The sequence below is a fragment of the Paenarthrobacter sp. Y-19 genome (assembly GCF_029223985.1).
GTDB classification, from domain to species: domain Bacteria; phylum Actinomycetota; class Actinomycetes; order Actinomycetales; family Micrococcaceae; genus Arthrobacter; species Arthrobacter nicotinovorans.
Window position 1 is genome coordinate 1,941,456 of record NZ_CP119414.1, and the last position, 57,671, is coordinate 1,999,126.

Below are 57,671 nucleotides of genomic sequence, written 5' to 3' on the forward strand. Positions count from 1 at the left end.
TGATTTCAAGGCCCGTTCCAAATGCCATTGCAGGTAACTCGCCACCAGTCCGGCGGCTTCCCTGCGGTGCCGCGGGTCGGAAACGTCCGCGACCTCCCAGTTGCCTGTCAACAAAGCGCCCAGGAGTACCACGGTCTCAGCCGCCGGCGCCGGTGATCCGGGTGGCCTGCAGTCGCCGCAGACCATTCCGCCCACCGGAGCAGCAAATGCTGTGTGGGGTCCCGGTTTACCGCACCGTGCACAGGCCGTGAAGCTGGGGGCCCAGCCTCCCGTGGCCAACGCGCGCAGAAGATAGGAATCCAGGATCAACTCCGGAGGGTGGTCCGAACGGCTCAGGGCCGCCAGCGCACCTACCAGAAGGTTGTATTGGGCCGTGCCCGATTCCGTGTCTGCGTCGGTCAGCTTTTCTGCTGTCTCCGTCATGGCGGCAGCCACCGTAAATCTGCCGTAGTCGGCAGCAATGCTGCTTCCGTAGGCACCTTTCGCCACTGCTTGGGTGACGATGTCCAACGTGCGGCCGGATACCAGCTGAAGGTCGGCCACCATGAAGGGCTCAAGCCTCGCGCCGAAACGGCTGCTGGTCCTGCGGACCCCTTTTGCCACGGCACGGACCTGCCCATGGTGCTTGGTCAGCAAGGTAATAATGCGATCCGCCTCGCCCAGCTTGTGGGTACGGAGAACCACGGCATCGTCCCGGTAGGACCGGGCTGCAAACGATGGATTGGCCACATCTAATCTTCGCACTATGCCTGGACCCGGGACGGTTGCCGGACCGTGTGGTGACAGAGTTTCCTGTCACCACACGGCCGGGGCCTAGGCCTGGGCGTCCCGAACGGCCCTGTTCACAGCCGAGATCAGTGCCTTGAGGGACGACGTTGTGGTGCTCGGGTCAATTCCCACTCCCCACAGGACACGCTCTCCGACGGCGCATTCAACATACGCGGCGGCACTGGCGCTGCCGCCTTCCGACAACGCGTGCTCGCTGTAGTCGAGAACCCGGACATCGACGCCGTCCTGGTGCAGTATGTCCAACAGGGCCGCAATGGGACCGTTGCCATGCCCGGTGCGCCGAACCTCAGTACCCTCGATCCGCAGGTTCGCATTCATGGTCATTGCGCCGGACTCGTCGGTCTCGGTGCTCACGCTGCCCAAGGTATAACGGCCCCACTGGGCCTGCTCTTCGTCCGAGGGCAGGTACTCATCCTGGAAGATCTGCCACAACTGGGACCCGCTGACTTCGCCACCCACGGCGTCCGTGCGTCGCTGGATAACTCCCGAGAACTCGATCTGGGCACGCCGCGGCAGGTCCAAATTGTGCTCGTTCTTCAGCAAGTAGGCAACGCCACCCTTGCCGGACTGGGAGTTGACGCGGATGACAGCCTCGTAGCTGCGACCCAGGTCCTTGGGATCGATCGGCAGGTAGGGCACCTGCCAGGTGAAATCATCCACGGGCTTGCCGGCAGCGGCGGCGTCCTTCTCCAGAGCCTCGAAGCCTTTCTTGATGGCGTCCTGGTGCGAACCCGAGAACGCTGTGAAGACTAGATCGCCACCGTAGGGAGAGCGCTCCGGCACAGGCAACTGGTTGCAGTACTCCACTGTCCGGCGGATTTCATCAATGTCGGAGAAATCGATCATGGGGTCAACGCCCTGCACGAACATGTTCAACCCCAGTGTGACCAGGTCAACGTTGCCAGTGCGTTCGCCGTTGCCGAAGAGGCACCCCTCAATACGGTCCGCACCGGCCAGGTAACCGAGTTCGGCTGCAGCAACTCCCGTGCCGCGGTCATTGTGCGGGTGGAGCGAAATGATGATGCCTTCGCGCGGGTGCAGATTACGGTGCATCCACTCGATCGAATCGGCATAGACGTTCGGCGTAGCCATTTCCACCGTGGCAGGCAGGTTGATGATGACCTGCTTATCGGCTGAGGCCTCAAAGACGTCGGCGATGGCGTTGCAAACGCGTGCAGCATACTCGAGCTCGGTTCCCGTGAAGGACTCCGGCGAGTACTCGTAGGTGATGTGCGTGTCGGTCAGCGTCTCTTCGTACTTCTTGCACAAACGCGCACCTTGCAGCGCGATATCCAGGATGCCGTCTTCGTCCTGGTTGAAGACCACTCGGCGCTGCAATACGGAGGTGGAGTTGTACAGGTGGACGATCGCCTGCTTGGCACCTACCAATGACTCGTAGGTCCGTTCAATCAGGTGCTCACGCGCCTGGGTCAATACCTGGATCGTGACGTCGTCAGGGATGTGGCCGCCCTCGATGAGCTGGCGGACGAAATCGAAGTCCGTCTGCGATGCCGACGGGAAGCCGACCTCGATTTCCTTGTAGCCCATCTTGACCAGCAGCTGGAACATCTTCAGCTTGCGTGCCGGGCTCATCGGGTCGATCAGCGCCTGGTTGCCGTCCCGCAGGTCAACGGCGCACCAGCGCGGAGCTTTGGTGATGACCTTGTCCGGCCAAGTGCGGTCCGGGACCTCGACCGTGATCTGGTCCTGGAACGGCAGGTAACGGTGGGTGGGCATACCGGAGGGCTTTTGTGCATTACGCATGACGTGTGGCCTTTTCTCTAAGAACTGAATGAAAGCTTAGCCGGACACAACGAAACTCCGCGGCGAGGATGGCCCAGCGTCAGATAGCTTTCAGGCCTCGCCGCGGCAGCTAAGAAGAAGCATTTCCGCACGCACAAAATTACAGTAACACGGTGCGTATGATGACAGTGCAACACCTCATGCAACGTCCACTATGCAGACGCCGCGGCGGTGGCAACACCAGCTGCAGCGTCCACACAAGGAGCCACAGTGCCACAGTCGGGGATCACTCTTTCGAATATCGACCACAGCGTCCGGCCCCAGGACGACCTATACCAGCACGTCAACGGCGCGTGGCTCAACAGCACTACGATTCCGGATGACCGGCCGTTGGAAGGAACTTTCACCGCCCTGCGTGACGGGGCCGAGCTCGCAGTCAAGGCAATCATCGAAGAGGCCGCAGGCAAAGGCGAATCGGCCACCGGTATTGAACAAAAGGTTGGCGGCCTCTACGCCAGCTTCATGGACGAGGCTGCTGCAGAGGCAAAGGGACTCGAACCCGTGCGGGGCCGCCTTGACGAGGTCAGCGCAGTGAGCTCTCCCAAGGACCTGGCAGCTTTGATCGGCCGTCTTTTCCGTTCGGATGTGTCCGGCCTCTTCTCCATCTATCCCGCGCCGGATGCCGGGAACCCGGAACGAATCCTGCTGTACATCGGGCAGGGCGGCTTGGGTTTGCCCGACGAGTCCTACTACCGCGACGACAAGTTCGCCGGCATTGTGTCGGCGTACAGCAGCTACATCGAAAAACTCTTCACGCTCGCTTCCATTCCCGATGCCGCCGAGGCTGCACAGCGCGTCGTCGCGCTTGAGACGGCACTGGCTTCGCATCACTGGGACAACGTCACGCTCCGGGATCCCCAGAAGACGTACAACCTCAGATCTGCGGAAGAGGCCACAGAGTTGTTCCCCTGGCTCGACACGTGGTTCGACGCAGCTCGGGTCGACGCGGCGAAACGGCGGGAGATCGTTGTCAGCACCCCGGACTTCTTCACTGGCGCCGCCGCGCTGCTGGAGTCCGAACCATTGCAGGCCTGGAAGGAATGGCTGACACTCCGCGTCCTCAGTTCGGCCGCCCCCTATTTGTCGTCTGCGTTCGTGGACACAAACTTCGACTTCTACGGCACCACCCTGAGCGGTACCCCGCAAAACAAAGAACGCTGGAAGCGCGGAGTCGCCGTCGTGGAAGCTGCGCTGGGTGAGGCAGTCGGTCAGATCTACGTCGAACGGCACTTCCCTCCCGGTCACAAAGCCCGGATGGAATCCTTGGTGGCCAACCTGATTGCGGCCTACCGCGAGAGCATCTCTTCCTTGGCTTGGATGGGTGAGGAGACGAAGAAGGAAGCCCTCAAGAAGTTGGATGCGTTCCGTCCCAAGATTGGCTTCCCGGAAAAGTGGATCGACTATTCCGCAGTGGAGATTGACCCCAATGACCTTCTCGGAAATGTTGAACGCGCGCATGACGCCGACGTTGACCGCCATCTGGACGAAATCGGCAAGCCCGTCGACCTGACGAAGTGGCTGATGACGCCCCAGACGGTCAACGCCTACTACCACCCGATGTTGAATGAGATTGTGTTCCCGGCGGCAATCCTCCAGCCGCCGTTCTTTACCGCCGAGGCGGACGACGCCGTGAACTACGGTGGAATCGGGGCAGTGATCGGACACGAAATCGGCCATGGCTTCGACGACCAGGGATCGCAGTTCGATGGCAGCGGTGCGTTGCGAAATTGGTGGACCGAGGAGGATCGCACAGCATTCGAAGCACTCACCGCCAAGCTGGTAGCGCAATTCGATGCTCTCTCACCGTATGCCGCCCCAGAGCACAAGGTGAACGGCAAACTCACCCTGGGTGAGAACATTGGCGATCTGGGCGGCCTCACCATCGCCTACAAGGCATACCTTCTCAGCCTTGATGGCAAGGAACCGGAAGTTATAGATGGCTTCACCGGTCCGCAACGGTTCTTCATGTCCTGGGCGGCCGGGTGGCGTCAGGTAATCCGGACCGAGGAAGCAATCCGCAGGCTTGCCACGGACCCCCACTCCCCCAACGAGTTCCGGACCAACGCAATCGCCAAGAACCTCGATGCATTCCATGAAGCATTCGAAGTGGCTGAGTCGGACGGCATGTGGGCGGAACCCGGGGAACGCGTCAGCATCTGGTAGGAAGCAGGACGACGACGGCCGGGCCAGTTACGCAACTGGCCCGGCCTTCGCTTTGAACCGGCAATGGCTCTTGAGGTACTGATCCTCGCTTACTGATCGATGTAGAGCGGGTTCACCTGCTGGCACACGGCGTCGCTGGCCGTCTGGTTGACCACGTTGGACGGGACCGAAGCTGCTCCGTAGGCGGTACCGGTAGTGAAGTCGGTACCCACATAGAGCTGCACGCCAGCCACTCCGGGGGCCTCCTGCACCTGGGCAGCCGGGATGCCGTAGAGCTTGGCCACATCTGCAGCCACATCGGCAAATCCCTGCCCGTAGTAGAGCACGGTTTGGTCCACCGGGTTGGCCAGGTAGCTCACTGCCTGGGTAAATCCAGCGCCCGTGAGAACAGTCATCAATTCCTGCGCCCTGGTTCCCACGCCACTGCCGTTGGCCACAGAGACAGGCTGGATGGCTTTGTCGTAGGCGGGCGCCGGAGGCGTGGTGGCCGTGGGCTGGGGTGCCGGGGTTTCCGAAGGCGTGGGTGTTGATGTAGCCCCGGGCGTGGTCAGGTCCAGGTCCGCGCGCAGTGCTGCGAAGAGTTGGGACGCTTGAGGTTCAACGAGTTCCAGCCGGTTTGGATCCACTGCTGCAGCTTGCGTGGGAACGGCCACAAAAGCCACCTTGGACACATCAATGTCTTTGAGGCGGCCACCAATCGTCAGCAGCGACGGTACAGAAGCGAGGCCCTCGTCGACCGTCAGATTCTGCGTGACTACGTCTGCGATCTGGAGGAGTCGCTGCGGGTTGCCCAGAGTGCCTTCACTCTTCAGCTTTCGCGTCAGGGAAGAAAGGAATGCCTGCTGGCCCTTGATGCGGCCCAGGTCTCCACCATCGCCGAACGCATGCCTGGTCCGTAGGAAGGCCAAGGCCTGTTCGCCTTCGACCAGGGAGTCGCCCTTGGGCAGGCGGAGCCGGGAATCCGGATCAAAGACGGGGTCGCTGACGCATACGTTGACGCCACCCACAGCGTGGGAAAGCTCCTTGACGGCGTTGAAGTCGGCCATCATGAAGTGGTCGATTTCCAGGCCCGTCAGTTTATTGATGGTATCCACGGCGCAGCCGATGCCGGCCTCTGCCATGGCCTCGTTGATCATCACGCCGCTGCGGGCCGGAAAGGTCTGGTTGTTGGTGCGGTCAGTGCACTGGGGAACGTCCACCAACAAGTCCCTGGGGAAGCTGAGGACGTTGACGCGCTTGTTGTCGGCAGAGATGTCCAGCAGCATCATGACGTCCGAGTGGCCATAGCCTGTGGAGTCTTCGGTACTTCCGTACTCGGCGTTCTTCCCGTCACGGGTATCGGAGCCAAGGATCAGGATCTGCAGGCGGTCTGTCTTGTCGTTGGCCAAGGCATCGCCGGCATTACGTGACTCCGCGGCGCTAAGCGGCGCCTTGGTGATGTTGGTCTGCAGCCGGATGAACCAGAAAGCAGCGAAGGCGACGCCGGCAACCAGGGCAACCGAGACCACACCGGTGACAATCTTCAACCAGAGCGGCAGTCCCTTGCGTTGATTCATATGGCGCGGAGTGCCGTCAGCATCCGCTCCATGGCGTGCCGCAACGGGGCCTGCGGTGCCGGTGCCCTCTGGGCGGGCGTCACGACGTCGCACTATTCGGTTTACCTTTCCTTAAACAGCTCGATCCCCGCAATCATAGTTGCCGTTTCTGGGAAGTTCCTTATCGGGCCGGGAGCCACGCCGGAACCAGCATTGCTGGCTAGAATCCTAGTTTGACCAATTGCTTGGGGTCCCGCTGCCAGTCCTTGGCGACTTTAACGTGCAGATCGAGGTAGATCCGCGTGCCGAGCAAGGTTTCAATACCCTTGCGGGCATTGGTTCCCACTTCGCGCAGACGGCTCCCGCCCTTGCCAATAATGATGGCCTTCTGCGAGGGACGCTCGACATAGAGGTTCACCCGGACATCAAGGAGCGGGTTGTCCTCGGAGCGGCCTTCACGCGGAACGATTTCCTCCACCACAACTGCCAAGGAGTGCGGAAGTTCGTCCCGGACGCCCTCCAAGGCGGCTTCACGGATGAGCTCAGCGATCATGACCGCTTCCGGCTCATCTGTCAGCTCACCATCCGGATAAAGCGGCGGGGAGGAAGGCATGTGGCTGATCAGGACGTCGGCGACGGTGGAAACCTGGAAACCATCGGCAGCTGACACCGGAACGATGTCGGCCCAGCCTTGTTCACCCAGAACCTCTCGGCCGAGCGCTGCGACAGCGAGCAGCTGCTCCGTGAGAGCCTGCCGGTCGACAAGATCTGTCTTGGTCACCAAAGCAACGATCGGCTTGCGCCCGACGGCGGCCAGCTGGGCTGCGATGAATTTGTCGCCGGGGCCGATCTTCTCGTTGGCGGGCAAGCAGAAACCGATGGCATCAACTTCGGCCAGGGTATCGGCGACAAGCTCGTTGAGGCGCTTTCCCAAAAGGGTCCGGGGACGGTGAAGTCCCGGGGTGTCCACGAGGATCAATTGTGCGTCCTCGCGGTGGACGATACCGCGGATGGTGTGACGCGTGGTCTGCGGTTTGGCCGAGGTAATGGCCACCTTCTGGCCCACCAAGGCATTGGTCAGGGTCGACTTGCCCGCATTCGGCCGGCCCACCAGCACCGAGAACCCCGCGTGAAAGCCGCCGAAGTCGCTATCGGCGTCGAATTTCTTATTTTGCTTGCTCACGTGGAACTCCCTGTTGCGTTGAGTCGGCGTCGTCGAGAAGGTCTTCAAGGCCAGTGTCTTCCTTTGGCATGGCGGCCGCAATGATATGGCTGACCCTGTTTCGGCGACCCTCCAGCCTATCTGCCTTGAGGAACACGCCGCTCACTTCAACCGAGCTTCCAACAATCGGAACCTGGCCAAGCGCCTTTGCGAGGAGGCCGCCAACGGTGTCCACCTCGTCGTCGTCGAGGTCAATATCGAACAGTTCCCCAAGGTCATCGATGCTCATTCGCGCGCTCACCCGGTACTGCCCGTCGCCCAGGTCGACGGCTTCCTCCGCTGCGGCATCGTATTCGTCAACGATTTCACCCACGATTTCCTCAATGAGGTCTTCCAAAGTCACCAGGCCGGCGGTTCCGCCGTATTCATCAATGACAATGGCCACGTGGGTGGACTCCTGCTGGAGTTCCCTCAGCAAATCACTCACCGGCTTGGACTCGGGGACGTATCGGACATCGCGGGCCAGCGAATCGACGTCGTGCGCCTGCAAGCCCGGTTCGCCGCGGTACATCGCTGCGGCAACATCCTTGAGGTACAGAATGCCTCGGATCTGATCCGTGTTCTCACCTATGACAGGGATTCGCGAGTACCCCGACCTCAGGAACAAGCCCATGGCAGTTTCAAGGTCCGCGCCGGTAGCGATGCTGACGATGTCCGTGCGGGGAACCATGACGGAACGCACCAAAGTGTCGCCAAAGTCAAAGACCGAATGGATGAGCTCCGCTTCGTTGTCTTCGATCATGTCCGACTCTGCCGCGCGGTCGACAAACTCGCGGAACTCTTCCTCACTGACAAAAGCGTCGTCACCGCTGGGAGCGCCTGGGGCTACTGCTTGGCCAAGCGCCACCAGCCATCCTGGGATCGGGCCCAGGATCCAGCACAGGAACCTGATCAGCGGTGCCGTGAAACGCACCACGGGTCCGGAGTGCGCGCGTCCCAATTGCCGGGGTGAAACGCCGACGAGCACAAAGCCGATCACGGCCATGATGCCTGTTGCCGCAAGCCCGGCGAGCCAGACGTTGTCCAGCAGGCTGTGGAGGACAACCGCGACGGCCACTGCCGCTGCCATTTCAAACCACACACGCCAAAAGCGCAGGGCCCGCATGTGGGCGATCGGGTTTTCAAGGATGCCGGCCAGGGCCTTGCCTTTGCTCCGGCCAATGGATTGTTCGGCCTCATGCCGCGGCAGGAAGTTGAACGCAGCCTCGGCCGCAGTCAGCAGTGCAACAAAGCTGAGGAATACCAGCGCCATGCCGACCAGAATGATCGACGTCACTGCATGGTCTCCATGGGGGCATCCTTGCCCAGGAATTCAGACAGCAGTTCCCGCTGCAAGCCAAACATTTCTTCTTTTTCATCGGGCTCGGCGTGGTCAAAGCCCAGCAGGTGGAGGATTCCGTGCGTGGTCAGCAACAGCATTTCATCCTGCGTAGGGTGGCCCGCGTTGCGGGCCTGCACTTCAGCCACCTGCGGGCAGATCGCGATGTCTCCAAGCATGCCCTGCGGAGTTGGCTTGTCCGGGGTGCCGGGCGTCAGTTCGTCCATGGGCACGGACAGCACATCGGTGGCTCCCGGCTCGTCCATCAGCTCAATGTGCAGTTTCTCCATGGCGGGTTCGTCCACCAGCAGGATGGACAGCTCTGCCTGGGGGTGGATATACAGGCGCTCAAAGATGAAGCGGGACAACGTCACCAGCTGCGCTTCATCCACTGCCACGCCGGACTCGTTGTTGACTTCAATGCTCATTTACGTTCTCCACGTTTAGGTGTGTGTGCTGCCTCTGCGCGGTGGGCATCATCCCACGCGCTGTAGGCGGAGACGATATCGCCCACCAGGCGGTGCCGTACTACGTCTGCGGCCTCGAGGATGGAGAAATTCACGTCGTCGATCCCGGTCAGGATTTCCCGGACAATACGCAGCCCGGACGTTGCTCCGAAGGGCAGGTCGATCTGCGTGACGTCACCGGTGACCACCATTTTGGAGCCAAAGCCAAGCCGGGTCAGGAACATCTTCATCTGTTCCGGAGTGGTGTTCTGGGCTTCATCAAGGATGATGAAGGCGTCGTTGAGGGTCCGACCACGCATGTAGGCCAACGGAGCCACTTCGATGGTGCCCGCCGCCATCAATCGCGGGATGGATTCCGGATCCATCATGTCGTGCAGGGCATCGTAAAGGGGGCGCAGATAGGGGTCGATCTTGTCGCTCAGAGTGCCTGGAAGGAATCCCAGCCTCTCCCCCGCTTCAACGGCGGGCCGCGTCAGGATGATCCGGCTGACTTCCTTCATTTGGAGCGCCTGGACGGCCTTGGCCATGGCCAGGTAGGTCTTGCCCGTACCTGCAGGGCCAATTCCGAAAATCACCGTGTTGTCGTCAATGGCGTCAACATAGTTTTTCTGGTTCAGCGTCTTGGGCCTGATGGTCTTGCCACGGCTGGAAAGAATGTTGTGGGTCAGGACGTCCGCAGGGTTCTGCACAGACTGGGTCCGCAGGAGGGACACCAACTGCTGGAGCACATCAGGCGTTACCAATGTCCCCTTCGCCACAAGACCGCGCACTTCCTCAAGGAGGCGCATGATGCGGGGAATGACGGTTGCGGGACCGGTCATGGAAAGCTCGTTGCCCCGGACGTGGAAGTTGACGTCCTGGAACTGTTCCTCGATGTACCGCAGGGCTTCATCGTGGCTGCCCAGCGAGTGAACCATCTGGTCGGAGTTGTCGAAGGTGACAACTTCCGTGCGCGTGCCCGGTAAGGTGTGCGGGAACTCGGTGGTCGGCTGGTTCCCGTTTCCGGTCCTGAGCCGCCCGTTCAAAGATTCACTCATAGTGCTGGCCGTACGGCCTGTTCTCCTCCGGTTGATCGTATGACGCAATCCTACGCCAGCGCGGCCCTGGATGAACCTCGCCAATGGTCCGGATCACTGCCGCCGCTGCACTGCTGACATTTTGTCTCAACTCGGCATCAAGCCGGTATCAATCATGTTTCAGTTGGCCGGCGTCCGCAGAAACCCGGCCGGACGCCGTCGACGATGTGCCAAGCTGGCATAGCGGGTGGTCGAGCCCCCGCAGTTCCGACCCCAGCGGCCCGCCCCTTAGGCGGCCGCGTTTTGCATCGTAAGACAGGAAACGCCATCACCGAGCCAGCGAGCAACGGAAGCGGCGCACGCAAGCGGACCAAGTCCGCCGTCGTTGCGCCGGCGATGCTTGCTGTCATGCTGCTCACTGGTTGCATCGCAAACGGCGGAGGGGGCAGTCAGGCGACACAGAGCTCGCCTCCGATGACAGTCCAGGACGCCCCTGCGAGCAACGCACCACTGGAAACGACGCAGGCGTCCACCAAGATTCCCGTCTACTGGATCGGGCGGAGCAAGGAGGAGGTCTACCTCTACCGTGAGTTCCGGGACATTTCCGGTGACGGCAATCCTGTGACGACGGCCCTGCGGATCATGATGGCGGAAAAGCCCCTGGATCACGACTTCTTCACGCCTTGGCAGGAACCAGGAAGCCTGGCGACCTCCATCTCGGGGAAAAACGTGATCACCGTTGATGTGTCCCGCGACGCCTTCAACTCAAACCTCGATGCCGGGATGGCGCAACGGGCCATCCAGCAGCTGGTTTACACCGCGTCGGCCGCGGCATCGTCCTCCGGACTCATCAACTCCGGACAGCAGATCCAAGTGGTCATTCTCGTTGACGGACACAAGGACTACATGGCGTTCGGGCAAGTGAAACTTGGCGAACCCATGACGCGTGATGCTTCCTTGGTGGCGCCGCTGTGGATCATCGATCCGCAGGAGGACGTGTCCCTGCCCCCTGGTTTGATCAAGTTCAACGGGCGCACCACGGACAATTCACGGCCCATCAGCTGGCAGATCCTTCAGGACAACGGCAAGGGTGAGAAGTCGAGCCTGCTCACGGGCCAGACCAAAGCAACCGGCGAACCCGGGCAGTATGGTCTGTTCAGCTTCGGCGCGACACTGAAACCCGGAAAATATGAATTGCGGGTAACCGAGGTCGACGATGCCGGCAAGGCCATCGAATCGAGCACGGACACCCGGTTGTTCACCGTGGCCTGATTCGACGTTCGCCGGCTACCAGCGACCGAGGACGTCGCTGGCCAGGACGACGGCGGCGGGTCCCGCCGTCGACGACCGCAGGACATGGTGACCCAAGAGGGCCGTCACGGCCCCTGCATCGCTAAGCCGCGTCACTTCACGCGGCGAGATCCCGCCCTCAGGCCCCACGATCAACAGAACCTCACTGGGTGAAGCGCCGTTGACATCCAGCCTCTCCAGGACCTCCCGCAGAGGGTTTTTGGCGTCCTCGTGAAGAATGACGGCCAAGTCGGCCTCGGCAACGGCTTTCACCAAACCGCTGGAGTCGACGATCGGGCGGACTGGAGGTACCCAGGCCCTGCGCGCCTGCTTTGCAGCCGCAGTGACCACTGACTCCCATTTCGCATGCGCCTTGGCTGCCCGCTCCGCCTTCCAGCGCACGATGGATCGCTCCGACTGCCAGGGAATCACGGCATCAATGCCGAGTTCCGTTGCCGTCTCGATTGCGAGCTCGTCGCGATCACCCTTGGCCAACGCCTGAACCAGTACCAATCGAACGTCCGGCTGGGCTTCGAAGACGATGTCCGTGGCGGTGACCGTCAGGGCACCGGGCGCCGCTTCGGCGACCACTCCAGTGAGACGGGCACCTGCGCCGTCGGCGATGTCAACGGACTCACCGACGGCCAAGCGCTTCACCGTCACTGCGTGGCGGGCCTCCGGACCCTGCAGGACAAAATCAGTACCGGGCGCTACGTGGCTGAGGCTGCCGGCCGGCGTAAAGAAAACGGGGTTGCTCACCGCTACAGGTTACCGAGCTTGTCCCGGAGCTTTGCGAACACGCCACCACTGGCCACCAGTTTTCCTTCGGTGAACTGCTCGCCGCGGAGCTTGGCAAGCTGCTGCAGGAGTTCTTCCTGTGCATGGTCCAGTTTGGTAGGTGTTTCCACATGCAGGTGAACCTTCAGATCGCCGCGGCCGTAGCCCCGCAGGTGCGTTACGCCGAGGCCACGAAGGGTGATGACCTCTCCGGACTGCGTGCCTGCCTTCACTTCGATGTCCTGTGCGCCGTCGAACGTCTCAAGCTGCACGTCGGTCCCCAAGGCAGCAGCCGTCATGGGCACGCTGAGGGTGGCGTGGAGGTCGTCGCCTTCGCGTACGAACGTGGAATCGTTGTTGACGCGGATCTCCACGTAGAGATCACCGGCCGGACCACCTGCAGGTCCTGCTTCGCCCTGGCCGGACAGCTGGATTCGCGTACCGGTAGCGACGCCGGCGGGAACCTTGATGGTGAGCGAACGGCGGCTCCTGATGCGTCCCTGGCCGTTGCATTCGTTGCAGGGATCCTTGATGACGGTGCCGAAGCCTTCACAGGAACCACAGGGGGCGGTGGTCATGACCTGCCCCAGGATGGAGCGGACGGCGCGCTGAACCTGGCCGCTGCCACCACAGATGTCGCAGCGTTCAGGGTGGGTGCCCGGGCGGCAGCAGCTGCCGTCGCAGGTGGGGCAGACCACGGCTGTGTCCACTTCAAGCTTCTTGTTGACGCCGAACACGGCATCCTTGAGGTCGATCCGAACGCTGATAAGGGCGTCCTGGCCACGTCGTACGCGGGAGGCGGGCCCTCCGTGTCCACCGCCGCCGCCAAAGAACGTGTCGAAGATGTCCTGGAAGGCGAAGCCCTGGCCGGCGTAGCCGCCCCCGAAGCCGTTATCAGTGCCGTTCTCGTTGCCCGTGGCATCGTAGACGCGGCGCTTCTGGGGATCTGACAACACTTCGTAAGCGTGCGTCACGGCCTTGAACTGCTCCGCGACATCTTCACCCGGGTTTACGTCCGGGTGGAGTTTCCGCGCCAACTTGCGGTACGCCTTTTTGATCTCTTCCCCGGTGGCTTCCGGCGAGACTCCCAAAACGTCATAGTGGCTGCTCAAAGTCGGTATCTCTTCCTGGTTGTACTGCGGATGTTTTCCCGGGCCGGTGTTCAGCCGCCGAGAATGCGGGAAAGGTAACGGGCCACGGCACGAACTGCTGCCATGGTGGTGGGATAGTCCATGCGGGTCGGTCCAAGGATTCCCACCTTGGCGCCGGAACCGTAGCCGGTGGCCACTACAGAGGCCTCGGCCAGGCCGTCGTACGGATTCTCCCGGCCAATGCTGACTGTCACGCCCCGGGGATCGTCTCCCATGTCCGACAACAACCGGAGCATGACAACTTGTTCCTCAAGGGCCTCAAGCACGGGACCGATGCTTAGCGGGAAGTCAACGTTGGAACGTGCGAGGTTGGCCGTACCGGCCATCAGAATGCGTTCCTCACGGCTGGTGTCGCTCAGGGATTCCAAGCCAGTGGCCAGCCTTTGGGCGAGGGCACGAAGATCCGGCGGGCAAAGGGCCACCACCGACGGTAACACCTGCGGCAGGAGTGCCAGCTGGGTGCCGGCGATGCTGCCGAGGAATCGTGACCTCAACAACATCAAAGCCTCGTTCCCCACGTCCGAACCGGCGTCGATGACTTTTTGCACGACGCTCCCGGTGTCCGCAATGAGGACCACCAGCACCTGTTTGGGGGCCAGCAGAACGAACTCCGCGTGGCGGACCAATGCGCGGTGCGAGTGGGGATACTGCACGACGGCGACCTGGTTGGTCAGCTGGGAAAGGAGCCGTACTGTGCGCTCAAGAATGTCATCGACGTCGTCGGGTCCTTCAAGCAGCGAATGAATTGCCCGACGCTCGGCGGCGGACAACGGCTTGACCTGTGAGATGCGGTCAACGAACAGGCGATAGCCCTTGTCAGTGGGGATTCGGCCGGCGCTGGTATGCGGGGCGGCAATAAGACCTTCTTCTTCCAGGACAGCCATGTCATTGCGGATGGTGGCACTGGAAACACCCAGGTGATGACGCTCAACGAGGGCTTTCGATCCCACCGGCTCCCGGGAATGCACGTAATCCTCAACGATGGCACGCAGCACTTCCAATTTGCGTGGCTCACTCATTGCTACACCTCCTGACGACTGCCATGGTCCATGGGACCGGTCCCCGCGGGACCTCCAATGGATCACCGCACACTTAGCACTCAACATGCCCAAGTGCTAACAAGTCTAGTATGAGCCACCACGTTGTTAGCATTGAAACCGTCCGAGGACTGCATCCAGGGCGGCGTCCCGAGACCGGCTGACGGCAACCCGCCCCTGTCCCCTTTCACATCACCACAGAGGTAGGAATTCCTTGGCTTTCGACAATTGGGGCCCGCAGGACCTGACCGCTCCAGCCAAACGCCAGCTCCCTGAGGTGCCGGTGCAACGCGGCATGGTCCTCGAAGACGTCCAGTCAGGATGGGTGGGCGAAGTCACCCGGGTGGAAAAGACCGGTGGCATGCACATCGTGTCGCTCGAGGACAGGCGCGGTAAAACGAAGTCGTTCCAACTCGGGTACGGATTCCTTCTCGAAGGACAAGCGATCAGGTTGATGCCTCCGGCCCCTCGCCGGCCCGCTTCAGCGGTTCAGGCGAATCGCACGGCCTCGGGTTCCGTAAAGGTCCAGGGGCAACGGGCGCAGGTCGCGAAGGCCAGCCGCATCTGGGTGGAGGGCAAGCACGACGCTGAACTCGTGGAGAAAGTCTGGGGTGACGACCTCCGTGTTGAAGGAATTGTGGTGGAACCGCTCCACGGCGTGGACGACCTCAAGTCCGCCATTGCCGACTTCCGACCCGGTCCCGGCCGCCGCCTTGGCATCCTGGTGGACCACCTCGTGGCGGGCTCAAAGGAGTCCCGGATCGCAGCCGAGGCCATGACTGTCCCCGGCGCTGCAGGCAACGTCCTGATCGTGGGCCACCCTTATGTGGACGTGTGGCAGGCCATCCGGCCGAAGGTCCTGGGCATCGAGCAATGGCCCGCCGTTGCCCGCGGCACTGATTGGAAGACCGGGATTCTCACGGCCTTCGGTTGGCCCCACGAAACAGCGGAGGACATCGGGCTGGGCTGGCAGCGCCTGCTGGGCGCAGTGCACAGCTATGCGGACCTTGAGGCATCGTTGTTGGGGCGTGTGGAAGAAGTCATCGACTTCCTCACCGTCCCGTAGTCCACGGTCCGGATCATCAGGATCCGGCATGCTTCCGGGGCGTTGGTCCCGGGAAGGACGCGCGGCCCGGTATTCTTGGACAGCAACACAGCAGCATCTTTAAAGCATTTAAAGCAAAGGGAAGACACCGTGGCAGATAACGCTCCTGAAGAACCGGGCAGCGCCGCAGGCCGGCCCCAGTACCATGGCGCCCCTGCCAACGCACTCCCGTTGACAGCCAGCGAGGACAGGCAGTGGGCCACTTTGGCGCACTTCGGCGGCATCCTTGGATGCTTGCCGGCTCTCCTGATCTACCTGATATTCCGCGACCGCGGGCCGTTTACAGCGCAGGAATCCAAGGAGGCACTGAATTTCACGTTGCCTCCCACCATTGCCGCCGTCTTGGCCAACATCCTTGTCCTGCTGCCGGTGGTGGGAAACATTTTTGCCGTCATTGCCACGGGTATCTGGGTGGCACTGACGTGCTTCTCTGTTTCAGCGGGCATCCGGGTCAACCACGGCCAGCCCCACCGCTACCGTTTCAACCTGCGCTGGATCAAGTAGGGCCCCGATCCGCCCGATGAATCCGGGGGGTACGGTACCGGACTGTCAGTCCCAGGCGAAGGTCAGTCCGGCAGGATCCTGCGGACTACGGCATCTGCGAGCAACCTGCCCTTAAGGGTAAGAACCAGTCGTCCCTTGAATGCCTGAACCGGATCAACCAGTTCGTCAGCAATGAGGCCCGCCATCGCGTGGCGCCCAATCGCATCCAGGGCATCTACGGCAAGTCCCGTTCCGAGCCGCGCCTCCAGCATGATCCGCTCGACTTCCCGGGTGCCGGCGTCGAGGGTTTCGCGCCCTGCGGCAGGTGAGGTCTCTGCCCCCAATCGTGATGCGTAGGCCGTGGGGTGTTTGACGTTCCACCACCGGACACCGCCCACGTGTGAGTGCGCGCCGGGGCCGATTCCCCACCAATCGTCTCCGCGCCAATACGCGAGGTTGTGCTTGCACGCCTGATCCGGAGTCCTCGACCAGTTGCTGACTTCGTACCAGTTCAAGCCGGCCGAGGAGATCAACTTGTCCGCCAGTTCATACTTGGCGGCGTGGTCGTCGTCGTCGATTCCGGGCACCTGGCCACGCTTGATCTGCGCGGCAAGTTTGGTGCCATCCTCGACTATCAATGCGTAGGCGCTGATGTGGTCCGGCCCGTACGAGAGTGCCGTCTTGAGTGAGAACTCCCAGTCCTCCATGGACTCCCCTGGTGTCCCGTAGATAAGGTCCAGGCTGACGGAGAGGCCTGCTTCGCGGGCCCATTGCACCACCAGCGGCACCCGGCTGGGAGTGTGGGTGCGGTCCAGCACTTTCAGCACGTGCGGAACCGCAGACTGCATGCCGAAGGACACGCGGGTGAAGCCCGCGTCCGCAAGCACCTTCAAGGATTCGGGTGTTACAGAGTCGGGATTGGCCTCGGTGGTCACCTCAGCGCCGGGCTCCAGGCCCCAGTAGCCGACGGCGGCGCGCAGGATCTCTGCGAGATCCTCCGCAGGCAGGAGCGTGGGCGTACCGCCACCAAAAAATACTGTGCTTAGTGGACGATGCGGAAGGCCAGAGGCCTCAAGGGTCGTCGCCGCGAAAGCGACTTCGGAAACAGCCGTGGAAGCATAGGCATCCTGCGACGCTCCCCCGCCGAGCTCCGTGGCGGTGTACGTGTTGAAGTCGCAATAGCCACACCGTACGGCACAAAACGGAATGTGCACGTAGAGCCCGAATTTGCGTTGTTCGACGCCGTCCAGCACCTGCGGTGGCAATAATCCATCCGCAGGTGCCGGATCGCCCAAAGGAAGGACGCTGGGCATTTACTTCTTGGCCTTGTCCTTGGACTCGTCGGTCGTCAGTGCTGCGATGAAGGCCTCCTGGGGAACCTCAACGCGGCCCACCATCTTCATGCGCTTCTTGCCTTCTTTTTGCTTTTCGAGCAGCTTGCGCTTACGCGTGATGTCACCGCCGTAGCACTTGGCAAGAACGTCCTTGCGGATGGCACGGATGCTCTCACGGGCGATGATGCGGGAGCCAATGGCTGCCTGGATGGGCACTTCGAACTGCTGCCTGGGAATAAGTTCGCGGAGCTTTCCGGTCATCATCACACCGTAGGCGTAGGCCTTGTCGCGGTGGGTGATGGCGCTGAACGCATCCACTTGTTCACCTTGTAGCAGGATGTCGACCTTGACGAGGTCGGCGACCTGTTCGCCGTCGGCCTTCCAGTCCAGCGAGGCGTAACCGCGGGTCTTGGACTTCAGGAGGTCGAAGAAGTCAAACACGATCTCGGCCAGCGGGATCCAGTATCGGAGCTCCACGCGGTCCTCGGACAGGTAATCCATGCCCTTCATCTGGCCGCGGCGGCTCTGGCACAGTTCCATGATTGCGCCAACGAACTCGTTGGGCGCCAGGACCGTGGCAGAGACCATCGGCTCGCGGACCTCGGAGATCTTGCCTGTGGGGTACTCGCTGGGGTTGGTGACGTGGACGACGCGCTTGTCTTCCAGGGTGACCTCGTACTCCACGTTCGGAGCAGTGGAAATGAGGTCCAGGTTGTATTCACGCTCGAGGCGCTCACGCGTGATTTCAAGGTGCAGAAGCCCCAGGAAGCCCACACGGAAACCGAAGCCCAGCGCAGCGGAGGTCTCGGGCTCGTACACCAGGGCGGCGTCGTTGAGCATGAGCTTTTCGAGCGCATCGCGAAGGACCGGATAATCCGTGCCATCCAAGGGGTACAGGCCCGAGAAGACCATCGGCTTGGCATCTGCGTAACCGCTGAGGGATTCCGACGCCGGCTTGGCCAGGTTGGTGACGGTGTCGCCGACCTTGGACTGACGGACATCTTTCACGCCGGTGATCAGGTAGCCCACCTCGCCAACGCCCAAGCCCTTCGAGGGCGTGGGCTCCGGGGAACTCACACCGATTTCGAGAAGCTCGTGCGTTGCACGGGTAGACATCATCTGGATACGTTCGCGGGGATGCAGCATGCCATCCACAACACGGACATAAGTCACGACGCCCCGGTAGGTGTCATAGACCGAGTCGAAGATCATGGCCCGGGCGGGAGCGTCAGGATCGCCTACGGGGGAAGGTAAATCGCGGACGATCTTGTCCAGGAGCGCTTCGACGCCCACGCCCGTCTTGCCGGAAACCTTCAGAACGTCCTCCGGGTCCCCACCGATGAGGTTGGCGAGCTCAGCCGCGTATTTCTCGGGCTGGGCCGCAGGGAGGTCGATCTTGTTCAGGACCGGAATGATGGTCAGGTTGTTTTCCATCGCCAGGTACAGGTTGGCAAGGGTTTGGGCCTCGATGCCCTGTGCCGCGTCGACCAGCAGAACCGCGCCCTCGCAGGCTGCCAGGGACCGGGAAACCTCGTAGGTGAAGTCGACGTGACCCGGAGTGTCGATCATGTTCAGGGCATAGCTGGTGCCGTCCAGTTCCCAAGGCATGCGGACAGCCTGGGACTTGATGGTGATACCGCGTTCGCGCTCAATATCCATGCGATCCAGATACTGGGCCTTCATGTCGCGTTGCTGAACGACGCCGGTGAACTGCAGCATGCGGTCGGCCAGGGTGGATTTACCGTGGTCAATGTGGGCAATGATGCAGAAGTTCCGGATGATGGCCGGATCTGTTGCGGCGGGCACCGGTGCGGTGCGGGCCATGGGAGACACGCAGGATCCTTACTGTCGACACTCACACGGCAATTACCCGGACTGGGCATAAGCCAGCCCGAACATGCCGCGCATCTGATCCTCTAGTCTCCCACGAACCGGCGCTTCGCCGTACATCGCGCGCCCTGCTGTCCGGCGACGTCGGATGTAGCGTGTTCCTATGGCTTTTGACGTGCGCCCCCTGGGGAAATTTCTGTTGCGTTCACTCAAGGCGCTGCGAGGCGGCAGCTCCAAGCCGGCCGCGCCATCGGCGACGGCGGGCAAACCCACCCGGCGTACCGCCGTCGGGCAGCCACCGGGCCGCTACCCCGGCGACTTCCGCGGAGCCGTCAAGCCCAGCTACTCCCCCAAGCCGGACGGCAGGCCGGATCCTGGCGAAATTGTGTGGGGCTGGGTCCCCTATGAAGAGGACCACTCGCAGGGCAAAGACCGCCCCGTTCTTCTTATCGGGCGGGACGGAGAATGGTTGCTTGGGTTGATGTTGACCTCGAAAGACCACGACAACGGAGCACGCGCGGATAGCTACGTCGACATTGGCGCCGGCCCTTGGGACCGACAGGGCCGGCCCAGCGAGGTCAATGTACAGCGCGTCATCCGCTTGGACCCCCGGGCCGTGCGGCGTGAAGGCGCGGTCTTGGGCAAGCGGCAATTCCAGGACGTTTCACGGAGCCTCAGGGCCTATCAAAGCGTGCGCTGAACTGCGGGTCTCCGTTATCCGTGAGTATCTGCTATCCTTTATAGCTGTGTGTCCGTGCAGGTCGACGGCCACTCATGGTTGGCTGCCATAGGCATCCCCACGCCGCTCAGTCGATGGCCAACCTGAAAACCCTCTAGACCATTTCCGCATTAAAAAGAGAGTTCATACGTGGCTAATATCAAGTCCCAGAAGAAGCGCATCCTCACCAACGAGAAGGCTCGCCTGCGTAACAACGCTGTCAAGTCCGAGCTGAAGACGGCCATCCGCGCCGTCAACACCGCCGTTGAGTCTGCTGACAAGGATGCTGCTGGAACTGCACTTGTTGCTGCCAGCCGCAAGCTGGACAAGGCTGTCAGCAAGGGCGTTATTCACAAGAACAACGCTGCAAACCGCAAGTCGGCGATCTCCAAGAAGGTCAACGCACTCTAAGGTTTTTCCAGTTCGACTGAGCTGATCAAAAGGCCGGCACCCATTGGGTGCCGGCCTTTGGGTTTAACGGCCGGTATTTCTCCGGCGGGTACTTCTTAGGCCGACTTCAGCGACGACTGGCTGACGTGGCGATTACCGTTACCGCATGCTCCACCGCGTACACGGGATCACGCGATTCGCCCTTCACCTGGGCATCCGCCTCGGCAATGACCTGGATGGAACGGATGAGGCCTTCGGGGGTCCACCGGCGAACGTCACGTTGGGCCTGTTCCACCAGCCAGGGCTGCATTCCCAGATTCCTGGCGATGGTGGCTGAAGACCCGTTGGCCCCGGCTACTTTGGCGAGGGTCCGAAGTTTGGCTGCCAGGGCAGCTACGAGAGGAACGGGATCGACGCCGGTGGCCAGGGCGTGCCGGAGAGTGGAAAGTGCGACTGGCCCGTTGCCTGCCATGGCAGCATCTGCCACCTTGAAGGCTGTGGCTTCAACCCGCCCTCCGTAGTAACGTTCCACGGTCTCTGCCGTCACGGCAGTAGTAGCATCAGCGATGAGCTGGCCGCACGCTGATGCGAGCTCTGAAAGATTGGCACCGACCGCGTTTACCAGGGCCTGGACGGCTTCGCCTTCAATGCGTCGTCCGCCCGCCTTGAACTCCGAGACAACGAAGGCGGTCTTGTCCGAGTCCTTCTTCAGGGGCTGGCAGTCGATGACGGGCCATCCCCCGGCCTTCACGGTATCAAGCAGCTTCTTACCGCGTACTCCACCGCCGTGGCGAAGAACAAGGACGACGTCCTGGTCAGGGTGCTGGAGATAGGCCAGGCCATCCGCCAGGAACGCGTCATTCATGGCTTCGAGGCCCTCGACCTCAATGAGCTTGCCTTCCCCGAAGAGGGACGGAGTCACTGTCATCGCCAGCGTCCCTGCCTCGTAGGAGCCGGCGTTGAGACGGCTGAGTTCCACGTCCGGCGTGGCAGTCCGCACCTGCGTGCGGATCCGATCCATGGCACGGATACCAAGGTATTCTTCCGGCCCGGTGATCAGTACTACGGCGGCCGGACTTGCGTCCCGCCAGCTGACGGTGTTCGCCGCGGCGTTCTTGGCCCGGGTGTTTTGGGCAGCAGCCACTGGTGTTTCCTTCCGGATGATTCCTTGCAGATATCAAGTCTGCCATGCCTCCGCCCTGACATGCGGCCCAGGAACAGCACCACCCCGGCATGCAAAGCCACAACCCGCACCAGAACCCGTTCCGATTGCAGGACCATCCAGACCAGCGTGATGCTGACGCCCGAGCACAGCACCATGGCGGCGACACCGGCCTGGCCTTCGGCCCAAGGCATTGTTGCGCCGGGCAAACCCGCGAAGAACCTGGCAACTCCCGCAACAGTGGCCGCACATCCGCCAGCCACCGCGACGGGCACCACTGCCAACCAAGGCGCCATCACCGCCAACGGCACAGCGAGCGTTCCCATGATGGTCACTGGGGCAACCAAAGGACCGGCCACGACATTGGCGATGAGGGCATACGGAGTAAATTGTGGCTGAAGTGCCACAATGACGGGCCCGCACAGCAGCTGGGCGGAGAACGGAACGGCCACTCCGGCAGCCATCCATCGGGGAACGCGCGAGGGTATCCAGGAAGCAAGGCGGCTGGCCAGGAGTACTATCCCGAGCGTTGCCAGTACGGACAGGAGAAATCCCGCGTTCGCTGCCATGGTCGGGTCAAGAAGCAACAGAATCGCTGTGGCGACGCAAAGGAACGTCAGGGAACGCCCCCGAAGGCCGCCCACCATGGCGGCCAACCCTACAGCTCCCATGACGGCGGCACGCACGACGCTCGGGTCAGGACCGACCATGAGGACGAACCCAGCCAGGCCACATGCAGCAATGGCGGCCGCCAACGGGCGAGATAGCCGAAGTGACCGGGCCAGCAGAATGAATGCTCCCAGAACGAGGCTGCAATTGGCACCACTGACAGCTGTCAGATGTGTCATCCCTGTCGTTTTCATGTCTGTTCCGAGACTCTCCGGCAAGGCACTTGTGTCTCCCGTGACCATGCCTGGCAACAGCCCGGCTGCATCGGGAGGCAACCACCTTGTCGCGGCACTGAAGCCATGCTTAAGCTCGCTGGCGGATTGCCGGACATCGGGTTGGGAGTCGAGCACCACCGGCCACGAGGACGCCGACAGGAGCGCATCCTGGCCCTGGCCGTCGCGGGCTTCCTTGAGGGTCCCGGTGGTTCTGACCACTTGGCCCGCTTGTACCTTGTCCCAACCATCGCCGCCGGCGATCAGGACATCCGCCGTCCCCCGCGCAACAGTGCTCTTCGCCGTTACGGCCAACAATTCGGCTGTCACAGTCCACCTGTTCCCTCCGGACTGGCCAGGTGCCATCGATGCGGCCGGGCTTCCCGTAATCCGTATCTCGATGGCGACTCCGTCATGGTCCGCGGCCGCCTGCGCCAGCGGTCCCTCCTCCCGTTGGACTGCCATGGCTGCACAATGGACCGCAACTGTGGCCCCGAAGAAACATGCCAAAGCAAAAGTGGCGGGCATTGTCCGGGCCCGCACCCCGGCGCACCGCCGCTGCCGCCCACTGAACAGCAAGACCGCGCCTGCGATCAACAGGAAACCTGCCGCAGCCCAGGACCAAACAGCCTCATTGAAGGTGCCTGCGAACGCCGCTCCCCACGCAGTGGCTGCAGTAGGAACCAACCTGAGGTCAGTACGTCCGGCCGACCCCGTTCCGGCGCCGGCGTCAGCCACCTTGCACCGTCACAAGATCCTTCAGTGACTCCATAAGCTTGGGCCCGATGCCGTCCACAGCGTCAAGTTCATCCACGGACGTGAATGCTCCGTGCTCTTTCCGCCAGTCCAGGATGCGTTGGGCTGTTACCGGTCCGACCCTGGGCAATGTCCCGAGTTCCTCCAGCGAGGCTGTGTTGATGTTGACCTTGGCACCTGCCGCGGCAGGGCCGGCTGTTCCACTGGCCGCTCCGGAAACTGCGCCAGCACCCGCAACCGGCGAGCTCTGAGGGGGTGTCTCTCCGACAACGGGTATGTACACCTTGATTCCGTCGGTGAGGACTTCCGCCAGATTGAGGGCGGTAAGGTCGGCGCCGGGCGCCGCCCCGCCAGCCGCATCGATGGCTTGGAAGACGCGACTCCCCTGAGGCAATGAGACGACACCGGGCTTGCCCACCGCACCGGCAACGTGCACCATGACCACTCCTGGCCCACCTTGCGCAGGCGGAGCAGCAACTTCTGCGGGCTGCACGCCTTCGGCCGGAGGATCTACGGCATCAGGACCATCTGAGCGGCCGGCGGATACGGAAGGACCCAGGGGCTCAGACGTTGCCCGACCGTCCGCGAGTCGCCAGAGAAACCACGCCATGAGCACGGCCGCCACCACGGCAACCAGCGCAGCTACCCTCCACGATGTCCGCCAACGCAGCCGGGCGACAGCCGGAACCGAATTTGCCTCGCCTGCGAAGAGCGACGCCAGATCATCTGTTTCTGCGCCTGAATCACCGGATAGATCCAGCAGCGGCCGACTGCTGTGGTCTGGGATCATCCGTGCGGCGAACCGTTCCCGCGCGGCCTGCGCTGCGGCATCTGGGGACAGGTCCCGGCTCCGGCGTGGCATGAATCGAGCCTACGGTCGGCGGCGCGGCACGTGGGCGAGCTTCCATGGCTATGTGGATAAGTGGCTGCGCTCAGATGCAAGCAGACCAGGCATCCCGGCGCACTACCCTCATCCAGTCCATGAGCCTGAATCCGCAGGTCCAGGCTCACCCCGTCGGAGTACTGCTCTCCCCCACGATGACCGCAAGAACTCCGAGCCCGGCATGCGCGGCCAAGACAGCCGGCAAAGCACTGATTTGGGGTGCCGGGCAGTCCGGGCAGGTCTCGTTCAGACGGGTTGCCAAGGCTTCGGCCTCGATCTGGTTTCCGAAGTGGTGGACCGCCAAACGTTGCTGTCCGGCCGGCCTGGACGCTACGTCGGCGGCGACAATTTCTTCGAGGCGGGCTATGGCGCGAACGGCGGAACGTACTTTTTCGAGCGGCACGATCTTGCCGCCGTCGACCGCCAGGATGGGTTTGATGGCCAGAACTGTCCCCAGGAGCGACGCAGCCGCGCCTATACGACCACCCCGCCGCAGCTGTTCCAGGCTGGGAACGTAGAAGTACACCTTGGTGCGTTCCATGCGTTGTTCCGCGAAGCCGCGGACTTCGGCCGGTCCGCGCCCGTCCGCTGCGGCAACGACCGCGCTTTGGACGCCCATTCCCTGTGCCATGCCGACAGTGCGGGAGTCCACAATTTCGACCGGTATCGAGACACGTTCAGCGGCCAGCTTGGCGGCGTCCACCGTCCCCGAGAGTTCGGACGAAATGTGAATGGAGACCACAGCCTCAAAACCGCGCCGCTGGGCTGCCAAGTACGCCTGCTCGAACTGGCCCGGTGATGGCCGGGAGGTTTTGACGGAAGCTCCCGAAGCAAGTGCCAGCGACAATGTCCGGGTGATGTCGTCTTCGCCCTCGCCGTAAATTTCATTGCCGACCATCACAGGCATGGGAACAACAGCCAAACGACCGTCAGCGGTAAAAGCGGAAACCCACTCGGCGGGCAACGCGGCCGCGGAATCGGTGACGACAGCAGTCCTGACGACGGCGGCAAGCGGCTGATCGACGGCGGTAACCGGCGCCGCCGGTTGCCGAAGACGCGCCACTCTTTCCTTGAGCCATATCCAGGCCGGTGGTTCTCGCTCAGGCACGCAACCTCCATAGATGATGGCCGGCCGCCGGCACAGTGCCGGCGGCCTCACAGTCCCTGCTAGGCAGGAACGATGTTCACCAGTTTAGGTGCACGCACAATCACAGTACGGATGCCGCGGCCGTCCAATGCCCGCTGAACATTCTCCGAAGCCAAGGCCAGTTCACGCAGCTCGTCTTCGGCAATGTCCGGGGAGACTTCCAAGCGGTCCCGGACCTTGCCCTGGACCTGGACCACGGCGGTGACGGTGTCCTGCACCAGCAGTGCTTCGTCGTGGGCGGGCCAACCGGCGTTCGCCACGGATGCCGGGTGTCCCAGGGTGTTCCAGAGGTCCTCGGCGGTGTACGGAGCGAACAGGCTCAGAATGACAGCAACAGCCTCCACGGCCTCCCGGACAGCGGGGTCCGCAGCGCCTGCCCCGGAGTCAATGATCTTGCGCGTGGCATTGACCAACTCCATCAGGCGGGCCACAACGACGTTGAACTTGTTGTTGTCCAGCAGTTCAGCGGCATCGGCGATGGTCTTGTGCGTCACGGTCCGCAGGGAGCGGTCACCAGTGGCCGGGTCGACGCCGGGCTCGCTGCTGACGTCCTGGCCGAGGCGCCAGGCGCGGGCCAGGAACTTCGCTGAGCCTGACGGCGAAACATCCGCCCAGTCGACGTCGTCTTCTGGTGGGGAGGCAAAGACCATGGTGAGGCGGACGGCGTCGACACCGAACTTGTCCAATTGCTCGCCGAGGTCCACGCCGTTGCCGAGCGACTTGCTCATGGCTTTGCCGCCGTTGAGCACCTGGCCCTGGTTCAGCAGCGCAGAGAACGGCTCGTTGGCCTCGATCAGTCCAATGTCCTTGATGACCTTGGTGAAGAACCTGGCGTACAGCAGGTGCAGGATGGCGTGCTCCACACCGCCCACGTACTGGCCCACGGGCATCCACTCGTTGATCTTCTCGGGATCAAACGGGCCCTCGGTGTAGTCGGGGGAAACGAAGCGCAGGAAGTACCAGGACGAATCCACGAAAGTGTCCATGGTGTCAGTGTCACGCTGGGCGGCGCGGCCGCAGTTGGGGCATTCAACGTTGACCCATTCGACGGCGGCGGCCAGCGGAGAGGTCCCCTTCGGGGCCAGAGCTTCGCCTCGCAGGTTATCGGGCAGCCTGACCGGCAGCTGGTCATCGGGCACGGGTACCTCGCCGCATTCACCACAGTGGATGATCGGGATGGGCGTGCCCCAGAAACGCTGGCGGCTCAGCAGCCAGTCACGCAACCGGAAGTTGACGAACTTTTCGCCGGTTCCCAGCTTTTCCAGGATCTGGATGGCAGCGGGGATGGCTTCGGCCTTGGAGAGCCCATCCAGCTCACCCGAATTCTTGAGCGTGCCTTCGCCGGCGGTGGCCACACCGGTCTCAGCGGGGTCTTCGCCCCCGGTTTCCAGGACGGCGCGCACCGGGAGGTTGAAGGCCTTGGCGAAGTCGAGGTCACGCTGATCGTGCGCGGGCACGGCCATGATCGCCCCGGTGCCGTAGTCGGCCAGCACGTAGTCCGCAGCCCAGACAGGGAGCTTCTCACCGTTGAGCGGGTTGATCGCGTAACGGCCTGTGAAGACGCCGGTCTTCTCGCGCTCGGTGGACTGCCGCTCGATTTCCGAGAGGGCCTTCACCTTCTCGCGGTAAGCCATGAGCTCGTCGTGCTGTTCCGGGGTCACCAGATCCAGTGCCAGGTGCGCATCAGCGGCGACGACGAAGAAGGTTGCACCGTAGAGGGTGTCCGGACGCGTGGTAAAGACGGTGACTTCGCGCTCGGCCCGGTCTTCGGTGGCCTCAATGACGAAGCGGACATGCGCACCTTCGGACCGGCCGATCCAGTTGCGCTGCATGGCCAGCACGCGCTCGGGCCAGTGACCCTGCAACTGGTCCATGTCCTCCAGGAGGCGGTCTGCGTAGTCGGTGATCTTGAAGTACCACTGGTTCAGGGACTTCTTGGTCACCGGTGTGCCACAACGCTCACAGGCGCCGTTGACGACCTGCTCGTTTGCCAGGACAGTGAGGTCCTTGGGGCACCAGTTGACCGGCGAGTCCTTGCGGTAGGCCAATCCCCGCTCGTAGAAGCGCTTGAACAGCCACTGGGTCCACCGGTAGTACTCGGGGTCCGAGGTGTGGATTCGACGCGACCAGTCAGCCGAGATGGCGTAGCGCTTGAACGACGCCGCCTGGGTCTCAATGTTCGCGTACGTCCACTCGCTGGGGTGCGCGTTGCGCTTGATGGCCGCATTCTCGGCGGGCAGGCCGAAGGAGTCCCAACCGATCGGGTGCAGGACATCGAAGCCCTTCTGGCGCAGGTAACGGGCGACGACGTCGCCCATGGCGAACGCTTCGGCGTGGCCCATGTGAAGGTCGCCCGAGGGGTAGGGGAACATGTCCAGAACGTAGCGGCGTTCACGCGAGCCGTCGTCGGCAGGCGTGAAGACTTTGAGGTCTTCCCAGACCTGCGGCCACTTGGCTTCCATCGCAGCGAAGCTGTAGACGCCTTCTTCAGGCGCTTCGGCTGCGGCTGTCTGTGCTGTTCCGGTCTCTGTCTCCGGCTGAACGCTCACTGCTGCCCTCTTCTGTTCTTCGATGGCGGTATTACCTCCTGCTGCGGTCCCGGATACCCCCGGACACACAAAAGCCCCTCAACAATGGAGGGGCGGCCGCACGGCTGTTGAAAGCCGGGCGGCTAGCTAAGCAGAAGGATCGCACGCATAGATCTACAATAGCGCACGATCAAACTCCCACGTCGCATCGAGCGGCTTACAGGACTGATGGTTGAGTTGACGGCAGCCGCGCCTCGCCCGGGTGTGGTGGGCACCGCGAAGCGGGCGGGGCAGGCGCGGCTGCCGTCAACGTCAGGTCAGGCTACTTAACGTCCTCGTCGACCCAGTCCATGGACTTGGTGACTGCCTTCTTCCAGAGACGCAGCTGGCGCTCCTGCTCCTCTGCCGGCAACTGCGGCTCCCAGCGCTTGTCTTCGTTCCAGTTGGCGCTCAGTTCGCCCAGGTCCTTCCAGAAGCCGACAGCGAGACCGGCCGCATAGGCAGCACCGAGAGCCGTGGTTTCGACGACCTTCGGGCGAACCACAGGCACGCCGAGAATGTCCGCCTGGAACTGCATGAGTGCCTCGTTGGCGACCATGCCGCCGTCGACCTTTAGCTCGGTGAGCGGAACGCCCGAGTCGGCGTTGACGGCGTCGAGCACCTCACGGGTCTGGAACGCGGTGGCTTCCAGCGCCGCACGGGCGATGTGGCCCTTGTTGGCGAAACGTGTCAGGCCAACGATGGCGCCACGTGCATCCGCACGCCAGTAGGGGGCGAAGAGGCCGGAGAACGCAGGAACGATGTAGACGCCTCCGTTGTCCTTCACTGCGGCGGCGAGTTCCTCAACTTCCGGGGCGGAGCTGATCATGCCCAGGTTGTCGCGAAGCCACTGGATCAAGGAACCGGTGACGGCGATGGAACCCTCGAGGGCGTAGTGCGGCTTGGCGTCACCCAGCTTGTAGCCGAGGGTGGTGAGAAGACCGTTCTTGGAGTGGACAATGTCCTCGCCGGTGTTGAATATCAGGAAGCAGCCCGTGCCGTAGGTGTTCTTCGCTTCGCCGGCCTGGAATGCCGCCTGTCCGAAGGTAGCTGCCTGCTGGTCGCCCAGGATTCCGGCCACGGGGGTCTCACGGAGCAACTGCGAGGTGTGGACTTGACCGTAGACCTCGGAGGAGGACTTGATGGTGGGCATCATGGAAGCCGGAACACCGAAGACGTCCAGGATCTCCTGGTCCCACTGCAATGTCTCAAGGTCCATGAACAGGGTCCGGGAAGCGTTGGTGACGTCCGTGACGTGCACGCCGCCGTCGACGCCGCCGGTCAGGTTCCAGAGGACCCACGCGTCGGTGTTCCCGAAGAGAAGGTCGCCTGCCTCGGCTTTTTCACGGGCACCGTCGACGTTGTCCAGGATCCACTTGATCTTGGTTCCGGAGAAGTATGTGGCCAGGGGAAGGCCAACCTTCTGCTTGAACCGCTCAAGCCCGCCGTCCTGTGCCAGCTCGTCAACGATCGGCTGGGTGCGGGTGTCCTGCCAGACAATCGCGTTGTAGACGGCCTCACCGGTGTTTTTGTCCCAGACAACCGCGGTTTCACGCTGGTTGGTAATGCCGACGGCGGCAATGTCGTGCCGCGTCAGGTTCGCCTTTGACAGTGCTGAGGCGATGACCTCGCGCGTGTTGTTCCAGATCTCTGCGGGGTTGTGCTCAACCCAGCCCGCCTGCGGGAAGATCTGCTCGTGTTCCATTTGGCCGGTGGACACAATGTTGCCCGAGTGGTCGAAGACGATGGCGCGCGAGCTGGTGGTGCCCTGATCAATGGCGATGACGTATTGATTCATGGTGACGTCCTTGTCTGGTGTTGTTGGTTAATCAGTGATGGTCAGCAGTGTGCGGATAAAGGGAGATTGTTGTGGGCAGGTCAGCCGGCAAGCGCAGGCATGATGCCGGGTACCAGCAGCCCAACGAGCCCGGCCAAGGTACCGCCAACCAACGGTCCAACCACCGGAATCCACGAGTACGCCCAGTCGCTGGAGCCCTTGCCCTTGATGGGAAGGACGGCGTGTGCGATGCGGGGGCCGAGGTCACGTGCGGGGTTGATGGCGTAACCGGTGGGACCGCCGAGGGACACGCCGATACCAACAACGAGCAGCGCTACGGCCAGCGGGCCGAGGCCGGAGGGGGTTCCTCCGAAGGTCAGGATGACAAAGACCAGGACGAACGTGCCGATGATTTCGGTGATGAGGTTCCAGGGGGTGGAGCGGATGGCCGGGCCGGTGGAGAAAGTGCCCAACTTGTTTGCCGCCAGGGGCTCTTCATCGAAGTGCTGCTTGTAGGCGAGCCAGCAGACCACCGCGCCAAGGAAAGCACCAAGCAGTTCACCGCCGAAATAGGTCAGGGTCGAGCCGAACGTTACGGCCACGTCGGGCGCGTACTCCGCCTTTCCATTGACCAACAGGCCCAAGGTGACTGCCGGGTTCAGGTGCGCACCGGACTTGGCGGCCACGAAAACGCCCGCGAAGACCGCAATACCCCAGCCCCACGTCACCATCAAGAATCCAGCGTTGTTGCCCTTGGTGCCTTTGAGCGCAACGTTGGCCACGACGCCACAACCCAGCAGGGTGAGCATCATGGTTCCGAATACTTCGGAAAGGAAAACAATTCCAAGAGACATCTTTGACTCCTCTATTTTCTGTTGTCAGCCTCATCGCGGGTGAAGAGGCTGTTGGGACGGTTCCGTTGTCTCCGGAACCGCCCCGGTGTGGTGGGCCCCTGTCGGGCCCACCTACCCCATTCCGTCCCTGCCGCGCTCCGGGACGGTCAAGCTGTTTCCGCTGCCGGCCTCAGGCCACCAGGCTGTGGACGTCAACCTTGTGGAAGCGTTGCAGGACATCCTGCGCGTGCTGGATTTCGGCTTCACGGGTTGCTGCATCCCAGCCAAGCGGCTCGGCAAGGGCCGCGGCGATCTCATTGAGAAGCTCCCCGGTCACCAGGCCACGGAAGGCAAGTGACGTCCGTCGGATCAGGACATCGACGAGGTGCCCGATCTGCTCGCGCTCGGCCATGAAGGCCAGTTCGCGAACGCTGAGTTCGCGGGTTGACCGCAGCGGCTGATCCTGGCCGGCGTTGAGGTACTCAATGACCTCTTCCGCACGAGTCCCGTAACGGGTCAGCAGGACGGCAACCCGGTCGGCATCCAGGCCCGGGCCCATGTGATTCTTGATCCATTCCTGTTCGCCCTGTTCCGTATCCGGGAACCCGGCACCTCCGCCGATGGCGAGTTTAGCCGTCGAGACTTTGCGCTCCATGCCCAGTTCGCGCAGGACATCATTGGTCATGTGTTCAGCCAACGCACGGAAGGTTGTCCACTTGCCGCCTACCAGGCTGAGTACGACGGCGGCCTTGCCGCCTGGTGTTGTCACGGCGTCGTCACCGGTGCGGACGTTACGTTCGATGCGGTAGTCCCGGGAAACGAATCCCGGCTGGGTTTCATCGTGGCGGGGCAAGGGACGAACGCCGGCGAAGCTGTAGACGATCTGGTCACGCTCCACCTTGATGGTGGGGAACACATGGCCAACGAGGTCGAAGAAGTAGTCGATCTCTTCTTCCGTGCAGACGGCGTCTTCGGACATGTCGGCGTCGACATCCGTGGTACCGACCAGCACGCGGTCTCCCATCGGGTAGATCAGCACAATGCGGCCGTCGGTGTGCTCGAAGAAGATCTCCCGGCCGTTGCACGCGGCAAGGAGTTCGGGGTGGTCCAGGACAATGTGGGAACCCTTGGTGCCGCCCATGAACTTGCTCACAGCGCCCATGGCCTGGTTGGTGAGGTCAACCCATGCGCCGGTGGTGTTGACGATGACGTCTGCCTGGAAGTCGAATTCCTTGCCGGTCAGCTCGTCACGGAGCCGGACCCCGTTGGTACCCATGGATACGAGCGAGACGTAGTTGCTGGCGCGGGCAGTGCCTCCGGGAAGCCCACCCCCGCGGCCGGCCTTCTCGCCGTCCTGCAGGACGTCCAGGGTCAGACGCTCGGGGTTGTGGACTGATGCATCAAAGTAGGTGGCTGCGTACTTGATTCCGGAGTGCAGCTTGGGAAGTTCAGCCAAGGCCTTTGTCCGGCCGCGGAACTGGTGGCGCGGAACGCTGCCACCGTCGCGGGAGAAGAAGTCGTACATGCTCAGGCCCACCTTGATGAGGAACGCGCCGCGCTCCTTGGGCTTGCCCTGTTTGTGGGTAAGGAAACGCGTGGGCGCGGAAAGGATGCCGGAGAAAGTGCTGAAGATCGGGATGGTGGTCTGCAACGGCTTGACGTAGTGCGGGGCGATGCGCAGGAGTCGGTTGCGTTCGACCACGGATTCCTGGACCAGGCGGAATTCGCCGTTCTCGAGATAGCGGATGCCGCCGTGGATCATGTGGGAGGAAGCGCCGCTGGCGCCCTGGCAGAAATCACCGCGTTCAACAAGGGCGACGTCGACGCCCTGGAGCGCGAGGTCGCGGAACGTTCCGACACCATTGATGCCACCGCCGATAATGAGGACCTTCGCCGTGGGCCGCTCCTGCAGTGCAACGACGGAGTCACGCTGCTGTGCGTGCTGTGAAGTACCGGAATTCCTGTTGTGTCCCAAAACTGCTCCCTTGGGCTTGGTTCGTGCGCCGCGCCACTCGCTGCTGCACCGTTCACCACTAATCTTGCGAAGGTGGAAAATGGAGTCAAGCTATTTGCACAAACGTGCAGTAAGGAAATGAGATGGCACGATCACGTCACTCGGATGCGCTCCGGGCTGCACAGATGTACTACCTGCAGGATCTGACCATGGATGCGATCGCCCGCGAGCTGCGGACGTCCCGGTCCACAGTGTCCCGGCTGTTGTCCTCAGCCCGCGAGACAGGCCTGGTGCAGGTCCAGATTCGAAGTCCGTTCGATACCGGTCCTGAGCTTGAGAGCCAGATCAGGAACCAGTACGGCGTGGACGTCCACGTCGTTCCGGTGCTGGACACCTTGAATGAAGCGGAGACCTTGGACCGCGTCGCCATGCAGGCTGCCAGGACCATAGGGCCCTTGGTGGATTCGAATGCAATCATCGGCGTTGCCTGGGGCGCCACGCTCAGCGCCGTCAGCCGTCACCTCACCCGCAAGGTGACCCATGACAGTATCGTGGTCCAGCTCAACGGTGCCGGAAACATGCAAACCACAGGCATTACCTACGCCAGCGACATCATGCGGCGCTTCGGCAGTGCCTACGGAGCGAGGGTTGAACAGTTCCCGGTTCCCGCCTTTTTCGACCACGCCGCCACGAAGACCGCCATGTGGAATGAGCGCAGCGTTCAAAGAATCCTTGATCTGCAGGCACGCATGAGCATAGCTATTTTCGGAGTCGGATCCGTTGATTCGGACTACCCGAGCCACGTGTATGCCGGCGGCTACCTGGATGAACGCGACCTCTCCATGCTGGCAGCGGACGACGTGGTGGGCGACGTGGCGACTGTGTTCTTCCGGAGTGACGGCTCCTCGGACGGCATCACGCTGAACGAGCGCTCCACAGGACCCAGCCACGAACAGTTGCGGCAGGTCCGGCGCAGGATCTGCGTGGTGTCGGGCGCCTCCAAGATCAACGGATTGCAGGGAGCCCTGGCTGCGGGTTTGGCCACCGACCTCATCCTGGACGAAGCTTCCGCGCGACGCCTGGTCAGTTTCAATGGCCACTCCTGAAGCATTCGTGCAGGAAATGGGTAGAGTCTTTGCTATGAGATTCCCGGTCCGGCTGACATTGAACAACGGCGTACAAATGGAACGCTTGGGATACGGGCTCTACAAGGTACCGCCCAAAGACGCCGAAGCTTTGGTTGCGACCGCTCTGGGCGAGGGCTACCGGCGTTTCGACACAGCAGCGATGTACGGCAATGAGGTGGGCGTCGGCCGAGCGCTCGGCGGCGCCATTGGCGATGCTGCCCGGGCGAACGGCGGCACGGGTGGTTCAGGGGAATCCGTGCACGCCCTTTCCCGTGAGGGCCTGTTCGTGACCACCAAGGTCTGGAACGACGACCAAGGCTATGAGTCCACACTGCGGGCCTTCGACACCTCGATTGCGAACCTCGGGCTTGACTACGTGGATCTTTACCTCATCCACTGGCCGTGCGCCGGACGCGGACTTTTTACGGAGACATACAAGGCGCTGGAAACCCTCTATCGCGAGGGCAAAGTAAGGGCGATCGGGGTATCGAACTTCCAGCCCGGCCATCTCGACGAACTGATGCAGAAAGCCGAAGTCGTCCCGGCAGTAAACCAGATCGAGCTGCACCCCTGGCTGCAGCAAAGCAGATTACGGACACTCCACCAGCAGCTGGGAATAGCAACTGAGGCGTGGAGTCCCCTCGGCCGCGGGCAGGTCCTGGCCGACCCTGCCATCATCTCGCTCGCCGAAAAGCATGGAAAAACTCCTGCCCAGGTCATCATCCGGTGGCATCTCCAACTGGGAAACCTCGTCATCCCCAAAGCGAGCTCTGCAGGACGGATCAAGGAAAACTTCAACGTATTCGATTTTGAGCTGGATCCCTCCGACATGGACGGCATGGCAGGACTCGAACGACACCATCGAACCGGCTCACACCCGGACAACGTGAACTAGGGAATAACCTCCATGGAAAAAGTGGACACCGCGCACTCCCCCGAGGGCTCGCAGGCCCCCAATGGATTCTTCAGTGAAGCCCTCGCCGGACGGACTACCGCTTCGGATATCGAAGTCGACGGCAGCACGGTCGCCTACTGGACGTACGAACCAGCCAAGGCCACGTCCACGACCCGCACCATCCTGGTCATCCACGGCTTCAGGGGAGACCATCACGGTCTATTGCGCGTAGTGGACCAGCTTCCGGAAATGCGCATCATCATGCCCGACCTGCCGGCGTTCGGAAGCTCGGAGCCGTTCGTGGATGACGAACACACCGTTGAGCGCTACGGGCAATTCATCTCCAGCTTCACGACCGCACTCGGCTTGGGTCCCAGGACCGTCCTGCTGGGCCACTCCTTCGGTTCGATAGTGGCCAGCCACTTCGCTGCTTCGCATCCCGATGCCATCTACCCGTTGATCCTGATCAACCCCATTGCCGCTCCGGCTCTGGAAGGTCCCAAGGGAATCATGACCAAGCTTGCCGTGCTGTACTACCAGGCATCCGCCAGGCTTCCCCGCCGAGTGGGACTCGCTGTCCTCCGTAACCGCTTGATCGTCCGCATCATGAGCATCACCATGGCAAAGACCAAGGACAAAGCACTCCGCCGCTTCATCCACGGCCAGCACGATGCCTACTTCAGCGCCTTCGCGGACAGGAAAAGCCTGCTCGAATCCTTCAAGGCGTCGGTCTCGGGCAACGTAGCAGAAGTAGCCGAACAACTGAGGCTCCCGGTCCTTCTCGTCGCCGGGGAAAAGGATGAGATCGCCACCCTTCCGAACCAGCACAAGCTGATGGAGCGGCTGCCGGACGCTACGCTGGAAGTGATTCCCGACGTCGGGCATTTGATCCACTACGAAACCCCGGCCCCCGCAGCAGCAGCGATCCGCACCTTCCTGGAGGAACACCCCGCGTGAAAATTGTCATCGACGCCCGCTTTACCAGAACGGACCACCACGATGGCATCAGCCGGTACGGTTCCAGCCTCATAGCCGCCACGTCAAAACTCGCGGACGTCACCATGCTGGTCAGCGACAAGCGCCAACTCGCCCTGCTGCCTGACATTCCGTATGTGATGGTCAACAGCCCCCTTTCCCCACTGGAGCTGTTCGTTGCCCGGAAGGTCAACCACCTGGGCGCCGATGTGGTGGTCTGCCCGATGCAGACCATGGGCACGTTGGGGCGAAAGTACGGACTGGTTCTCACCCTCCACGACCTCATCTACTACGAACACCCCGCTCCCCCGGGTTTCCTTCCCGCCCCGGTCCGCCTCCTGTGGCGGCTGTACCACAAGGCTTTCTGGCCCCAACGGTTGCTCTTGAACCGGGCCGACATCGTCGCCACCATCAGCCACACCACCGAAGCCCTGATGGCCAAATACAGGCTGACCAAGCGGCCGGTCCGGATTGTGGGTAATGCTCCGCAGCCAGGACAAACACCACGGGATCCGGCAGCAGGTGCCGACAAGACCCTGCTGTACATGGGCTCGTTCATGCCCTACAAGAACGTGGAAACCATGATCCGGGGAATGGCCGGGTTGCCGGAATTTACCTTGCACCTGTTGAGCCGCATCACTGCGGACCGCCGGGCAGAACTGGAAGCCATCGTTCCCGCCGGCGCCAAGGTCATCTTCCACAACGGTGTAACCGACGCCGAATACGACGACCTCCTGCTCCGGGCAACCGCACTGATCAGCCTTTCGCGCGCTGAAGGATACGGGCTGCCGCTGGTGGAGGCCATGGCCCTCGGTACCCCGGTGATTGCCAGCGATATCCCGATCTTCAGGGAGGTCGGTGGCGAGGCCGTCAGTTACGTTGATCCTGAATCGCCCACTGACTTCTCTGCTGCAGTAACCGCCCTCGGTGACGGGGAATTGTGGCAGCAGCGGTCCCGCAGTTCGGTGGAACGGGCATCGAAGTTCAACTGGGACGAGTCGGCACGGCAACTTCTCGCCGCGGCTGAAGAAGTCGTCAACCTGCGCCGGCGCAAGTCTCGGTTGTACTGAGTCCGGCACCTTGGCGCCTAGAGGACGTCGACCCCGTCCAGGCGCAGCTGCACCGGCCCGGCCGTGCGCTTGGCAGCGTTCGCGGCTTTGACAGCACGCATGGCGCGAGTCGTTTCTGCGGCTTCGGCATACGGAATGAAGTACAGCGTCCTGACATCAGCATCGGCTTCTTCGGCCGCAGAGGGGGACGTGCCGGTGAACAATTGCACCGGGGCCGGTCCAGCGCTGCGGAGTTTGGCGCCGGAGGCCAGCGGAGCGCTGGCCTCGAAAGCCTCGGAGAAATGCCCGACGTCGGCCCTTGAGCCGGTGACGGAAGCCACTCGGACCGCGGGCGGTAGCTGGAGCTCTCTGCGCAACGCGAGCTCCCTGGAGGCATATCCTGCAGCGTCCCAGCGCAAAAGTGCGCCCGTGGCCGCGGTGTCATCCGCGGTGATCACTACCAGTCCGCCTTGGCCGGAAGGCTTCACGAGGGAAGCGGCATTGAACCAGCGGCGAACGGTGTCCTCCCCCGCACGCAGGTTTTCCCGTCGAAGCAAGGAATTGCCGTCGAGCAACAGGGCTGCGGCATATCCGGCGGGAGCAACCGGCTCTGCGCCGACCGTGGCCACCACCAAGGCAGGAGTATCGGGGACCATGGCTTTGATGTTCTCGCCGGACGAGGTGACCACCGGCTTGCCGGGGAACGCCCGGCCCAGCTCCTCCGCGGTCCTCATGACACCTGCGGCTCCCCGGCGCAGCCTGGTTCCGCTGCAGTGCGTGCAGCGCCACTGAGGAGCCGGTGTGGAGCACCAGCGGCACGCCGGCATGGCCGAACTGCTGGAGACCGCCAACGGCCCCTGGCAGGCGTTGCAGCGGGCCAGCTCACGGCATGTCTCACACACCAAGGACGGCGCGTATCCCGCGCGGGCCACCTGCACCAGGACGGGGCCGCGCTCCAGGCCTTCTTTGGCCGCCCGCCATGCCGCACCCGGCAAACGGGCGATCCGGGCCAGGGGGTCGCGTTCCTGCTCAAAGCTGTCAGCGGTGTTGAGGACGCGCGGCACCGTGGAGCGGACTGTGGTGCGGGGCGCTTCGATCGGCGCCGCCCACTGCATTTCCACCAGTCGCTGCAACTCTGTGCTGCGGCTGTGGGAGGCCATGAGGCAAGCCGCGCCCTCCTGCTCGGCCCGGAGCAACAACACCTCACGGGAATGGGCGTAGGGAGCGCGTTGCTCGATGTGGAGGTCGTCGCCGTCATCCCAGCACACCACCAGGCCCAGATCCTTGACTGGTGCGTAGGCAGCAGAGCGGGTGCCGATAGCCACCCCGGCCGCACCGCTCAGGAGCCGCAGGAAATTCCGGTAACGGGGCGTTTGCCCATCGTCCGCGGTGAGCCGGGCTACGTCAGACGACGGCAGGACCTTGGCCAGGGCAGACTCCAACTGCTCAAGGTCGCGGTAGTCCGGAACCACCACCACCGCGCCCCGTCCGGAGGAGCGGACTGTGGCTACAGCTGATGCGACCAGGGCCGCCCAGCCAGCCGCTCCGAAACCCTGGAGGGCCGTCAGGACAGCCTTGGGCGAACCGCCACTGGCGAGGTGCTGCAGATAGGACTTGCCGTTGGAGTACGCCGCCCAGGCGTGAGCGTCCGTGAACGGCTTCAGCTCCGCGACATCGGCGTCCAAATCCCCGGCCAAAAGTTCCTTCTCCACCTTGGCCACACGGGGAGGCACAGCCGTCCGGAGAACGTCGCTCAGGGTACCTGCGTAGCGTGCAGCCACGGTGGCCGCCAACTCGGAGACGGCTGGGGTCAGGACCGCCACCGGGGACACGACTTTATGCAAGGCTATGAGCGGGTGGGCCGCATCCGAGGACCCCCGGCGCTCGATGATGTAGCCGTTGAGTTCCTGGCCGTTGAACTTCACCTTCACCCGAACGCCGGGAGAAGCCGCATCGGCGAGTTCGGCGGGAACGCTGTAGTCAAAGGGCCTGTCCAAATGGGGCAGGGATGACTCCAGGATGACGCGCGCTACCGGATTCGACGCAGCCAGCGGAGGTCCATTGGCCGGCATCCGGTCGGGGAAACCCTGCAACAGCGAGGGTTGGAGCAACGATGGCTGGACATCGTGTGCTGCCATGCCCGTCACCTCCAACTCATCACACGGAAGACCGCTTCACTGTCAACGAGAGATGCCCGCAGCGGGATTGACCCGCTGCGGGCATCTCTCTGGCTAAAGCCAATCACGAACCACCGACAAAACAACATCGAGGCAGTCCGTGGGACACATCAGGCGTTGAAGTATTCCTTCAGGTCCGCAACGCGGTCCAGCCGCTCCCAGGTGAAGTCGGGCTCATCCCGTCCGAAGTGGCCGTGTGCAGCAGTCTTGGCGTAGATGGGCCGCTTGAGGTCCAGGGCATCGATGATGGCGCGGGGACGAAGATCAAAGAGTTCGTCGATCGCTTCGCTGATGCGGGCAGGGTCCACAGTCTCCGTGCCGAAGGTCTCAACGTAGGTTCCCACAGGCCGGGCCTGGCCAATGGCGTAGGCGATCTGGATCTCGGCGCGCTTGGCGAGACCGGCAGCCACGACGTTCTTGGCGACCCAACGCATGGCGTAGGCAGCAGAACGGTCCACCTTCGACGGATCCTTGCCGGAGAACGCACCGCCGCCGTGGCGGGAGAATCCGCCATAGGTGTCCACGATGATCTTGCGCCCGGTCAGACCGGCATCCCCGACGGGGCCGCCGATGACGAAAGCGCCTGCAGGGTTCAGGATGTTGGCCGTGCGGGAGAGGTCAAGGTTTGACGCTGCCAGCACGGGTTCGATGACGTAGCTTGCGAGGTCCGCGCGGAGCTGATCTAGGCTTGCTTCCTCAGCGTGCTGGCTGGAGATCACAACGGTTTCAACGGAAACCGGCCGGTCGCCGTCGTACCCTACCGTCACCTGGGTCTTGCCGTCGGGCCGCAGGTAGGCAAGTTCGCCGTTCTTGCGGACTTCGGTCAGACGCTCCGAAAGGCGGTGCGCCAACCAGATGGGAGTCGGCATGTAGGACGCCGTTTCATCGCTGGCGTAACCGAACATGATGCCTTGGTCGCCGGCACCCTGGAGGTCATAGTCGTCCTCCTGGCGTCCTTCACGGGCCTCAAGCGAGTTGAAGACCCCGCCCGCGATGTCGTTGGACTGCTGGCCGATCGAGACCGAAACGCCACAGCGGGCGCCGTCGAAACCGTTGGCCGAGGAGTCATAGCCGATTCCGAGTATGGTCTCACGGACGATCTGCGGAATTTCGACGTAAGCATCAGTGGTGACCTCGCCGGCCACATGCACCAAGCCGGTTGTGGCCATGGTCTCAACGGCCACGCGGGATTCAGGATCCGCGGCCAGCAACGCGTCAAGAATGGAGTCGCTGATCTGGTCGCAGATCTTGTCCGGGTGCCCTTCAGTAACCGACTCGGAAGTGAAGAGGCGGAGCTTGGACGGGGTGCCATGGTGTTCATGGTGCAGCGGTAAAGTCACTCGACCACCTTACTGGGTTGCGGGATCACGTGATCTGCCGTGTGTCCCTTTGCGAAGAATTCAGGCGTGGGCTCAGTCACATGGCCGGGAAGACCTGTGCGAGTTCGGCGCCAACCCGGTCAATCACTGCGGCGGCGACGTCTGTCTTGGACCCGGCAGCGGACTGCGGCTCAGCGCCATGGCCGGAAAGGATGACCACAGAGTTGTCGTCCTGCCCGAAGACCCGGCCAACACCCACCTGATTGACAACGAGGAGGTCGCAGCCCTTGCGTTTGAGTTTGACTGCCGCATGCTCCAGTACATCGCCCTGCGCGTCCCCGGTTTCTGCCGCAAAGCCGACAATCAACTGCCGGCCGCCTTCAGCGGTCCGCCTCTGGACAAGCTCGCGCAGGATGTCAGGATTCCGGACCAGGCGCACAACAGGTGCGTCCTCGCCGTCGACCTTCTTGATTTTCGTGTCCGAAACCTCTGCCGGACGGAAGTCCGCAACCGCCGCAGCCATGATGACGACGTCGGAATCCACTGCCGCTTTCAGCGCGGCCTCGCGCAGTTCCAGGGCTGACTCAATGCGGACAAGCTCGACGCCGGCCGGCGGCTCTACATCCATGTGCGCGGCCAGGAAACGGACTTTGGCGCCGGCGGCCAAGGCAGCGGCGGCCAAGGCAGCGCCCTGCTTGCCCGAGGAACGGTTGCCCAGGAACCTGACCGGGTCCAGGGCTTCCCTGGTTCCACCGGCGGAAATCGTAACTGTCCTGCCCACGAGTGATGCGTGCGTCGCCGACGCCGGTGGGGCACTATCCGACGTACCGGAGGCCTCTGCCAAGGCAATGGCCGCAGCAAAGATGGCGTCCGGCTCCGGGAGCCTGCCCGGACCCGAATCGGCACCCGTGAGTCGCCCGGAAGCAGGTTCCAGAACCGTTGCTCCCCGGCTGCGCAACGTTTCCACATTGGCTTGGGTCGCCGCGTGCTGCCACATTTCGGTGTGCATCGCGGGCGCGAAGAGTACCGGGCCATGGGCCATCAGCAGGGTGTTGGTGAGGAGGTCGTTTGCTTGCCCGGTGGCCGCCCGGGCCAGGAGATCGGCGGTGGCGGGAGCAATGACAATCAGGTCGGCCTGGTGCCCCAGGCGCACATGGTTGACCTTGTCGACGTCGTCGAAGACGCTGTTGCTCACCGGGTTGCCGGAGAGGGCCTCCCACGTGGCAACCCCGACAAAACGGGTGGCTGCTTCCGTGGGAATGACCGTCACCTGATGGCCGGCTTCAGTAAAAAGCCGGAGGAGCGATGCAACCTTGTAGGCTGCAATCCCTCCCCCGACTCCGAGGACTATGCGCACGTGACCTCCGTCAACAGGCAGTCTGCTTTATTCTGCGGGCTCGATCGGCGTGGAAACCAGAAGGCCTTCGTTGATCTCGCGGAGGGCGATCGAGAGCGACTTCTCGTTCAGCTTGGTGTCAACCAAGGGACCGACGTACTCGAACAGGCCCTCGTGCAGCTGGGCGTAGTAAGCGTTGATCTGGCGGGCACGCTTGGCGCCGAAGATCACCAGGCCGTACTTGGAATCGGCAGCCTCAAGCAGCGAATCGATCGGCGGGTTGATGATGCCTTCAAGGTTCGTGGACACGAATTCTCCAAATTCTAGCGGGCCAACAAACAGGCGCTTTAGCGCCCGTGCGGGGTAAGCCCCATGAGTGAAACAAGCTCGTCCGCTGCCCGGCGAACGTCGTCATTAATGACGGTGTGGTCAAACTCCGGTTCAGCAGCAAGTTCCAGTTTAGCGGTTTCCAGCCTCCGCTGCTGTTCCTCCGCGGTTTCCGTGCCGCGGCCAACCAGCCGGCGGACCATTTCGTCCCAGCTGGGCGGGGCCAGGAAGACGAAGTTGGCGTCGGGCACAGCCGCCTTGACCTGCCGCGCCCCCTGGAGGTCGATCTCGAGGAGGACGGACTTACCTTCGGCGATCGCGGCGTTGACAGTGCTGCGAAGGGTGCCGTAGCGGTTCTGGCCGTGAACTACGGCCCACTCCAGCAGTTCGCCGTCGGCTACCAGGGCATCGAACTCTTCGGCTGACTTGAAGAAGTAATGGACACCATCCTTTTCACCCGGACGGGCGGCCCTGGTGGTGGCTGAAACCGAAAGCCAAACCTCTGGATAGTTATCCCTGATGTACGTGGATACGGTTCCTTTGCCAACGGCAGTGGGGCCTGCAAGGACGGTCAGTCCAGGATTCTTGCTCACGGATTCCTTCGGGGAGATGCGTCAAACGCTTTGTTGGGTATCCATAAAATCTACCAGCGCCCGGGCCTGGTGGATTCCCAACCCCCTGATACGCCGGGATCCGGCAATACCGATATCCGCCATGATCCCGGCCGCCCGGACGGGACCAATCCCCGGCAGGGCTTCCAGTAACTCCACCACACGCATGCGCGCGATCGCTTCGTCAGTGGCGCCTGAGGAGATCAACTCCGCGATGCTCACTTCTCCACGCTTCAGCCGCTCCTTGGCCGCGGCCCGCACGGCCCGGGCCTTGGCAGCCTTTTCCAACGCATCGGCACGCTCTTGCGGTGTCAGCTCTTTCAGGCCCACTGCCGAACCCCTGTCAGATCGAGTTTGTGATGCAGATCACGCGACTGATCCCGAACCTACCGCCAGGGGCGCAGTTGCGCAATGCGTTAGACCAACGCGGGGTCACTTATGGCCGGTAGTCAGGCCCATCATGGGCCAAAAGTGACCCCGCGTTGCCTTAGGAACGAAGCCCGGCCAGGGTCTCCCCGGCTGCGGCGCGCAAAGCCGGAATGGACGGACCTGCTGCCAGGATTCCCCGGCTGGAGGTGGCCAGGACCTGCGGATACGCGTCAGCGAAGGTCGCACGGAGGTCGGCAGGCGTCGCGCCCTGGGCTCCGAGTCCCGGCGCAAGGATGGCTCCGCGGACCGGGCCAAGCTCGATGCCCAGATCTGTCAGGGCCGAGCCGATAGTGGCACCGACCACCAGGCCCACCGATCCCAGTGCACCCTCATAACGCTGGTTCTCCGCAGCGGCTGCGGCCACGATCCTGCGGGCCACGGAGTGTTCGCCTCCGACGTGCTGAACCGACTTTCCCTCGGGGTTCGATGTCAGCGCAAGCACGAACACACCCCGGCCGTTCCGGGCTGCGAGATCCAGGGCGGGACGCAGCGACTCAAATCCCAGGTACGGACTCAACGTCACCGAATCCGCAGCCAACGACGACCCATCCCGCAGCCAGGCATCCGCATAGGCCGCCATGGTGGAACCGATATCGCCACGCTTGGCATCAGCAATGCTGAGCACCCCGGCGTCCGCTGAGGCCGCAAGCGTTCGTTCCAGGACAGCCATGCCGGCCGAACCGTGGCGTTCGTACAGCGCCACCTGCGGCTTCACCGCGGCAGCGAGGGAAGCCACCGCCTCAACCACCGAGAGCGAGAAGCGCTCCAGCCCCGCGACGTCGTCGTTCAAACCCCAGTCCGCCAGGAGCTGCGGGTGCGGATCAATCCCGACGCACAGCGGACCGCGGGAGGCCATGGCGGCAGCCAGCCGGGAGCCGAAAGACTCCCGGACCGGCTGCTGTGCCTGCTGTGATGCTGCAGTCTCAGGCATGTGCGGCTTCCATGGCTGCCGACAGGTTGGCTGCGTGCTCCTGCAGGCTGGTCACCGACCATTCATAGGTCCGCAGGGCCTCGATCGCCTGGACTGCCGCGTTGAACTCAGCAACGGTGGTGATGCATGGAATGCCGATGGAGGTCGCTGCGGCGCGGAGTTCGTATCCATCGCTGCGGGCTTCGCCACCGGAAGGCGTGTTGAAGACCATGTCGATCTCACCGGCGATGACGAGGTCCGCGATGGTTCCCTCACCTTCGGCGCTGCTTCCCTCGGCAACCTTGCGGACCGGAGTCGCCTGGATGCCGTTGCGGCGCAGGACGTCGGCGGTGCCACCGGTGGAGACGATCTCGAAGCCAAGGTCCGAGAGCCGCTTGACGCCCATGATCACCGAACGCTTGTCCCGGTTGGCCACGGAAACGAAGATCTTGCCTTCGGTAGGCAGCGCGTTGTTGGCTGCTGCCTGGCTCTTGGCGAAGGCGGTATCGAAGTGCTTGTCGATACCCATGACTTCACCGGTGGAGCGCATTTCCGGGCCGAGCAAGGAGTCGACGACCTTGCCTTCCGGCGTACGGAAGCGGCTGAACGGCAGCACGGCTTCCTTCACGGCAACCGGAGCATCCAGCGGCAGCGTTGAGCCGTCGCCGCTTTCCGGCAGCATCTTGTACGCGCTGCGGAGCTGGTTGATGGTGACGCCGGTACCGATCAAGGCAGCGGCCTTGGCCATCTGCACGCCCGTTGCCTTGGAGACGAACGGAACGGTACGGGAGGCGCGGGGGTTTGCTTCCAGGACGTACAGGACGTCGGAGGCAAGGGCGAACTGGATGTTGATGAGGCCACGTACGCCCACGCCTTCGGCGATCGCACGGGTTGCCGTCCGGACGCGCTCGATCACGTTGTTGCCAAGGGTGATCGGAGGCAGGACACACGCGGAGTCACCGGAGTGGATACCGGCCTCTTCGATGTGCTCCATGATGCCGCCGAGGTACATGTCGGTGCCGTCGAAGAGGGCATCGACATCGATCTCCACCGCGTCTTCAAGGAAGCGGTCGATCAAGACCGGGTGATCCGGGGTGATCTCGGTGGCGTTCGCGATGTAGCGGGAAAGGTTTGCTTCGTCGTAGACGATCTCCATGCCGCGGCCGCCCAGCACGTAGGACGGGCGGACCAGCACGGGGTAGCCGATTTCGTCGGCGATCTTCTTGGCGTCCTCGAAGGAAACGGCGGTGCCGTTCTTCGGGGAGGTCAGGCCGGCCTCGTCCAGGACCCGGGCGAAGGCGCCCCGGTGTTCGGCGAGGTCGATCGCTTCCGGCGAGGTGCCCAGGATGGGAACACCTGCGTCGGCAAGCTGCTGTGCCAGCTTCAAGGGGGTTTGGCCGCCAAGCTGCACGAAGACGCCCATGACACCGCCCGTGCGCTCCTCCGCAGCGATGACCTCGAGGACGTCCTCAAGGGTCAGCGGTTCGAAGTACAGACGCGTGGAAACGTCGTAGTCCGTGGACACAGTCTCCGGGTTGCAGTTGACCATGACGGTCTCGTAGCCGGCCTTGCGCAAGGCCATGGAAGCGTGGACGCAGGAGTAGTCGAACTCGATGCCCTGGCCGATGCGGTTGGGGCCGGAGCCGAGGATGATGACGGAGGGCTTGGAGTGCAGGCCTACTTCGTCCTCCTCATCGTAGGAGGAGTAGTGGTACGGGGTGTAGGCGGCGAATTCGGCGGCGCAGGTGTCCACCGTCTTGTAGACCGGGCGGATGCCCAGGGCCTGGCGAACACCGCGGACCACGGCCTCGTTGTTGTGCGTCAAGGCACCGATCTGCTCGTCGGAGAAGCCGTGGCGCTTGGCGTTGCGCAGCATTTCCTCGGTGAGAACGCCGGCCTTGCGGATTTCCTGGGCAGTCTCATTGAGCAGCTGGAGCTGGTCCAGGAACCAGGGGTCGATCTTGGTGGCTTCGAAAAGGTCCTCAACGGTGGCACCGCCAAGGAGGGCCCGCTGTACCTGGTGCAGACGCTCCGTGGTAGGCCGCTTGGCCTTCTCGATGAGCTCTGCCACTTCGTATTCCGGGACCGAGCTGAAGTCCAGCTGGGAGCCCTTCTGCTCCAATGAACGCAGGGCCTTCTGCAGGGCCTCGGTGAAGTTGCGTCCCATGGCCATCGCTTCGCCCACCGACTTCATGGTGGTGGTCAGCGTGTTGTCTGCTGCCGGGAACTTCTCGAAAGCGAAGCGCGGAACCTTGACAACCACGTAGTCAAGGGTCGGCTCGAAGGAAGCCGGGGTCTTCTGGGTGATGTCGTTCGGAATCTCGTCCAGGGTGTATCCCAGGGAGAGCTTCGTGGCGATCTTGGCGATGGCAAAACCGGTTGCCTTCGAGGCCAGCGCCGAAGAGCGGGAAACGCGCGGGTTCATTTCGATGACCACCACACGGCCCGTGGCGGGGTCGATGGCGAACTGGATGTTGCAGCCACCGGTGTCGACGCCGACTTCGCGGATAACCGCGATGGAGACGTCGCGCAGCTTCTGGTACTCGCGGTCCGTCAGGGTCAGGGCAGGAGCAACCGTGATGGAGTCGCCGGTGTGCACACCGACGGGGTCGAAGTTCTCGATGGAACAGACGACAACGACGTTGTCGTTCTTGTCGCGCATCATCTCGAGTTCGTATTCTTTCCAGCCAAGGATGCTCTCCTCAAGCAGGACCTCGGTGGTGGGGCTGTACTGGAGGCCCTGGCCGACGATGCGGCGGAGGTCGTCCTCGTTGTACGCGAGGCCGGAACCCAGCCCGCCCATGGTGAAGGACGGCCGGACCACCATGGGGTAGCCCAGGTCTTCGGCTGCCTTGAAGGCTTCATCCATGGTGTGGATGATGTGGCTGCGTGCCGACTCGGCGCCGCAACGCTCCACGACGCCCTTGAACTTCTCGCGGTCCTCGCCGAGTTCGATGGCGGCGATGTTGGCACCGATGAGTTCGACGTTGTACTTCTCCAGTACCCCGTTCTTATCCAGGGCGATGGCCGTGTTCAGGGCCGTCTGGCCACCAAGGGTGGGCAGGATGGCGTCCGGGCGCTCCTTGGCGATGATCTTCTCCACCACCTCAGGGGTGATGGGTTCAACGTAGGTGGCATCGGCGAACTCGGGGTCCGTCATGATGGTGGCCGGGTTCGAGTTGACCAGGATGACCCGGAGGCCCTCCTCCTTCAGGACCCGGAGGGCCTGGGTGCCGGAGTAGTCGAACTCGGCCGCCTGGCCAATGACGATGGGACCGGAACCGATGACAAGGACGCTCTTGAGATCTGTACGCTTGGGCATTACTTCTTGTCCTCAGTCTTGGAGTCGTTGTTCTTTGCGGGAGCGGCGGCTTTGGTATCGGCCATGAGGTCGATGAAGCGGTCGAAGAGGTACGCGGCGTCGTGCGGGCCGGCGGCAGCCTCCGGGTGGTACTGGACCGAGAAGGCCGGGATGTCGAGGCAGGCAAGGCCTTCGACGACGTCGTCGTTCAGCGAGACGTGGCTGACCTCCACACGGCCGTAACGCTCCTCCGGCGCCACCGTGGATCCGTTCAGCGGCGCGTCCACTGCGAAGCCGTGGTTCTGGGAGGTGATTTCCACCTTCCCTGTACGGCGGTCCATCACGGGCTGGTTGATGCCGCGGTGGCCATAGCGGAGCTTGTACGTGCCAAAGCCCAGGGCGCGGCCCAGGATCTGGTTGCCGAAGCAGATTCCGAAGTACGGCAGCTTCTCGTCCAGCACCGAACGCAGCAGGGAAACCTGGTGGTCGGCAGTGGCGGGGTCGCCGGGGCCGTTGGACATGAAGAAGCCATCGGGCTTGACCGCGTTCACGTCCTCAAGCGTGGACGTGGCAGGCAGGACGTGCACGCGCACGCCGCGCTCGGCGAAACGCACGGGAGTCATTGCCTTGATGCCGAGGTCCACAGCGGCGATGGAGAAGCGGGGTTCGCCTTCCCAGCCGTGGTCCTTGGGTTCGACCACGTAGGCCTCGTCGATGGAGACTTCCTCGGCAAGGGCTGCGCCCTCCATGGGCGCGCTGGCCAGGACGGCGTCCAACAATTCCTTGTCGGTGGCCCGGGCGGCCTCGCCGGAGAAGATACCGGCCCGCATGGTCTTGTGCTCGCGGAGGTGGCGCGTGATGGCACGGGTGTCCACGCCCTGGATGCCCACGATGCCCTGTTCGACGAGTTCCTCGTCCAGGCTTCGCTCCGAGCGCCAGTTGGAAGGCCGGCGCGCGGCATCACGGACAATGTACCCGGCCACCCAGATGCGGCGGGATTCAGCGTCTTCGCTGTTAACCCCGGTGTTGCCGATGTGCGGCGCAGTCTGGACGACCAACTGGCGGGCGTACGAGGGGTCGGTGATGGTCTCCTGGTAGCCGGTCATGCCGGTGGCGAAGACGGCCTCTCCCAGTGCGGTTCCCTGGGCGCCGTAGCTGCGGCCGCAGAACATGCGGCCGTCTTCGAGCACCAGTACTGCTGCGGAGGGGGTGGTTTTGGTGGCTGTGTTACTTTCCGTCACTTTATTACTTTCCACTATCGGCATCTGCCTGAGGGGCTGCGGAGATCAATTCCTGGAGGGCTTCAAGGAGGAGCTTCTTGTCGGCTGAGTGCCGGGACCGGAATCCGGTATCGAGTTCCCGGGCGCCAAGCCTCCAGCTGATGACAAGGAGGCCGTCTTTTTCGACGAACTTCCCGGCCATGCCGTTGGCTTCGCGGCTGTCCACGAGGGACCGCCGCGGGATGAAGACGGGGGCGGCACCGGAGCGGTCGAACAACACGCCTTCGGCGTGGATGCTCAGTTCCGCGTTGGTCCGGATGCCCAGGCCCTGGGCCGCTATGCGGTCGAGCCAGTCGCCCGCCGTCGTGGTGGTCACGTACTGGCCATCAGCGACGACGCTCGCGGGCGTCAGCTGTTCCGGCACCGCAGGCAGACGTTCGACGTCGGCTTGTCGCCTCAGCCGGTTCCGCCACCCGAGCCAGATCATCACCAGTACGGCAACGATCAGCGGCACCGTGGTGAGCACAGTCAATGTCTGGTTGCTCATCAGTTGCTGACTGCCGGGTGCTGGTAGGGCGTGTTGAGCCGGCCGTCGAGGACCGTGGGGTGGCCCTTGAAGAAGGTAGCCACCACGGATCCGGGCAGCTCTTTGCCCTTGAACGGTGAATTGCGGCCCATGGTTGCCATCTTATGGGGGTCGACCGTCCAACGCGCAGCCGGGTCCACCAGGATGACGTTGGCCGGCTCGCCAACTTCCAGCGGACGGCCTTGGTCGGCCACGCGGCCGATGACGGCGGGGGTGAACGAGGTGACCCTGGCGAAGTCGGCCCAGGTCATGAGGCCGGTTTCGATCATGGTTTCCTGAACCACCGAGAGCGCGGTTTCAAGGCCCGTCATGCCCATGGCCGCCTGCGCCCACTCGCACTCCTTGTGCTCGCTGGGGTGCGGGGCGTGGTCGGTTCCGACGACGTCGATGGTGCCGTCGGCCAGTCCTTCACGCAGGGCCTGCACATCGGCGTCCGTGCGCAGCGGCGGGTTGACCTTGTAGACCGGGTCGTAGCTGCGGACCAATTCGTCCGTCAGGAGCAAGTGGTGCGGGGTCACTTCGGCGGTGACGTTGATGCCACGGGCCTTCGCCCAGCGCACGATCTCAACAGACCCGGCAGTGGAAACGTGGCACACATGCAGCCGGGACCCGACGTGCTGGGTAAGCAGGACGTCACGGGCAATGATGCTTTCCTCGGCAACGGCAGGCCAGCCGGTCAGTCCCAGGACTGCGGAGACTGTGCCCTCGTTCATCTGTGCCCCGGCGGTAAGGCGGGGTTCCTGCGCGTGCTGGGCCACGACGCCGTCGAACGCTTTGACGTACTCAAGTGCGCGGCGCATGAGTACCGGGTCGTGAACGCAGATGCCGTCGTCGGAGAACATCCGCACCTGCGCGCGGGAGTCGGCCATGGCGCCAAGCTCGGCGAGCTGCTCGCCGGCCAAACCCACGGTGACTGCGCCGACGGGACGCACATCGACCCAGCCGGACGCACGGCCCAGGCTGTGGACCTGCTCGACGACACCGGCGGTGTCAGCCACGGGGTTGCTGTTGGCCATGGCGTGGACGGCCGTAAAGCCACCGAGGGCAGCAGCCCGGGTGCCGGTCTCCACTGTTTCGGCGTCCTCGCGACCGGGTTCACGCAGGTGCGTGTGGACGTCCACCATGCCCGGCAGGGCCACCAGGCCCTTGCCGTCGATCACGGTGGCGCCCTCATCGGAAAGGTCCGCACCCCGGGCGGCAATTACGCCGTCGCGGATCAGCAGGTCCTGGGCCTCGCCACCGAGGACGGCGGCCCCGCGGATCAAGTAAGTGTTCTCGGCCATCAGTTGCTCTCCTTGCTGGACGGGCTTGCGAAAGCCGGTGTGACAATGTTCAGTGGGGCTGCTTCGCGGGTATCCCCGGACAGCAGCAGGTACAGGGCCGCCATGCGGACCGAAACGCCGTTTCGTACCTGCGCAAGCACAGTGGAACGGGGCGAGTCGGCGGCGGCGGATGAAATCTCCAGGCCACGGTTCATGGGGCCGGGGTGCATGATGATGGTGTCCTTCATGCCCAGGTCATCCAAAGCGCGGAGGCGGGCGTCGTCGAAGCCCCAGCGGCGCGAATATTCACGGGTGGACGGGAAGAACGAGGCGTTCATCCGCTCACCCTGGACGCGCAGCATCATCATGGCGTCAATACCGGACTGGAGCGTTTCGTCCAGGTTGTAGCTGACCTTGCAGGGCCAGTGCTCGACGCCGATGGGCAGCAGGGTGGGTGGCGCAACCAAGGTGACCTCGGCACCCAGGGTCTTCAGCAGCCAGACGTTGGAGCGGGCCACGCGCGAGTGCAGCACGTCCCCCGCAATGGCGACCCGCATGCCTGCCAGGTCCGCTCCCGTCGATGCGACGCCGTTGAGCTTCGACCAGTGCCTGCGCATGGTGAAGGCGTCCAAAAGTGCCTGCGTCGGGTGCTCGTGAGTACCGTCGCCGGCGTTGATCACCGCGGCATCGATCCAGTCCGTAGCGGCCAGGCGGTGCGGCGCGCCCGAAGCCCAGTGGCGGATGACGACGGCGTCCGCGCCCATGGCCGCGAGGGTCTGCGCGGTGTCCTTGAGGGACTCGCCCTTGGATACGGAGGATCCCTTGGCTGCGAAGTTGATGACATCGGCGGACAAGCGCTTGGCCGCCGCTTCAAAGGAGATCCGGGTTCGCGTGGAGTCCTCGAAGAATAGGTTCACTACGGTGCGGCCGCGGAGCGCGGGGAGCTTCTTGACCTCGCGGTCCCCCACTGCGGACATCTCTTCCGCGGTGTCCAGGATGCGGATGGCGTCGGATGCGACCAGGTTTTCCGTGGAAAGAAGGTGCTTCACTTGCCCGCCTCGATTACTACCTCGTTGACGGGTGTGCCATCTACGGAATCAGTTTCCTCGAGGTGTACCCGGACTTTTTCCGCAGAGGAGGTCGGCAGGTTCTTACCCACGTGGTCGGCGCGGATGGGAAGTTCGCGGTGGCCCCTGTCCACCAGGACCGCAAGGCGGACGATGCGTGGACGGCCGAGATCGACAAGGGCGTCCAAGGCTGCACGGATGGTGCGTCCCGAGTAGAGGACGTCGTCAATGAGCACAACAACCTTGTTGTCGATGCCGGACAGCGGAAGCCGGGTGTGGTGCGGAGGCCGGGTGGGCTGGTGGGAGAGGTCGTCACGGAACATGGTGACGTCCAGTTGGCCGACAATGGCCCCGGCGTTAACCGTGGGGTCGGCTGCGGCGATCTTATTGGCGAGCCGCACGGCCAGCGGATAACCGCGGCTGGGAATGCCCAACAGAACCAGGTCCTGCGAGCCTTTGTTGGCTTCGAGGATCTCGTGGGCGATACGAGTAAGCGCACGATCGATATCCGCCTGGTTGAGGACAACCCGCGACGGCACGTGCGCAGAAGTGACTTCAGTCATCGCTCGTCTCCCCTTTCCCCGCCTCACGGGACGGAATTAAAAAAGGAATATTTGCTCTCCAAAAGTATCACAGCGGCCATGGGACGACCGCGCGGGTCCTTGGCAGGTGGGTGAGTTTAAGCTCACATTTCCGAGCGTGGAATAGGCTCTTTCCCATGAGCATGAACCAGCCCGGTCAGCACGGCGGACATCCTTATCCAAGGCCTTACCTGGAGCCAGGTGCCAACCCCACGTGGATCGGTCGCGTTCAGCCGGGAAACTACCAGGCAGCCCCGGGAAACCCGGCGTCCCTGCCACAGCAAAACTGGGCCACGCCACCGGCACGGCCTGCACGCCGGAGCTGGGGCACCCTTCCCTTGCTGATCGTCGGCACCGTCCTGGTCCTGGGTAGTCTTCTGTTGGTGGTGCCGTTCCTCTTGGGAAATACGGGGATCGCAGGGTTCATCATCGGCTTCCTGGTCTCATTGATCCCACTTTCCATCGTCCTGTTGACGGTGCGCGTCATAGACCGGTGGGAGCCCGAACCGCCGCGGCTGCTCTGGTTCGCCTTTACGTGGGGTGCGGCCGTTTCCATAGCCGGCACGCTGTTGATCCAACCGCTTTTCGCGCTTGCCGCTCCCACTGGGAGCGAAGAGGCCTTCGCCTATTTCATGGCGACGGTCCAGGCCCCGATCGTGGAGGAATTCACGAAGTCACTGGGACTCCTGGTCCTGATCCTGGCAGCCCGCAAGTACTTCGACGGTCCCGTGGATGGCGTGGTGTTCGCGTTCACCATTGCGGCGGGGTTCGCTTTCACTGAGAACATCCTCTACTTCGGGCGTGAAATCGCTTCTTCCACTGATCCCGGGACCGATTTGGTACGCATTTTCATCCTTCGTGGCGTCATGTCTCCCTTTGCCCACGCAGTATTCACGGGCACGACCGGTTTGATTATGGGATTCGCTGCCAGGAAATGGCACTCAGGATATGCGGTCCTGGCCTTCTTCATCGGCCTGCTGCCGGCAATGTTCCTGCACAACCGCTGGAACAGCATGGGGCAGAACTTCCTGGTGGAGTACTTCGCAGTGCAGGTACCAATCTTCCTGGTTGCCGTCGTCGGCGTGATCCTGCTTCGCGTCGCCGAGGGAAAGCTGACCCGTCAACGGCTTCTGGAATACGCCCGCGCCGGCTGGTTCACGCCGGCAGAGGTGGAGATGCTGGCTACCTCCCGGGGCAGGCGCCAGGCACTTCGCTGGGCTGCATCGAGGGGCCGGGGTGGGCAGATGAAGGCATTCATCAAGGGGGCAACCGCGTTGGCTTTCACACGCCAACGGATACTCAGTGGCCGCGACGTCCCCGTGCACCAACACGACGAAATCGAACACCTCTGGCTCATCCCCGCACTGAGGGCCGCTGTCCTCCAGTAGGTCCCGGTGCAGGTCCGGTACTTGCCCGAAAAAATGGACCCTTCTCTCCGGTTTTCCGGGGAGGAGGGTCCATTTTCGAATACTGTCCTGCCGGCTAGGCCAGCAGCGACGGCTTGAGCTTCTGCAGACGGCCCAGCAAGCCATTGATGAAGGCCGGGGACTCATCAGTGGACATCGTCTTGGCGAGGGCCACGGCTTCGCTTACGGCGACTCCGTCCGGAACTTCATCATTGTAGAGAAGTTCCCACGCACCGATACGAAGAATGATGCGGTCAACGGAGGGCATGCGCTCCAAGGTCCAGCCTTGTGCGTAGGTCTCCAGGAACTCATCAATGGTTGCCTGCATGGAGACAACACCCTCCACTATTTCCACCGTGTAGGGGTTGATGACGAGGTCTGTCTTCTCCCGACGCGCTGTCATTGCATCGAAAGCCGAAACTGAGCGCTGCTCCGCTTCGAAAAGTACTTCCAAGGCCCTGCTACGGGCTTTACCGCGTGCGCTCACTAGTCGTTGACCCGGCCCAGGTAGCTGCCATCGCGGGTGTCGACCTTGACCTTGGTTCCCTGCTCAACGAATAGCGGCACCTGGATCTCGTAGCCGGTTTCCACCGTAGCCGGCTTGGTTCCGGCGGAGGAGCGGTCGCCCTGCAGGCCGGGCTCGGTGTAGGTGATTTCGAGAACGACGCTCGGGGGCAGCTCGATGTACAGCGGAGTGCCTTCGTGGATGGCGATGTTCACCATCTGGTTCTCGAGCATGAAGTTGGTGGCGTCGCCGACTGTTGCACCGGAAACGGTGATCTGGTCGTAGTCCTGGGTGTCCATGAAGACGAAGTCTTCGCCATCCTGGTACAGGTACTGGTAGTCGCGGCGGTCAACCGTTGCGGTTTCAATCTTCAGGCCGGCGTTGAAGGTCTTGTCGACCACCTTGCCGGACATGACGTTGCGCATTTTGGTGCGGACAAAGGCACCGCCCTTGCCCGGCTTGACGTGCTGGAACTCGATGATGTTCCAGAGCTGGCCCTCGAGCTTCAGTACGGTCCCGTTCTTGATGTCGTTTGTGGTTGCCACTCGTATCCTCTGGTTAATCGCACTGGTTCTAGCTGCCAGCTATCTATGCCAAGCAGGCGTGCCTTTCGGCGCGCCAGCGCGTATTTATCAAAAATCCAAAAACCATTCTACCGGCAAATGCGGCATGACCTTGCGGGCAGCGTTACAGGCGGCTCTCAGGAAGCAACTTCCAGGACATCCCGGGCCCGTTGCAGGGCCACAGCGGACGAGTAGATCAGTGCCGCATCGGCGGCCATGGCCACCCTCAGGTCAAGTGCCCTGGAGAACTCCTCGGCTGCGGCCAACGCGTTGCCGCCCACGAAGTAGGCGCGGCCAAGATACTGGCGTACTACTGCTTCCTTGGACGTTCCCTGGACCTCGTGCAGCAGGTGGCGGAACAGTTGGACGGCACGGTCATGGCGGTTGGTGGCACGGTGGACTTCGGCCTCAAAGATCCTGAGCCGGAAGGACTCAGGATCCTTATAGCGGGCCTCTGCCAGAAGTTCAGCTGCCTCTTTTGGCTGGTTTTCAAGCAGGAGGGCCATGATCCGGTCCGCGGGATCATCCGAAGCCGCGAGAGCAGTCTCCATGACTTCCTCATTGACCACCACGGGCAGGAGTGTGTCCGGGTTCATCCGGACACCGGGGAACCCGGCTGTTGGCCAGTCACTGACCCCTTCGCGCAAGGCAATCGTCATGATGCGATCTCCTGATAGGCAGCAAAGAGAAGGGAAGTATCGGGGACATCCAGGATGCCGGGCTTGGCCACTCCGTCGAGGACGACAAAGCGGAGGAGGTCACCACGGGACTTTTTGTCCCGGCGCATACCGTCCAGCAAGCCCTGCCAGCGGTCCCTTCGGTAGGTAATGGGCAGGCCAAGGCTTTCGAGGATGGTGCGGTGCCGGTCGGCATCGGCATCGGACAAACGGCCGACACTGCGGGACAACTCGGCAGCGAACATCATGCCCACGGCAACGGCAGCACCGTGGCGCCAGGAATACCGCTCCACCAGTTCGATGGCATGGCCAAGGGTGTGGCCGTAGTTCAGGATTTCGCGCAGGCCGGATTCCTTGAGGTCCTGGGATACGACATTGGCCTTGACAGCGATGGCGCGTTCAATGAGTTCGCGGACGACATCGGAACCGGGATCCATCACGGCGTCCGTGTTCTTCTCGATCAGTTCGAGGATCGCGGGATCGGCGATGAATCCGCATTTGATGACTTCCGCCATGCCGGAGATGAGCTCGTTCTTCGGCAATGTCTGGAGAGTATCCAGATCGGCCAGGACGGCAGCGGGCGGGTGGAATGACCCCACGAGGTTCTTGCCCTCGGCGGTGTTGATGCCCGTCTTGCCTCCAACCGAGGCGTCCACCATTCCCAGCAGGCTCGTGGGCATGTGGATGACCTTGACACCGCGCAGCCAGGTGGCTGCCACGAAGCCCGCGAGATCGGTGACAGCACCGCCGCCGACAGCCACGATGGCGTCCGAACGGGTGAAGTCATTCTGGCCCAGCACTTGCCAGCAGAACGCGGCAACCTGGATGTGCTTGCCTTCCTCCGCGTCCGGGATTTCGGCCGTAAGCGCGGTGAATCCGGCGCTCTCCAGCTCGTCGCGAACGGTGTCGCCCGTCAGCCGAAGGGCCCGCGGGTGGATGACCAGGACCCGTCGGACGCGTTCACCGAGTTTTTCGGGAAGGGTCTGCAACAGGCCACGGCCCACCACGACGTCGTAGTTTTCGTTGACTGACTGGCCGGTCACCTTGATGACAGTTGCTTCGTTGCTCACTTTTCAACTTCCTCTTTCAAGGCTGCATGCTGGCGCAGCCGTTCCTCCAAATGGAGGCCGATTTCCGCCACGGATCCTGAACGCACATCCATGACGATGTCTGCGAGCCGTTCGTAGACGGGCCGCCTGGTGGCAAAGAGTGCTTCCCACCGGGCCATTGCGTCACCCTGCAGCAGGGGCCTTCCCGTGTTTCGCGCGATCCGGTCCGCCACGGTTTCCGCGTCGCATTCCAGGTAAACCACGGTGCACTCCCCCAGCAGTTGCTGGGTTCCGGAATCAAGGACTGCTCCGCCGCCCAGGGAAATGATCGCTGGCTGTGCTTTGGCGGACTCGATCGATTTCGCCACTGCCCTGGCTTCGATTTCCCGGAAGGCGTGCTCGCCGCGTCCTGCGAAGATGTCCGCAATGCTCCCATGGGCAGCAACCACCACTGCGTCGGTGTCCACGAACGGAAGACCAAGCTGCTGGGCCAACTGCTGGCCTATGGCCGACTTGCCAACAGCCATTGGCCCCACCAAAACAACGGGACGGGCGGAGCAGCCATCCAGGACAGAGCGGACCACTACCGGCCGACCGAGTCCAAGGTGGCCGGAATGCTGTCAAGATAGCTTTGCAGGTTCCGCTGGGTCTCCGCCACGGAATCGCCACCGAACTTCTCGGCAACAGCCTCCGCTAGAACCAGGGCAACCATGGCTTCGGCAACGACACCGGCGGCGGGAACAGCACAAACATCGGAACGCTGGTGGTGCGCCTTGGCAGGCTCGCCCGTGCTCACGTCGATGGTGCGCAGTGCGCGCGGAACAGTAGCGATCGGTTTCATGGCTGCACGAACACGCAGCACTTCCCCGATACTCATGCCGCCTTCGATGCCACCGGCACGGTTGGTCTGGCGGACAATCCGGCCGTCGTCGTCCTTGACGATTTCATCGTGGGCTGCCGAGCCGCGGCGGGCAGCCGTAAGGAACCCGTCGCCGACTTCAACGCCCTTGATGGCCTGGATACCCATAAGCGCAGCAGCAAGCCGCGAGTCAAGACGGCGGTCCCAGTGGACGTAGCTGCCCAGTCCGGGCGGCAGGCCGTACGCAAGTACTTCAACCACGCCACCGAGGGTTTCGCCTTCCTTGTGGGCTGCATCCACCTCGGCGACCATCGCGTTGGATGTCTCGCGGTCAAAACAACGAAGGGGGTCGGCGTCGAGGGCCAGCACGTCCCGGGGTCCGGGCAACGGCTTGCCTTCAGGAACGGTGACGCTGGCAATGGACACAGTGTGGCTCACCAGTTCCACGCCCAGCTGCTTCAGGAACTGCGCAGCGACGGTGCCGAGGGCAACGCGGGTGGCAGTCTCCCGTGCACTGGCGCGTTCAAGCACCGGACGGGCTTCGTCGAAGCCGTACTTCTGCATACCCGTGAAGTCCGCGTGCCCGGGGCGGGGACGGGTCAAAGGGGCGTTACGGGCTTGGTCGGCGAGGACCTCCGGGTCCACTGGATCGGCAGACATGATCTGCTCCCACTTGGGCCATTCGGTGTTTCCAACCTGGATGGCTACCGGCCCACCCTGGGTGAGCCCGTGCCGGACGCCACCCATGATGGTGACCTCGTCCTGTTCAAACTTCATGCGGGCGCCACGTCCGTAGCCGAGGCGGCGACGCGCCAGCGCGTCACGAATTTGCCCGCTGGTGAGTTCAACACCGGCAGGCACGCCTTCAACAATTCCGATCAGAGCCGGACCGTGGGATTCACCGGCAGTCAACCAACGCAACATATAACCAATCCTGCCATGTAGGGCCTCTAGAACACCCGCCGGGGAAGCCCGACTGAGTCGCACATCACATCTATGACGGCGGTATCAACGTCACAGCCGCTGAAGAGCCGTATCTGCTCTGCCGCCTG

52 protein-coding genes (2 of these 52 cut by a window edge) are annotated in these 57,671 nt (G+C 62.9%); 12 read left to right on the forward strand and 40 right to left on the reverse strand.

Annotated features, from left to right (window positions below):
• Both recO and leuA read right to left on the reverse strand, forming a co-directional pair.
• On the reverse strand, positions 1-729 hold the 5' portion of the coding sequence (gene recO / locus PYR64_RS08985; RefSeq protein ID WP_018777694.1) for a DNA repair protein RecO. The gene continues 24 nt to the left of window position 1, outside the view; only the first 729 of its 753 coding nucleotides appear in the window; the start codon lies at positions 727-729; the stop codon falls past the left edge of the window.
• An 84-nt stretch (positions 730-813) separates the two neighbouring features.
• Complete coding sequence (gene leuA, locus PYR64_RS08990) at positions 814-2,553, reverse strand: 2-isopropylmalate synthase (RefSeq protein ID WP_026267156.1); 1,740 nt, start codon at positions 2,551-2,553, stop codon at positions 814-816.
• A gap of 249 nt (positions 2,554-2,802) precedes the next feature.
• On the opposite strand from leuA, the gene PYR64_RS08995 reads away from it, so the two are divergent.
• Entirely contained in the window at positions 2,803-4,755 is a 1,953-nt protein-coding gene (locus PYR64_RS08995; protein WP_275779517.1) for a M13-type metalloendopeptidase, read from the forward strand.
• Positions 4,756-4,844: 89 nt separating this feature from the next.
• Here PYR64_RS08995 and PYR64_RS09000 read toward each other — a convergent pair whose 3' ends face one another.
• From PYR64_RS09000 to PYR64_RS09020, 5 genes are all read right to left on the reverse strand, one after another.
• Positions 4,845-6,311 (reverse strand): LCP family protein, encoded by a 1,467-nt coding sequence (locus tag PYR64_RS09000; protein ID WP_275779519.1) that lies wholly within the window; start codon positions 6,309-6,311, stop codon positions 4,845-4,847.
• 199 nt (positions 6,312-6,510) lie between these two features.
• Positions 6,511-7,473 carry a GTPase Era gene (era, locus tag PYR64_RS09005; RefSeq protein ID WP_018777698.1) on the reverse strand — a complete coding sequence of 321 codons (963 nt, stop codon included), beginning with the start codon at positions 7,471-7,473 and terminating at the stop codon, positions 6,511-6,513.
• Positions 7,457-8,788 (reverse strand): hemolysin family protein, encoded by a 1,332-nt coding sequence (locus tag PYR64_RS09010; RefSeq protein WP_275779521.1) that lies wholly within the window; start codon positions 8,786-8,788, stop codon positions 7,457-7,459. Before PYR64_RS09010 ends, era begins: the two co-directional genes overlap by 17 nt.
• The gene (gene ybeY, locus PYR64_RS09015) at positions 8,785-9,258 is read right to left on the reverse strand and encodes an rRNA maturation RNase YbeY (RefSeq protein WP_018777700.1); all 474 of its coding nucleotides are present in this window, start codon (positions 9,256-9,258) and stop codon (positions 8,785-8,787) included. Before ybeY ends, PYR64_RS09010 begins: the two co-directional genes overlap by 4 nt.
• The gene (locus PYR64_RS09020) at positions 9,255-10,334 is read right to left on the reverse strand and encodes a PhoH family protein (RefSeq protein WP_018777701.1); all 1,080 of its coding nucleotides are present in this window, start codon (positions 10,332-10,334) and stop codon (positions 9,255-9,257) included. Before PYR64_RS09020 ends, ybeY begins: the two co-directional genes overlap by 4 nt.
• A 375-nt stretch (positions 10,335-10,709) precedes the next feature.
• Here PYR64_RS09020 and PYR64_RS09025 point away from each other — a divergent pair, with 375 nt between their 5' ends.
• A complete protein-coding gene (locus tag PYR64_RS09025; protein WP_035733628.1) occupies positions 10,710-11,585 on the forward strand; it encodes a GerMN domain-containing protein in 876 nt (291 codons plus the stop codon).
• 15 nt (positions 11,586-11,600) lie between these two features.
• Here the strand turns inward: PYR64_RS09025 and PYR64_RS09030 are convergent, their stop codons facing one another.
• From PYR64_RS09030 to hrcA, 3 genes are read right to left on the reverse strand one after another with little or no spacing between them, the layout of a single operon-like run.
• The gene (locus PYR64_RS09030) at positions 11,601-12,362 is read right to left on the reverse strand and encodes a 16S rRNA (uracil(1498)-N(3))-methyltransferase (protein ID WP_039241329.1); all 762 of its coding nucleotides are present in this window, start codon (positions 12,360-12,362) and stop codon (positions 11,601-11,603) included.
• Between the two features lie 2 nt (positions 12,363-12,364).
• Positions 12,365-13,492 carry a molecular chaperone DnaJ gene (dnaJ, locus tag PYR64_RS09035; RefSeq protein ID WP_018777704.1) on the reverse strand — a complete coding sequence of 376 codons (1,128 nt, stop codon included), beginning with the start codon at positions 13,490-13,492 and terminating at the stop codon, positions 12,365-12,367.
• A gap of 50 nt (positions 13,493-13,542) precedes the next feature.
• The gene (gene hrcA / locus PYR64_RS09040; protein ID WP_018777705.1) at positions 13,543-14,550 is read right to left on the reverse strand and encodes a heat-inducible transcriptional repressor HrcA; all 1,008 of its coding nucleotides are present in this window, start codon (positions 14,548-14,550) and stop codon (positions 13,543-13,545) included.
• 232 nt (positions 14,551-14,782) lie between these two features.
• Between hrcA and PYR64_RS09045 the strand changes: the two genes are divergently transcribed.
• Together PYR64_RS09045 and PYR64_RS09050 are read left to right on the forward strand one after the other, a co-directional pair.
• On the forward strand, positions 14,783-15,634 hold the full coding sequence (locus tag PYR64_RS09045; protein WP_018777706.1) for a DUF3097 domain-containing protein: 852 nt from the start codon (positions 14,783-14,785) through the stop codon (positions 15,632-15,634).
• A 129-nt stretch (positions 15,635-15,763) separates the two neighbouring features.
• The gene (locus PYR64_RS09050; protein ID WP_018777707.1) at positions 15,764-16,177 is read left to right on the forward strand and encodes a DUF4870 domain-containing protein; all 414 of its coding nucleotides are present in this window, start codon (positions 15,764-15,766) and stop codon (positions 16,175-16,177) included.
• A gap of 62 nt (positions 16,178-16,239) precedes the next feature.
• Here the strand turns inward: PYR64_RS09050 and hemW are convergent, their stop codons facing one another.
• Complete coding sequence (gene hemW, locus PYR64_RS09055; RefSeq protein ID WP_018777708.1) at positions 16,240-17,469, reverse strand: radical SAM family heme chaperone HemW; 1,230 nt, start codon at positions 17,467-17,469, stop codon at positions 16,240-16,242.
• Positions 17,470-19,323: a translation elongation factor 4 gene (lepA, locus tag PYR64_RS09060; protein WP_026267159.1), complete on the reverse strand. Its 1,854-nt coding sequence runs from the start codon at positions 19,321-19,323 to the stop codon at positions 17,470-17,472. It lies immediately after the preceding gene.
• Between the two features lie 160 nt (positions 19,324-19,483).
• Between lepA and PYR64_RS09065 the strand changes: the two genes are divergently transcribed.
• Both PYR64_RS09065 and rpsT read left to right on the forward strand, forming a co-directional pair.
• Positions 19,484-20,020, forward strand: a complete 537-nt coding sequence (locus PYR64_RS09065; RefSeq protein WP_018777710.1) for a type II toxin-antitoxin system PemK/MazF family toxin — start codon at positions 19,484-19,486, stop codon at positions 20,018-20,020.
• A 168-nt stretch (positions 20,021-20,188) separates the two neighbouring features.
• Complete coding sequence (rpsT, locus tag PYR64_RS09070; RefSeq protein ID WP_011774926.1) at positions 20,189-20,449, forward strand: 30S ribosomal protein S20; 261 nt, start codon at positions 20,189-20,191, stop codon at positions 20,447-20,449.
• A 106-nt stretch (positions 20,450-20,555) separates the two neighbouring features.
• Here the strand turns inward: rpsT and holA are convergent, their stop codons facing one another.
• Entirely contained in the window at positions 20,556-21,572 is a 1,017-nt protein-coding gene (gene holA / locus PYR64_RS09075; protein WP_018777711.1) for a DNA polymerase III subunit delta, read from the reverse strand.
• On the reverse strand, positions 21,491-22,936 hold the full coding sequence (locus PYR64_RS09080; protein ID WP_275779522.1) for a ComEC/Rec2 family competence protein: 1,446 nt from the start codon (positions 22,934-22,936) through the stop codon (positions 21,491-21,493). Before PYR64_RS09080 ends, holA begins: the two co-directional genes overlap by 82 nt.
• Here PYR64_RS09080 and PYR64_RS09085 point away from each other — a divergent pair.
• Positions 22,935-23,237 (forward strand): hypothetical protein, encoded by a 303-nt coding sequence (locus PYR64_RS09085; protein WP_231375227.1) that lies wholly within the window; start codon positions 22,935-22,937, stop codon positions 23,235-23,237. The two genes, PYR64_RS09080 and PYR64_RS09085, sit on opposite strands and share 2 nt — an antisense overlap.
• On the opposite strand, the gene PYR64_RS09090 is transcribed toward PYR64_RS09085, so the two are convergent.
• The 6 genes from PYR64_RS09090 to PYR64_RS09115 form a co-directional block, all read right to left on the reverse strand.
• Positions 23,202-24,089 (reverse strand): helix-hairpin-helix domain-containing protein, encoded by an 888-nt coding sequence (locus tag PYR64_RS09090; RefSeq protein WP_018777712.1) that lies wholly within the window; start codon positions 24,087-24,089, stop codon positions 23,202-23,204. The two genes, PYR64_RS09085 and PYR64_RS09090, sit on opposite strands and share 36 nt — an antisense overlap.
• Positions 24,090-24,234: 145 nt before the next feature.
• Positions 24,235-25,218, reverse strand: a complete 984-nt coding sequence (locus tag PYR64_RS09095; protein ID WP_275779523.1) for a DegV family protein — start codon at positions 25,216-25,218, stop codon at positions 24,235-24,237.
• Positions 25,219-25,277: 59 nt separating this feature from the next.
• Positions 25,278-27,806, reverse strand: a complete 2,529-nt coding sequence (gene leuS / locus PYR64_RS09100; RefSeq protein ID WP_275779524.1) for a leucine--tRNA ligase — start codon at positions 27,804-27,806, stop codon at positions 25,278-25,280.
• Positions 27,807-28,107: 301 nt separating this feature from the next.
• The gene (glpK, locus tag PYR64_RS09105; protein ID WP_018777715.1) at positions 28,108-29,622 is read right to left on the reverse strand and encodes a glycerol kinase GlpK; all 1,515 of its coding nucleotides are present in this window, start codon (positions 29,620-29,622) and stop codon (positions 28,108-28,110) included.
• 80 nt (positions 29,623-29,702) lie between these two features.
• On the reverse strand, positions 29,703-30,455 hold the full coding sequence (locus tag PYR64_RS09110; protein WP_018777716.1) for an MIP/aquaporin family protein: 753 nt from the start codon (positions 30,453-30,455) through the stop codon (positions 29,703-29,705).
• 169 nt (positions 30,456-30,624) lie between these two features.
• Positions 30,625-32,409 carry a glycerol-3-phosphate dehydrogenase/oxidase gene (locus PYR64_RS09115; RefSeq protein ID WP_275779525.1) on the reverse strand — a complete coding sequence of 595 codons (1,785 nt, stop codon included), beginning with the start codon at positions 32,407-32,409 and terminating at the stop codon, positions 30,625-30,627.
• A gap of 122 nt (positions 32,410-32,531) precedes the next feature.
• Between PYR64_RS09115 and PYR64_RS09120 the strand changes: the two genes are divergently transcribed.
• Genes PYR64_RS09120 through PYR64_RS09135 form a run of 4 tightly spaced genes read left to right on the forward strand, consistent with a single transcriptional unit; the run spans position 32,532 to position 36,455 of the window.
• A complete protein-coding gene (locus tag PYR64_RS09120) occupies positions 32,532-33,494 on the forward strand; it encodes a sugar-binding domain-containing protein (protein WP_018777718.1) in 963 nt (320 codons plus the stop codon).
• A 34-nt stretch (positions 33,495-33,528) separates the two neighbouring features.
• Positions 33,529-34,410: an aldo/keto reductase gene (locus PYR64_RS09125; protein WP_275779526.1), complete on the forward strand. Its 882-nt coding sequence runs from the start codon at positions 33,529-33,531 to the stop codon at positions 34,408-34,410.
• Between the two features lie 12 nt (positions 34,411-34,422).
• Positions 34,423-35,367, forward strand: a complete 945-nt coding sequence (locus PYR64_RS09130) for an alpha/beta hydrolase (protein ID WP_275779527.1) — start codon at positions 34,423-34,425, stop codon at positions 35,365-35,367.
• A complete protein-coding gene (locus PYR64_RS09135) occupies positions 35,364-36,455 on the forward strand; it encodes a glycosyltransferase family 1 protein (protein WP_275779528.1) in 1,092 nt (363 codons plus the stop codon). The genes PYR64_RS09130 and PYR64_RS09135 overlap by 4 nt, the downstream gene beginning before the upstream one ends.
• Before the next feature lie 17 nt (positions 36,456-36,472).
• Here the strand turns inward: PYR64_RS09135 and PYR64_RS09140 are convergent, their stop codons facing one another.
• The 13 genes from PYR64_RS09140 to pyrR all read right to left on the reverse strand — a co-directional run bounded on the left by PYR64_RS09140 (position 36,473) and on the right by pyrR (position 51,542).
• On the reverse strand, positions 36,473-38,572 hold the full coding sequence (locus PYR64_RS09140; protein ID WP_275779529.1) for a primosomal protein N': 2,100 nt from the start codon (positions 38,570-38,572) through the stop codon (positions 36,473-36,475).
• 149 nt (positions 38,573-38,721) lie between these two features.
• The gene (metK, locus tag PYR64_RS09145; protein WP_039241670.1) at positions 38,722-39,951 is read right to left on the reverse strand and encodes a methionine adenosyltransferase; all 1,230 of its coding nucleotides are present in this window, start codon (positions 39,949-39,951) and stop codon (positions 38,722-38,724) included.
• 76 nt (positions 39,952-40,027) lie between these two features.
• Positions 40,028-41,287 (reverse strand): bifunctional phosphopantothenoylcysteine decarboxylase/phosphopantothenate--cysteine ligase CoaBC, encoded by a 1,260-nt coding sequence (coaBC, locus tag PYR64_RS09150; RefSeq protein ID WP_275779530.1) that lies wholly within the window; start codon positions 41,285-41,287, stop codon positions 40,028-40,030.
• 27 nt (positions 41,288-41,314) lie between these two features.
• Positions 41,315-41,575 (reverse strand): DNA-directed RNA polymerase subunit omega, encoded by a 261-nt coding sequence (gene rpoZ, locus PYR64_RS09155; protein WP_017197559.1) that lies wholly within the window; start codon positions 41,573-41,575, stop codon positions 41,315-41,317.
• Positions 41,576-41,613: 38 nt separating this feature from the next.
• Positions 41,614-42,186: a guanylate kinase gene (gene gmk / locus PYR64_RS09160; protein WP_018777725.1), complete on the reverse strand. Its 573-nt coding sequence runs from the start codon at positions 42,184-42,186 to the stop codon at positions 41,614-41,616.
• A 21-nt stretch (positions 42,187-42,207) separates the two neighbouring features.
• Positions 42,208-42,534: an integration host factor, actinobacterial type gene (gene mihF, locus PYR64_RS09165; RefSeq protein ID WP_039241672.1), complete on the reverse strand. Its 327-nt coding sequence runs from the start codon at positions 42,532-42,534 to the stop codon at positions 42,208-42,210.
• 157 nt (positions 42,535-42,691) lie between these two features.
• Positions 42,692-43,564 (reverse strand): orotidine-5'-phosphate decarboxylase, encoded by an 873-nt coding sequence (gene pyrF, locus PYR64_RS09170; protein ID WP_055975933.1) that lies wholly within the window; start codon positions 43,562-43,564, stop codon positions 42,692-42,694.
• A complete protein-coding gene (gene carB / locus PYR64_RS09175) occupies positions 43,557-46,865 on the reverse strand; it encodes a carbamoyl-phosphate synthase large subunit (RefSeq protein ID WP_018777728.1) in 3,309 nt (1,102 codons plus the stop codon). The genes pyrF and carB overlap by 8 nt, the downstream gene beginning before the upstream one ends.
• On the reverse strand, positions 46,865-48,109 hold the full coding sequence (carA, locus tag PYR64_RS09180) for a glutamine-hydrolyzing carbamoyl-phosphate synthase small subunit (protein ID WP_275779531.1): 1,245 nt from the start codon (positions 48,107-48,109) through the stop codon (positions 46,865-46,867). Before carA ends, carB begins: the two co-directional genes overlap by 1 nt.
• A complete protein-coding gene (locus tag PYR64_RS09185) occupies positions 48,090-48,611 on the reverse strand; it encodes a hypothetical protein (protein ID WP_018777730.1) in 522 nt (173 codons plus the stop codon). The genes carA and PYR64_RS09185 overlap by 20 nt, the downstream gene beginning before the upstream one ends.
• Positions 48,611-49,933: a dihydroorotase gene (locus tag PYR64_RS09190; protein WP_055975935.1), complete on the reverse strand. Its 1,323-nt coding sequence runs from the start codon at positions 49,931-49,933 to the stop codon at positions 48,611-48,613. Before PYR64_RS09190 ends, PYR64_RS09185 begins: the two co-directional genes overlap by 1 nt.
• A complete protein-coding gene (locus PYR64_RS09195) occupies positions 49,933-50,961 on the reverse strand; it encodes an aspartate carbamoyltransferase catalytic subunit (RefSeq protein ID WP_018777732.1) in 1,029 nt (342 codons plus the stop codon). The genes PYR64_RS09190 and PYR64_RS09195 overlap by 1 nt, the downstream gene beginning before the upstream one ends.
• The gene (pyrR, locus tag PYR64_RS09200) at positions 50,958-51,542 is read right to left on the reverse strand and encodes a bifunctional pyr operon transcriptional regulator/uracil phosphoribosyltransferase PyrR (RefSeq protein ID WP_018777733.1); all 585 of its coding nucleotides are present in this window, start codon (positions 51,540-51,542) and stop codon (positions 50,958-50,960) included. Before pyrR ends, PYR64_RS09195 begins: the two co-directional genes overlap by 4 nt.
• Positions 51,543-51,652: 110 nt before the next feature.
• Between pyrR and PYR64_RS09205 the strand changes: the two genes are divergently transcribed.
• A complete protein-coding gene (locus PYR64_RS09205) occupies positions 51,653-52,948 on the forward strand; it encodes a PrsW family intramembrane metalloprotease (RefSeq protein ID WP_275779532.1) in 1,296 nt (431 codons plus the stop codon).
• Positions 52,949-53,042: 94 nt separating this feature from the next.
• Here PYR64_RS09205 and nusB read toward each other — a convergent pair whose 3' ends face one another.
• The 7 genes from nusB to PYR64_RS09240 form a co-directional block, all read right to left on the reverse strand.
• On the reverse strand, positions 53,043-53,453 hold the full coding sequence (gene nusB / locus PYR64_RS09210) for a transcription antitermination factor NusB (protein WP_018777735.1): 411 nt from the start codon (positions 53,451-53,453) through the stop codon (positions 53,043-53,045).
• Positions 53,453-54,016, reverse strand: a complete 564-nt coding sequence (gene efp / locus PYR64_RS09215) for an elongation factor P (protein WP_011774957.1) — start codon at positions 54,014-54,016, stop codon at positions 53,453-53,455. Before efp ends, nusB begins: the two co-directional genes overlap by 1 nt.
• Positions 54,017-54,171: 155 nt before the next feature.
• Entirely contained in the window at positions 54,172-54,693 is a 522-nt protein-coding gene (locus tag PYR64_RS09220) for a tetratricopeptide repeat protein (protein ID WP_018777736.1), read from the reverse strand.
• Positions 54,690-55,781, reverse strand: coding sequence for a 3-dehydroquinate synthase (gene aroB / locus PYR64_RS09225; RefSeq protein ID WP_018777737.1), 1,092 nt, complete (start codon positions 55,779-55,781; stop codon positions 54,690-54,692). Before aroB ends, PYR64_RS09220 begins: the two co-directional genes overlap by 4 nt.
• Complete coding sequence (locus PYR64_RS09230; protein ID WP_079581387.1) at positions 55,778-56,344, reverse strand: shikimate kinase; 567 nt, start codon at positions 56,342-56,344, stop codon at positions 55,778-55,780. Before PYR64_RS09230 ends, aroB begins: the two co-directional genes overlap by 4 nt.
• Positions 56,344-57,543: a chorismate synthase gene (gene aroC / locus PYR64_RS09235; RefSeq protein ID WP_018777739.1), complete on the reverse strand. Its 1,200-nt coding sequence runs from the start codon at positions 57,541-57,543 to the stop codon at positions 56,344-56,346. Before aroC ends, PYR64_RS09230 begins: the two co-directional genes overlap by 1 nt.
• Positions 57,544-57,569: 26 nt before the next feature.
• On the reverse strand, positions 57,570-57,671 hold the final stretch of the coding sequence (locus PYR64_RS09240) for a shikimate dehydrogenase (protein WP_018777740.1). The gene runs 753 nt beyond the window's last position; 102 of the gene's 855 nt are visible here — the last part of the coding sequence; its start codon lies off the right edge, out of view; it ends in the stop codon at positions 57,570-57,572.

Bases quoted from the DNA above. Each gene is read 5' to 3' on its own strand.
- leuA (WP_026267156.1), bottom strand. From the start codon at position 2,553: ATGCGTAATGCACAAAAGCCCTCCGGTATGCCCACCCACCGTTACCTG.
- PYR64_RS09090 (WP_018777712.1), bottom strand. From the start codon at position 24,089: ATGCCACGCCGGAGCCGGGACCTGTCCCCAGATGCCGCAGCGCAGGCC.
- PYR64_RS09120 (WP_018777718.1), top strand. From the start codon at position 32,532: ATGGCACGATCACGTCACTCGGATGCGCTCCGGGCTGCACAGATGTAC.
- PYR64_RS09080 (WP_275779522.1), bottom strand. From the start codon at position 22,936: ATGGCAGTCCAACGGGAGGAGGGACCGCTGGCGCAGGCGGCCGCGGAC.
- pyrF (WP_055975933.1), bottom strand. From the start codon at position 43,564: ATGCCTGAGACTGCAGCATCACAGCAGGCACAGCAGCCGGTCCGGGAG.
- PYR64_RS09110 (WP_018777716.1), bottom strand. From the start codon at position 30,455: ATGTCTCTTGGAATTGTTTTCCTTTCCGAAGTATTCGGAACCATGATG.
- PYR64_RS09020 (WP_018777701.1), bottom strand. From the start codon at position 10,334: ATGAGTGAATCTTTGAACGGGCGGCTCAGGACCGGAAACGGGAACCAG.
- PYR64_RS09025 (WP_035733628.1), top strand. From the start codon at position 10,710: ATGCTTGCTGTCATGCTGCTCACTGGTTGCATCGCAAACGGCGGAGGG.
- hrcA (WP_018777705.1), bottom strand. From the start codon at position 14,550: ATGAGTGAGCCACGCAAATTGGAAGTGCTGCGTGCCATCGTTGAGGAT.
- PYR64_RS09220 (WP_018777736.1), bottom strand. From the start codon at position 54,693: ATGACGATTGCCTTGCGCGAAGGGGTCAGTGACTGGCCAACAGCCGGG.
- pyrR (WP_018777733.1), bottom strand. From the start codon at position 51,542: ATGACTGAAGTCACTTCTGCGCACGTGCCGTCGCGGGTTGTCCTCAAC.
- hemW (WP_018777708.1), bottom strand. From the start codon at position 17,469: ATGCCCAGCGTCCTTCCTTTGGGCGATCCGGCACCTGCGGATGGATTA.
- carA (WP_275779531.1), bottom strand. From the start codon at position 48,109: ATGCCGATAGTGGAAAGTAATAAAGTGACGGAAAGTAACACAGCCACC.
- ybeY (WP_018777700.1), bottom strand. From the start codon at position 9,258: ATGAGCATTGAAGTCAACAACGAGTCCGGCGTGGCAGTGGATGAAGCG.
- PYR64_RS09000 (WP_275779519.1), bottom strand. From the start codon at position 6,311: ATGAATCAACGCAAGGGACTGCCGCTCTGGTTGAAGATTGTCACCGGT.
- glpK (WP_018777715.1), bottom strand. From the start codon at position 29,622: ATGAATCAATACGTCATCGCCATTGATCAGGGCACCACCAGCTCGCGC.
- aroC (WP_018777739.1), bottom strand. From the start codon at position 57,543: ATGTTGCGTTGGTTGACTGCCGGTGAATCCCACGGTCCGGCTCTGATC.
- PYR64_RS09065 (WP_018777710.1), top strand. From the start codon at position 19,484: ATGGCTTTTGACGTGCGCCCCCTGGGGAAATTTCTGTTGCGTTCACTC.
- PYR64_RS09140 (WP_275779529.1), bottom strand. From the start codon at position 38,572: ATGGCAGCACACGATGTCCAGCCATCGTTGCTCCAACCCTCGCTGTTG.
- PYR64_RS09185 (WP_018777730.1), bottom strand. From the start codon at position 48,611: ATGAGCAACCAGACATTGACTGTGCTCACCACGGTGCCGCTGATCGTT.
- PYR64_RS09085 (WP_231375227.1), top strand. From the start codon at position 22,935: ATGGCTGCACAATGGACCGCAACTGTGGCCCCGAAGAAACATGCCAAA.
- carB (WP_018777728.1), bottom strand. From the start codon at position 46,865: ATGCCCAAGCGTACAGATCTCAAGAGCGTCCTTGTCATCGGTTCCGGT.
- PYR64_RS09190 (WP_055975935.1), bottom strand. From the start codon at position 49,933: ATGGCCGAGAACACTTACTTGATCCGCGGGGCCGCCGTCCTCGGTGGC.
- PYR64_RS09130 (WP_275779527.1), top strand. From the start codon at position 34,423: ATGGAAAAAGTGGACACCGCGCACTCCCCCGAGGGCTCGCAGGCCCCC.
- PYR64_RS09125 (WP_275779526.1), top strand. From the start codon at position 33,529: ATGAGATTCCCGGTCCGGCTGACATTGAACAACGGCGTACAAATGGAA.